53 protein-coding genes and 1 tRNA gene are annotated in these 54,202 nt (G+C 57.1%); 27 read left to right on the top strand and 27 right to left on the bottom strand.

The window, feature by feature from the left end:
* Positions 1–138: 138 nt before the first annotated feature.
* Positions 139–450, bottom strand: a complete 312-nt coding sequence (locus tag ACT3R7_RS17490) for a hypothetical protein (RefSeq protein WP_496199312.1) — start codon at positions 448–450, stop codon at positions 139–141.
* A 186-nt stretch (positions 451–636) separates the two neighbouring features.
* Between ACT3R7_RS17490 and ACT3R7_RS17495 the strand changes: the two genes are divergently transcribed.
* From ACT3R7_RS17495 to ACT3R7_RS17535, 9 genes are all read left to right on the top strand, one after another.
* On the top strand, positions 637–1,116 hold the full coding sequence (locus ACT3R7_RS17495) for a YchJ family protein (RefSeq protein ID WP_192536536.1): 480 nt from the start codon (positions 637–639) through the stop codon (positions 1,114–1,116).
* Positions 1,117–1,153: 37 nt separating this feature from the next.
* Positions 1,154–2,143 (top strand): Bug family tripartite tricarboxylate transporter substrate binding protein, encoded by a 990-nt coding sequence (locus ACT3R7_RS17500; RefSeq protein WP_193092151.1) that lies wholly within the window; start codon positions 1,154–1,156, stop codon positions 2,141–2,143.
* A 37-nt stretch (positions 2,144–2,180) separates the two neighbouring features.
* Positions 2,181–6,152 carry a sensor domain-containing phosphodiesterase gene (locus tag ACT3R7_RS17505; protein WP_496199313.1) on the top strand — a complete coding sequence of 1,324 codons (3,972 nt, stop codon included), beginning with the start codon at positions 2,181–2,183 and terminating at the stop codon, positions 6,150–6,152.
* A 9-nt stretch (positions 6,153–6,161) separates the two neighbouring features.
* Positions 6,162–6,443, top strand: coding sequence for a GIY-YIG nuclease family protein (locus ACT3R7_RS17510; protein WP_192536539.1), 282 nt, complete (start codon positions 6,162–6,164; stop codon positions 6,441–6,443).
* A 77-nt stretch (positions 6,444–6,520) separates the two neighbouring features.
* Positions 6,521–7,564 (top strand): histone deacetylase family protein, encoded by a 1,044-nt coding sequence (locus tag ACT3R7_RS17515; RefSeq protein WP_441675475.1) that lies wholly within the window; start codon positions 6,521–6,523, stop codon positions 7,562–7,564.
* A 56-nt stretch (positions 7,565–7,620) separates the two neighbouring features.
* Complete coding sequence (locus ACT3R7_RS17520; RefSeq protein WP_496199314.1) at positions 7,621–7,995, top strand: hypothetical protein; 375 nt, start codon at positions 7,621–7,623, stop codon at positions 7,993–7,995.
* A 51-nt stretch (positions 7,996–8,046) separates the two neighbouring features.
* Positions 8,047–9,738, top strand: a complete 1,692-nt coding sequence (locus ACT3R7_RS17525; protein ID WP_496199315.1) for a VRR-NUC domain-containing protein — start codon at positions 8,047–8,049, stop codon at positions 9,736–9,738.
* Positions 9,735–12,053: an ATP-dependent DNA helicase gene (locus tag ACT3R7_RS17530; RefSeq protein ID WP_496199316.1), complete on the top strand. Its 2,319-nt coding sequence runs from the start codon at positions 9,735–9,737 to the stop codon at positions 12,051–12,053. The genes ACT3R7_RS17525 and ACT3R7_RS17530 overlap by 4 nt, the downstream gene beginning before the upstream one ends.
* A 40-nt stretch (positions 12,054–12,093) precedes the next feature.
* Positions 12,094–12,873 (top strand): sulfite exporter TauE/SafE family protein, encoded by a 780-nt coding sequence (locus ACT3R7_RS17535; RefSeq protein WP_018917656.1) that lies wholly within the window; start codon positions 12,094–12,096, stop codon positions 12,871–12,873.
* 64 nt (positions 12,874–12,937) lie between these two features.
* On the opposite strand, the gene ACT3R7_RS17540 is transcribed toward ACT3R7_RS17535, so the two are convergent.
* From ACT3R7_RS17540 to ACT3R7_RS17645, 22 genes are all read right to left on the bottom strand, one after another.
* The gene (locus tag ACT3R7_RS17540; RefSeq protein ID WP_318782726.1) at positions 12,938–14,083 is read right to left on the bottom strand and encodes an MFS transporter; all 1,146 of its coding nucleotides are present in this window, start codon (positions 14,081–14,083) and stop codon (positions 12,938–12,940) included.
* A gap of 148 nt (positions 14,084–14,231) precedes the next feature.
* Complete coding sequence (locus ACT3R7_RS17545; RefSeq protein ID WP_192536544.1) at positions 14,232–14,822, bottom strand: 4'-phosphopantetheinyl transferase superfamily protein; 591 nt, start codon at positions 14,820–14,822, stop codon at positions 14,232–14,234.
* Positions 14,819–15,268 carry an excinuclease ATPase subunit gene (locus ACT3R7_RS17550; protein WP_192536545.1) on the bottom strand — a complete coding sequence of 150 codons (450 nt, stop codon included), beginning with the start codon at positions 15,266–15,268 and terminating at the stop codon, positions 14,819–14,821. Before ACT3R7_RS17550 ends, ACT3R7_RS17545 begins: the two co-directional genes overlap by 4 nt.
* Before the next feature lie 73 nt (positions 15,269–15,341).
* Positions 15,342–16,601 (bottom strand): beta-ketoacyl-ACP synthase, encoded by a 1,260-nt coding sequence (locus ACT3R7_RS17555; RefSeq protein WP_192536546.1) that lies wholly within the window; start codon positions 16,599–16,601, stop codon positions 15,342–15,344.
* On the bottom strand, positions 16,601–17,326 hold the full coding sequence (gene fabG / locus ACT3R7_RS17560; protein ID WP_192536547.1) for a 3-oxoacyl-ACP reductase FabG: 726 nt from the start codon (positions 17,324–17,326) through the stop codon (positions 16,601–16,603). The genes ACT3R7_RS17555 and fabG overlap by 1 nt, the downstream gene beginning before the upstream one ends.
* The gene (locus ACT3R7_RS17565) at positions 17,323–17,817 is read right to left on the bottom strand and encodes a hotdog family protein (RefSeq protein WP_018917634.1); all 495 of its coding nucleotides are present in this window, start codon (positions 17,815–17,817) and stop codon (positions 17,323–17,325) included. The genes fabG and ACT3R7_RS17565 overlap by 4 nt, the downstream gene beginning before the upstream one ends.
* Positions 17,810–18,976 carry a beta-ketoacyl-ACP synthase gene (locus ACT3R7_RS17570; protein WP_441675469.1) on the bottom strand — a complete coding sequence of 389 codons (1,167 nt, stop codon included), beginning with the start codon at positions 18,974–18,976 and terminating at the stop codon, positions 17,810–17,812. Before ACT3R7_RS17570 ends, ACT3R7_RS17565 begins: the two co-directional genes overlap by 8 nt.
* An 11-nt stretch (positions 18,977–18,987) precedes the next feature.
* Positions 18,988–19,578, bottom strand: a complete 591-nt coding sequence (locus tag ACT3R7_RS17575) for a DUF3261 domain-containing protein (protein ID WP_441675467.1) — start codon at positions 19,576–19,578, stop codon at positions 18,988–18,990.
* Positions 19,575–20,891: an NAD(P)/FAD-dependent oxidoreductase gene (locus ACT3R7_RS17580; protein WP_441675465.1), complete on the bottom strand. Its 1,317-nt coding sequence runs from the start codon at positions 20,889–20,891 to the stop codon at positions 19,575–19,577. The genes ACT3R7_RS17575 and ACT3R7_RS17580 overlap by 4 nt, the downstream gene beginning before the upstream one ends.
* Positions 20,891–23,188: an MMPL family transporter gene (locus ACT3R7_RS17585; RefSeq protein WP_496199317.1), complete on the bottom strand. Its 2,298-nt coding sequence runs from the start codon at positions 23,186–23,188 to the stop codon at positions 20,891–20,893. The genes ACT3R7_RS17580 and ACT3R7_RS17585 overlap by 1 nt, the downstream gene beginning before the upstream one ends.
* A complete protein-coding gene (locus ACT3R7_RS17590) occupies positions 23,185–23,763 on the bottom strand; it encodes a LolA-related protein (protein WP_193092156.1) in 579 nt (192 codons plus the stop codon). The genes ACT3R7_RS17585 and ACT3R7_RS17590 overlap by 4 nt, the downstream gene beginning before the upstream one ends.
* Positions 23,760–24,200: an acyl-CoA thioesterase gene (locus tag ACT3R7_RS17595; RefSeq protein ID WP_018917628.1), complete on the bottom strand. Its 441-nt coding sequence runs from the start codon at positions 24,198–24,200 to the stop codon at positions 23,760–23,762. The genes ACT3R7_RS17590 and ACT3R7_RS17595 overlap by 4 nt, the downstream gene beginning before the upstream one ends.
* Positions 24,190–25,761, bottom strand: a complete 1,572-nt coding sequence (locus ACT3R7_RS17600) for an HAL/PAL/TAL family ammonia-lyase (protein WP_496199318.1) — start codon at positions 25,759–25,761, stop codon at positions 24,190–24,192. Before ACT3R7_RS17600 ends, ACT3R7_RS17595 begins: the two co-directional genes overlap by 11 nt.
* On the bottom strand, positions 25,745–26,686 hold the full coding sequence (locus ACT3R7_RS17605; RefSeq protein WP_192539916.1) for a lysophospholipid acyltransferase family protein: 942 nt from the start codon (positions 26,684–26,686) through the stop codon (positions 25,745–25,747). Before ACT3R7_RS17605 ends, ACT3R7_RS17600 begins: the two co-directional genes overlap by 17 nt.
* Entirely contained in the window at positions 26,683–27,438 is a 756-nt protein-coding gene (locus tag ACT3R7_RS17610; protein WP_496199319.1) for a glycosyltransferase family 2 protein, read from the bottom strand. Before ACT3R7_RS17610 ends, ACT3R7_RS17605 begins: the two co-directional genes overlap by 4 nt.
* Positions 27,431–29,164, bottom strand: coding sequence for an AMP-binding protein (locus tag ACT3R7_RS17615; RefSeq protein WP_496199320.1), 1,734 nt, complete (start codon positions 29,162–29,164; stop codon positions 27,431–27,433). The genes ACT3R7_RS17610 and ACT3R7_RS17615 overlap by 8 nt, the downstream gene beginning before the upstream one ends.
* Entirely contained in the window at positions 29,125–29,649 is a 525-nt protein-coding gene (locus ACT3R7_RS17620; protein ID WP_225736285.1) for a COG4648 family protein, read from the bottom strand. The genes ACT3R7_RS17615 and ACT3R7_RS17620 overlap by 40 nt, the downstream gene beginning before the upstream one ends.
* Before the next feature lie 2 nt (positions 29,650–29,651).
* Complete coding sequence (locus ACT3R7_RS17625; RefSeq protein WP_192539377.1) at positions 29,652–29,918, bottom strand: acyl carrier protein; 267 nt, start codon at positions 29,916–29,918, stop codon at positions 29,652–29,654.
* Positions 29,908–30,183 (bottom strand): phosphopantetheine-binding protein, encoded by a 276-nt coding sequence (locus ACT3R7_RS17630; RefSeq protein ID WP_192539376.1) that lies wholly within the window; start codon positions 30,181–30,183, stop codon positions 29,908–29,910. Before ACT3R7_RS17630 ends, ACT3R7_RS17625 begins: the two co-directional genes overlap by 11 nt.
* Positions 30,155–30,943, bottom strand: coding sequence for a lysophospholipid acyltransferase family protein (locus ACT3R7_RS17635; RefSeq protein ID WP_496199321.1), 789 nt, complete (start codon positions 30,941–30,943; stop codon positions 30,155–30,157). The genes ACT3R7_RS17630 and ACT3R7_RS17635 overlap by 29 nt, the downstream gene beginning before the upstream one ends.
* On the bottom strand, positions 30,940–31,608 hold the full coding sequence (locus tag ACT3R7_RS17640) for a beta-ketoacyl synthase chain length factor (protein WP_496199322.1): 669 nt from the start codon (positions 31,606–31,608) through the stop codon (positions 30,940–30,942). Before ACT3R7_RS17640 ends, ACT3R7_RS17635 begins: the two co-directional genes overlap by 4 nt.
* Positions 31,609–32,097: 489 nt before the next feature.
* Entirely contained in the window at positions 32,098–32,610 is a 513-nt protein-coding gene (locus ACT3R7_RS17645; protein ID WP_496199323.1) for a hypothetical protein, read from the bottom strand.
* Between the two features lie 824 nt (positions 32,611–33,434).
* On the opposite strand from ACT3R7_RS17645, the gene ACT3R7_RS17650 reads away from it, so the two are divergent.
* Complete coding sequence (locus ACT3R7_RS17650) at positions 33,435–33,845, top strand: IS701 family transposase (protein ID WP_496199336.1); 411 nt, start codon at positions 33,435–33,437, stop codon at positions 33,843–33,845.
* Positions 33,846–34,002: 157 nt separating this feature from the next.
* On the top strand, positions 34,003–34,392 hold the full coding sequence (locus ACT3R7_RS17655; RefSeq protein WP_496199324.1) for a hypothetical protein: 390 nt from the start codon (positions 34,003–34,005) through the stop codon (positions 34,390–34,392).
* A 203-nt stretch (positions 34,393–34,595) separates the two neighbouring features.
* Here ACT3R7_RS17655 and ACT3R7_RS17660 read toward each other — a convergent pair.
* Together ACT3R7_RS17660 and ispB are read right to left on the bottom strand one after the other, a co-directional pair.
* Positions 34,596–34,672, bottom strand: a tRNA-Pro gene (locus tag ACT3R7_RS17660).
* A gap of 88 nt (positions 34,673–34,760) precedes the next feature.
* Positions 34,761–35,765, bottom strand: a complete 1,005-nt coding sequence (ispB, locus tag ACT3R7_RS17665) for an octaprenyl diphosphate synthase (protein WP_496199325.1) — start codon at positions 35,763–35,765, stop codon at positions 34,761–34,763.
* Positions 35,766–36,081: 316 nt separating this feature from the next.
* Between ispB and rplU the strand changes: the two genes are divergently transcribed.
* From rplU to proB, 4 genes are all read left to right on the top strand, one after another.
* Positions 36,082–36,393 carry a 50S ribosomal protein L21 gene (gene rplU / locus ACT3R7_RS17670; RefSeq protein ID WP_018917618.1) on the top strand — a complete coding sequence of 104 codons (312 nt, stop codon included), beginning with the start codon at positions 36,082–36,084 and terminating at the stop codon, positions 36,391–36,393.
* Positions 36,394–36,424: 31 nt separating this feature from the next.
* On the top strand, positions 36,425–36,682 hold the full coding sequence (gene rpmA / locus ACT3R7_RS17675) for a 50S ribosomal protein L27 (protein ID WP_018917617.1): 258 nt from the start codon (positions 36,425–36,427) through the stop codon (positions 36,680–36,682).
* A 140-nt stretch (positions 36,683–36,822) separates the two neighbouring features.
* On the top strand, positions 36,823–38,013 hold the full coding sequence (cgtA, locus tag ACT3R7_RS17680; RefSeq protein WP_496199326.1) for an Obg family GTPase CgtA: 1,191 nt from the start codon (positions 36,823–36,825) through the stop codon (positions 38,011–38,013).
* Positions 38,014–38,096: 83 nt separating this feature from the next.
* Positions 38,097–39,236 (top strand): glutamate 5-kinase, encoded by a 1,140-nt coding sequence (proB, locus tag ACT3R7_RS17685; RefSeq protein WP_496199327.1) that lies wholly within the window; start codon positions 38,097–38,099, stop codon positions 39,234–39,236.
* Positions 39,237–39,316: 80 nt separating this feature from the next.
* On the opposite strand, the gene ACT3R7_RS17690 is transcribed toward proB, so the two are convergent.
* Positions 39,317–40,366, bottom strand: coding sequence for a DUF1853 family protein (locus ACT3R7_RS17690; protein ID WP_496199328.1), 1,050 nt, complete (start codon positions 40,364–40,366; stop codon positions 39,317–39,319).
* A 110-nt stretch (positions 40,367–40,476) separates the two neighbouring features.
* On the opposite strand from ACT3R7_RS17690, the gene ACT3R7_RS17695 reads away from it, so the two are divergent.
* On the top strand, positions 40,477–41,826 hold the full coding sequence (locus tag ACT3R7_RS17695) for a Glu/Leu/Phe/Val family dehydrogenase (protein WP_496199329.1): 1,350 nt from the start codon (positions 40,477–40,479) through the stop codon (positions 41,824–41,826).
* Positions 41,827–41,928: 102 nt separating this feature from the next.
* On the opposite strand, the gene ACT3R7_RS17700 is transcribed toward ACT3R7_RS17695, so the two are convergent.
* A complete protein-coding gene (locus ACT3R7_RS17700) occupies positions 41,929–42,405 on the bottom strand; it encodes a PepSY domain-containing protein (RefSeq protein ID WP_496199330.1) in 477 nt (158 codons plus the stop codon).
* Between the two features lie 185 nt (positions 42,406–42,590).
* On the opposite strand from ACT3R7_RS17700, the gene ACT3R7_RS17705 reads away from it, so the two are divergent.
* The 11 genes from ACT3R7_RS17705 to ACT3R7_RS17755 all read left to right on the top strand — a co-directional run bounded on the left by ACT3R7_RS17705 (position 42,591) and on the right by ACT3R7_RS17755 (position 54,065).
* A complete protein-coding gene (locus ACT3R7_RS17705; protein ID WP_192539369.1) occupies positions 42,591–42,962 on the top strand; it encodes a PepSY domain-containing protein in 372 nt (123 codons plus the stop codon).
* A 50-nt stretch (positions 42,963–43,012) separates the two neighbouring features.
* The gene (locus ACT3R7_RS17710) at positions 43,013–43,687 is read left to right on the top strand and encodes a response regulator (protein ID WP_192539368.1); all 675 of its coding nucleotides are present in this window, start codon (positions 43,013–43,015) and stop codon (positions 43,685–43,687) included.
* Entirely contained in the window at positions 43,684–45,051 is a 1,368-nt protein-coding gene (locus tag ACT3R7_RS17715; protein WP_496199331.1) for a sensor histidine kinase, read from the top strand. The genes ACT3R7_RS17710 and ACT3R7_RS17715 overlap by 4 nt, the downstream gene beginning before the upstream one ends.
* Positions 45,052–45,080: 29 nt before the next feature.
* The gene (locus tag ACT3R7_RS17720; RefSeq protein WP_496199332.1) at positions 45,081–47,000 is read left to right on the top strand and encodes an alkaline phosphatase D family protein; all 1,920 of its coding nucleotides are present in this window, start codon (positions 45,081–45,083) and stop codon (positions 46,998–47,000) included.
* A 254-nt stretch (positions 47,001–47,254) separates the two neighbouring features.
* A complete protein-coding gene (locus ACT3R7_RS17725) occupies positions 47,255–48,991 on the top strand; it encodes a bifunctional diguanylate cyclase/phosphodiesterase (RefSeq protein WP_496199333.1) in 1,737 nt (578 codons plus the stop codon).
* Positions 48,992–49,117: 126 nt separating this feature from the next.
* Positions 49,118–50,083 (top strand): phosphate/phosphite/phosphonate ABC transporter substrate-binding protein, encoded by a 966-nt coding sequence (gene phnD / locus ACT3R7_RS17730; protein ID WP_496199334.1) that lies wholly within the window; start codon positions 49,118–49,120, stop codon positions 50,081–50,083.
* A gap of 80 nt (positions 50,084–50,163) precedes the next feature.
* Positions 50,164–51,009 (top strand): phosphonate ABC transporter ATP-binding protein, encoded by an 846-nt coding sequence (gene phnC, locus ACT3R7_RS17735; RefSeq protein WP_192539363.1) that lies wholly within the window; start codon positions 50,164–50,166, stop codon positions 51,007–51,009.
* Positions 51,006–51,842 carry a phosphonate ABC transporter, permease protein PhnE gene (phnE, locus tag ACT3R7_RS17740; protein ID WP_496199335.1) on the top strand — a complete coding sequence of 279 codons (837 nt, stop codon included), beginning with the start codon at positions 51,006–51,008 and terminating at the stop codon, positions 51,840–51,842. The genes phnC and phnE (ACT3R7_RS17740) overlap by 4 nt, the downstream gene beginning before the upstream one ends.
* Positions 51,843–51,872: 30 nt before the next feature.
* Positions 51,873–52,688 carry a phosphonate ABC transporter, permease protein PhnE gene (gene phnE, locus ACT3R7_RS17745; RefSeq protein WP_192539361.1) on the top strand — a complete coding sequence of 272 codons (816 nt, stop codon included), beginning with the start codon at positions 51,873–51,875 and terminating at the stop codon, positions 52,686–52,688.
* A 53-nt stretch (positions 52,689–52,741) separates the two neighbouring features.
* Entirely contained in the window at positions 52,742–53,371 is a 630-nt protein-coding gene (locus ACT3R7_RS17750; RefSeq protein ID WP_193092428.1) for a histidine phosphatase family protein, read from the top strand.
* A 208-nt stretch (positions 53,372–53,579) separates the two neighbouring features.
* On the top strand, positions 53,580–54,065 hold the full coding sequence (locus ACT3R7_RS17755) for a C40 family peptidase (RefSeq protein ID WP_192539359.1): 486 nt from the start codon (positions 53,580–53,582) through the stop codon (positions 54,063–54,065).
* Positions 54,066–54,202: the final 137 nt, after the last annotated feature.

The raw sequence follows: 54,202 nt of genomic DNA on the forward strand, positions 1-54,202 counted from the left end.
GCGTACAGGGAGGTATTCACAGCGCCCTCGCGTAGGGCTGCTCGGCACTACTGCCAGGAAGGGGGATTGAGTTGAGTGCCGTCACAAAAACACTCGCCTGGGCGAGTGTTTTTAAATCTTCTGTATATATGCAAGGAGCTAGCGCGAGGAGTGCTCTTCGAAAAGATTGGCTTTAGCATCGCGCATGACGTCTTCGCAGGCCTGCTGGTGCGCCAATTGAGTCAAGAGCTGCTGGGTGACTTCAAACCCTTTACCAAGGCAGGTATCTACCTCCTCACGGCTTACCTGAGGGGTCACATTGCAATTAACCTTAAACGTACGGCCGACACCGTCTAAACGGTCGGCTATTGCACGAAGCCGCCAGGCGACTCGCTCTTTCCAGTTAGCTGATTCTTCTGCGCTTTCGTTTACGCTAAACGTGCACTGCCATTCCGGTTTATAAACCTTCATGAGAACCTCCGCTGCATTTGGAAAGATGATTGGGGTCGTGTTTCGTACTCCGTAAGTCAAAAAAATCTTGCTCAGCCACTATACGCTTAACATGGGGCCAAAATCGAACTAAAACATAGACTATGTGTAGGACGGTTTTAAGAATTATCGGTTAGGCTTAAGTGACCGTGATATATGAGCCTTTCTATGATTTCTCTAACTGAAAAAAGTTGCCCCTGCGGTACAGGATTATCGACTGACTTATGCTGTGCCCGTTACCACAATGGCGAGCTTGCCCCTACCCCGGAAGCACTAATGCGCTCGCGCTATAGCGCCTTTGCGCTCAATTTGTGTGATTACCTGCTAGCGACTTGGCATGTGAGTACACGACCCGTTGATCTTTCGCCTGACCCTTACACGCAGTGGAAAGGTTTATCAATTATTAAAAAAGTACCTGATTTTAAAGAGGGTCCTTCTCAGGCCGATGTTGGCTATATTCAATTTTTCGCTTATTTCAAAGAGCGCGCCCGCTGGCATAGGCTGGAGGAGAACTCTCGCTTTGTGTTTGAGCAGAGCCGCTGGTGGTACATGGATGGTACTCCGAAAGTGATGCGGCTCAAGCCGCGCCGTAATGATTCCTGCTTTTGTGGTAGCGGTCGGAAATTAAAGCTATGTTGCAAAGAGTAGCTATGCGTTAACTAAAAAAAAATAAGGGGATGGGAGCATGGCGTATAGTTGTAGGGTAGGTGTGCGTTATTGCTTTAAAATAGGCGTTTTAAGCAGTTTTCTACTGACGATGGCGTTGGCTGTTGCCGACGATCACTTCCCGCAACGCGAAATTACGGTAGTCATTCCCTTTGGGGTGGGCGGGGCAACCGATGTGCTGTTTCGAGATGTTTTTGAAACGGCACAGACCTATCTAGGCCAGCCTGTTCTTGTGGTTAATATGCCTGGCCGGGGCGCTATGCGGGGCTCGCAGTATGTTAGAAATGCTGCGCCCGATGGTTATACCCTGCTCGGCAGTCATCAAACAATCGACCTTGCTTACCTGGCGGGGCTAGCCTCATTTTCCCATGCTGATTTTGCGCCCGTGTCACTGCTTGTGCGCACGGTCAATATTCCCGCTACGTATGCAGGGCATGCGGCCCAACAGGCCAGCGATATTGAAGCGTTAATTGATGCGTCGTCAAAACCTCTCATGTTTGGAGTAATTTCTAACTCCACTGACCATCTATTCTGGCTGCAGTTTTTTGAACAAAGCGGTATCTCGCTTTCAGACGTACAGCTGGTTCGTTTTCCTGATACGGCGTCTCAGGTGGAAGCCTTACTAGCTCAGGAAATTGATTTTGCCATGCTTAATCTACCCGCGGCGGGCTTTCTTTTTGCCTCGGGTATCTTGGTTCCTCTGGCGGTGGCAGGGAGTGAACGACTGCCTGGGCTACCTGACGTTTCAACGCTTCGTGAGCAGGGTATTGATCTGGTTCACACCACTGATCGAGGCATTTTTGCACCGGCAGGCACGCCGCCTCAAACCCTTGCCATTTTGGCAGATGCGTTAGCGCATGCACTCGCCAGCGTGCCATTGCGCTACCGAATTACGCATGAGTATGGCTCATTAATTGATTACCGGGCGCCTGATACTTATGGCGGGTATTTAAATGAGCAATTTCATAAGCTGGTACCGCTAACAGAGCGAGTACACTTCGAGCAGTAAGCACTGTAAACATTAATGCCTGAAGAGGCGCAGAGACATGCCGATTAATACGCGCCATTTAGCGCTGGAAACCCTGCTGCTGATGATATCGGCAACCTTGATTTGCATGGGGACGGTAGGGGTAGTGGTGGGCATCAGCGTACCTACACGGCCATTTTTTGCCACGCTAGTGCCCGATGGAGCATTGGTCACGCTGTTGGTCGGTATTGCGCTACTGGCGTCGTTACAAGGCTGGACGAAAGCCCGGATTATCAGCGCGTTCGCGCTGCTATTAATGATCATCTACACCTTGATCCATAATCGTCTGGAAGGAGGCGGGGGCGACTCATGGCTAAGTAATGGGCCGCGTATTACCAGCTTGTCAGCGACATTTCTTTTGCTGGTCGCGGTGTGCTTTTTGGTGGGGCTTGCTACTTCCTGGCGACGCTGGCTGTGGGTGGCCGGTGGGCTTAGCCTATGGGGGCTTGGTCTTTTTGTAGTGGGAAAAATATGGCTTGGGCTAAACGATGCGACCCCGCTGTTTGCATCTTCGCCCATGACAGCGCTCGTGTTTACCTGCTTTTTAGGTACCGCCATGCTGGCCGCCGGTTTGCGCGGCAAGGCGCAACGTTTAAACCCGGGGCGGGTGACCGTCGCGGCTTCGCTCTGGGGCGTTACAATAAGCTGTTTTATTTGGCTGTTGATGAATAGCTATCAACAAGCCTCGCTACAACAGCAGGCCGCCTATCTATTGGATAACGTGCAGCTAAATATCGAGAGGGCTACCCATGATCGTTTGCGCCTGATGCAGCGCATGGGCGAACGCTTAAATGCCATGGGGCCATACTGGGATTTAGACCTGCTGGAAAATGATGCGCAAAATTATCTGCGTGATACGCCGAGTATTAGCGCCATTGCGCTGGTGGATCAGCAAGCGCTGACCTGGAGCTGGGGAGTAGGCCGAACCGCTGAAATGGAGCGATGGTTGCGCCAGCAGCTGGAGGAGGAATATACGCGTGCCTGGATGCAAATTCCCCTAGAGCGCCCGCGGCTGCTAATGGCGAATACCCGTCGGCCCCATGAGGCCATATTTGTTATCCCCGTTGCCGCCAACGGCCACTATCTGTTTGCCAGTTTTGATCTGGCGACCCTTCTGGAAAACGAGCTGCGCTTGGAAGTGGGGCCTTTCCAGATCAGGGTGAACCGTGATGCTACAACGCTTATAAAATTGCACCCCGCTGGCTTCTCAGCTGACCGTATGGAAACGCCTGAACTTGCCCTGGCATCACGCTATATTGGCTTGCCCGGTGGCATTAACATGGAGCTTTATGCTTATCCTGGCAGCCAGTTCAACTGGCATCAGCTAAACCTTTTGTCGTTTGCGGTGGCGCTAGGGAGCCTGCTGCTTAGTGGTTTATTGGCGTTCAGCCTTGGCGTTGTTAGCGTTAGCGTTTCGCGGGCTCGCGAGCTTGCCCAGACGCGTCAGTCGCTGGAAGACCAGCAGTCAATTCAGCGCATGATCGCCAAGGAGCAGCCGCTAAAGGAAACGCTGGAAAGCCTGTGCCGCATGCTGGAGCGTGAGCTACCCCAGGCGATGTGTTCGGTCATGCTAGTGAACGAGGCGGGCACCCATCTGGAATTTGCCGCCGGTGGTCGGCTGCCTGCGTCTTATCGGAGCGCGATACAGCGCATCTTGATCAGCGCCAATAACGGTGCCTGTGGTAGCGCGGCTTACCAAGGAACCACCGTAATATGCGCCAATATTGCCGAGGACGAGCGCTGGCGTGGCTATCATGGCGTGGCCAAAGAAGCGGGTCTGGCTTCCTGTTGGTCGAGCCCCGTATATGGCGGAGATGGCCAATTAGCGGGCACTTTTGGGGTTTACTATCCGCAGCCCAGTACGCCAAGCGGGGCCGACACGGCGCAAATTGAGAAGGCCGCCGGCCTGATGGCGTTAGCCGTCGAGCGTTTTCAGGTGCGGCGTTCGCTGGAGGAGAGCGAGCAGCGTTACCGCTCCTTGTTTACCCATCACCCCGATGCAGTCTTTACGCTGGATGCGAACGGCTGTTTTGTTACGGCCAACGCTACCTGCGCGTCACTGACCGGCTATTCGGTTGAAGAAATACTGGGTAAGCCGTTCACCTTTTTTATTGCCGAACAGGAAGTGACGCGCGTAGAAGCCTATATCGAAACGGCTATGCAAGGTGGGATTAACCGCTATGAGCTGACGCTCAAGGACCGCGCGGGTCATCTCCATTTGCTGGATATTATTCACCTGCCCATGATGGTGAATAATACCGTTAAAGGCGTGCATGCGATTGCCCAGGAAGTGACCGCCGCGCGTGAAAAGGAGTCTCGGTTACGCACCCTGGAACGCAGCGTGGAGGCGAGCGTCAACGGCATTTTAATTGCCGATGCCGAACAGCCTGATTTCCCCATTATCTATGCCAACCAAGCATTTACCGTTATGACGGGATACAGCCAGGAAGAGATCATCGGCAAGAACTGCCGGTTCCTTCAGGGAGCGGGAAGCGAGCCTGAGGTTATTCAGCATATTCGTAGCTGTATCGAAGAGCACCGCGAAGTCAACGTGACGATATGCAACTACCGTAAGGATGGCACGCCGTTCTGGAACGATTTATACATCGCACCGGTACGTGACCAAGATGGGCGCGTTACACACTTTGTCGGCGTGCAGCATGATATTTCCAAGCATAAGGCTTATGAAGCGCGGCTGGCCTATCACGCTTCCCACGATGACCTGACCCGTCTGCCTAACCGCACGCTTTTTGAAGAAACATTGTTTAAGCAGTTTTCTCTCCTTCGCCAACATAAAAAGCGGCTGGCCGTACTGTTTGTCGATTTAGATGACTTCAAACCGATCAACGATAACCTGGGACACGCGGTTGGCGATCAAGTCCTGGTTGAGGTTGCCCGAAGACTCTCCAGCGCAGTAGGGCCTGATGATACCGTTGCCCGAATGGGCGGCGATGAGTTCGTTATTTTACAGACATCGATTAATTATGAATCTGAAGTCGTCGATCTGGTTGAGCGGTTACTGCCGATGCTGGCACGCCCTTACCGTATTGAGCCCCATGAGCTTTATCTGACCGCGAGTATCGGCATTGCTATTAGCCAGGAGGACACGCTTCAGCCGCAAACGCTGATTCAGCAGGCTGATATGGCCATGTATAAGGCCAAACAGCAAGGGCGTAACGCTTACGAATGGTATATCCACGCGTTTACCGACACGGTCAGTGAACGCATGGTGTTGCGCAACGATCTCCAAGAAGCCATTGAGCGCGAGGAGTTCTCGCTGCACTACCAGCCGCTGATGGATCGGGAAAATAAACTAGTGGGCGTTGAGGCGCTGTTGCGCTGGGAGCATCCTGAAAAAGGCTTTATTTCGCCGGCCCGGTTTATTCCTTTGGCTGAAACGACGGGCCAGATTATTCCGATTAGCGAATGGGTACTCCAGCGCGCCTGCTTGGATATGCACTCACTGGCTAAGCAGGGGCTGGGTGAAATACGCGCCGCAGTTAATCTGTCGCCGTTACAGTTTCAGCGTTCAAGCTTTCTTGCCACGCTACGTCAAACCCTCTTAACCACCGGTCTGCCTGCCGAGCAGTTAAGCCTGGAGCTGACGGAAGGCATTTTAATGGATAACACGGAAGGCGCGATTGACACGCTGCATGCGCTGCGCAGTATGCACATTGAGGTCTCTATTGATGACTTTGGAACAGGCTATTCAAGCCTTAGTTACCTCAAGGATTTGCCCATTAGCACGGTGAAAATCGACCGCAGCTTTATTCATGAGCTTACTAACAGCGAAGATGATTCGGCGATTGTGCAAGGAATTATCTCTATGGCGCATCACCTGGGGCTTAAAGTGGTGGCTGAAGGGGTGGAAACTGAAGAGCAGTACCAGCGTCTTTTGAGCTATCAGTGCGATATATTCCAGGGCTACATATTGGCCAGGCCGATGCCCATAGAAGCGCTTAAAGCGTTCGTTATCAATCTATCCCGCTAAGGAGTAGGGATGTCGTTATCCTCATCAAGCCCTTGGTATGTCTATTTGTTGGAGTGCCAGCGGGGAACTTATGTGGGCATCACCAATAATATTGCCAAACGCTACCGGGCCCACTGCACGGGTAAAGGGGCGCGTTATACTCGCGCTAACCCACCAACGGCACTGCTTGGCGCCCAGCCGTTTGAAGATAGGGCTGCGGCAAGCCGGGCAGAGTATCAGTTGAAGCAGCAAACCCCTGTTCAAAAACGCCGCTGGGCAATGTGTTGGCCGCATGCAATAGAAGTGGATTAACATATACGCTAAATAGCGGCGCTAAAGCGAGTCCTGCCCGCTTTAGACGCTTAGCCGCCACTGATTCAGGAGCCAGCATGCTGACGTTTTTTTCTGAGGATAGCCGCTTACGCCAGGCGCGTACGGAGCTTCATGATGGGGCGCTCGTCAGACCTTTCGAGTGTCCTGAGCGTATTGATCTGGTGCTTAAGCATATTCGTCAGGCTGGCTTTGAAGTGCGTAACCCCGATGCCTATGGCCTTGAGCCGGTACGCGCCGTTCACGATGCGGGCTACGTACGCTTTCTGGAAACCTGCTGGCAAGCGTGGCAGGTTGCCGGTCATCAGGGGGAAGCGATACCCAACATCTGGCCTGCCCGGTCTATGCGCGGAGACCACATTCCCCGCTCGATTAGCGGACAGCTGGGCTATTATGCCCTGGCGGCGGAAACCTCGATTTCTGAAGGTACTTTTGATGCTGCCATGGGAAGCAAGGATGCCGCATTAGGCGCCATATCGCATACGCTTGAAACCCAGGAGCCCAGTTTTGCGCTGTGTCGGCCGCCAGGGCATCACGCCGCGTTTGATCAGTTTGGCGGTTACTGCTTTTTTAATAATGCGGCCGTAGCGGCCCAGCATGCACTTAATGCTGGCAAGCGCCGCGTGGCAGTGCTGGATGTGGATTTTCATCACGGTAACGGTACGCAGCAAATTTTCTACTCACGCAACGACGTGCTGTTTGCCTCACTGCACGGCGACCCTGACGTAACCTTTCCCTACTACCTGGGCTACGCCGACGAAACCGGTATGGGCGAAGGGGAGGGGTTCAACCTCAACTACCCCATGGCGCCGGGCACTAGCGTCGCCGAGTGGATGCAGCGTTTGGAGCAGGCGCTAGCGGCCATTAAAACGCATGAGTGTGAGCTTTTAATCGTCTCGCTAGGCGTGGATATTTTTGAAGGTGACCCGATCAGCGCGTTCACTTTCAAGAGCGAAGACTTTATTGCTCTGGGGCAACGCTTGGCAGCAGCCGGCCTGCCCACTACCCTTTTGATGGAAGGGGGCTATGCGGTAGAAGAAATAGGTGTCAACGTAGTCAATGTATTACAAGGTTTTGAGCGGGAAAACTCGCAGGATAGATGACAGCCGGCCGTTATTCGGGCAGGCTAATGCCCCATTAACGGGCAGGGAGCGCAGGCGTGGCAGTTTACGGCGGTATTCAGGCACATGAATTGGAGCGTTGGCTTTACGCCTTGACCAACGCGGCCTACGACCGGCGCTGCCCGCTTTCCAAGGTGCACGGCGGCAATGCGCGTGCGCGCACCGCTCGCCAGGACCTGCTTTACCTGGCCCACGGCTTTCGCGGTGGCGAGCAAAGCCGGGAAGTGGTGGCCGATGGCCTGGGCCGCTGGTGCCAGCGCTACCTGACCGAGGCCGAATGGTACGTGTTGGTGGGTGGTGGGCCGAAAGCCATCGCCAGAAGCCGCACGACTACATCGTCGGAACCGGTAGACGCTTCGCAAAAGCAGGCGGATCAAGCACTTGAAGTATTGAAGCAGCACCGCGTGGGCTAGCCACCGCTGGAAAGCTGGTGGCGTGTGGTTATACGCTGATACAATGGATGGATGAACAGTGCTCCTGCCGTTGTTACCGCCTCGCTCGATGATCCCTTCTACTACCTGACCAATTTTCGCTTCGTGTTGGCCTGGGTGGGCGAACGCCATGCTGATCTGCTGGCGCCGGATGAACTTACCTTTCTGAACCGCTTTGCGACACTACCTCGTGCCTCGCAGGCGTTGCTTGTGCGCATGGTGATGCGCAAGGGCGAGCTATTTCGAGTATCCAAGCTCAACTACGCCGAAATAGGCGATACCACTACGGCACTTGCCCCACTGGTAGCGCTTGGCTGGGTAACTGACGCTCCGGCGCTCAGTGGGGAAGAGCTATTCACGCAGTTACGCCTTGCCGAGTTGCGTCAGGCGCTGGCCGGGCCTATTCGCGCCGCCGGGCTTGGCGCCTCAGCGGGCAAGGCAGTGATCAAGACTTCCTTGAGTGGCCAACTTGCCGAGGTGAAGCCGCTTGCCACGTGGTGGCCAGCGGCACCGGACGTGATCGTGCGTCTTGAGATCATGGCGGTGTGCGACCGACTGCGGCTGATGTTCTTTGGCAACCTGCGCCAGGACTGGGCCGAGTTCGTACTCACTGAGCTGGGTCTGCAACGGTTTGAAAACGTACCGTTCACGCCCACCTCGCGTGCTTTTCAGCAGCGTGAAGAAGTGGATGCCTATTTGGCGCTACACCGCCTGCGCCAGCGTTTGGATGAGGGCGAACCCGTTGAGCACTTGAGCCTTGAGCTGCCGCCCAAACCCGATAACGCCTGGCTTGCTACCCGCCGTGCCCGTTTGCTGCTGCAACTGGGGCGTGAAGCGGAGCGCAGCGGCCAAGCCGAGCAGGCCGTTTTACTGTATGCCCAAGCCGAGAGTAGCGAAGCGCGTATCCGCCAACTGCGCGTATTAGAGCGCCTGGGCAGGTATCAGGAAGCGTTTGACTTGGCGATGAACGCGCAAAGCCTGACACCTAATGAAACCGAAGCCCAGGCGCTCGCCCGGTTACTGCCTCGGCTGCGCAAGAAGCTGAAAATTGACGCGCAGCCGCCCGTGCGCGAGCCAGCCTATACGCGCTGGGAGCTAATGCTTCCCGGCCCTCAGTCGGTGGAGCGTGCTGTCGCCCAGCATGTCAGCTCACCTGACGCGCCGGTTTATTACGCGGAAAATGCCTTAATCACCGGGCTGTTTGGCCTGCTCTGCTGGCCTGCCATCTTTGCTCCGCTACCGGGGGCGTTTTTTCATCCGTTTCATAGCGGCCCTGCCGATCTACATCGTGAAGATTTCGTCGCCCGGCGGCGTGGGCTATTCGATGAGTGCCTGGCCCGGTTGGAGGATGGTAGCTACCGGCGGGAAATTCATACAACCTGGCAGGAGAAGCACGGCCTGGCGTCACCCTTTGTGCACTGGCCGTTGCTGGATGAAACGCTTTTAGCGCTGGCGCTTGAGTGCCTGCCCGCTACTCATTTAAAAGTCTGTTTTGAGCGGTTCTTACAGGACATAAAGGCTAACCGAGCAGGGCTGCCTGACTTGATCCAGTTTCTGCCCAACGCGCCACCCAACGAACCCCGCTATCGGCTTATCGAGGTAAAAGGCCCCGGTGACCGGCTTCAGGATAACCAGCGCCGCTGGCTGGCGTTTTTTCATCAGCAGCATATTCCAGTCGCAGTGTGCTACGTGCAGTGGCTGGCTGACTCGCCAGGTACCCCATGAGCAGCGTGGCGGAGTACCGGGTTGCCGTTCGCACACTGTGTGATTTTACTGCTCGCGAGGGTGATCTGGATCACCGCTTTACCCCGTCACCCAGCGCCCAGGAAGGTATTGCCGGGCATAACCTGGTCGCTAGCCGACGAGGCGATGACTACCTTGCCGAAATGCCGCTTTCCGGTACCTACAAAAGCCTCACCGTGACCGGGCGCGCCGATGGGTACGCGCCTGCCGAAAACCGCCTGGAAGAGGTCAAGACCTATCGCGGCAACCTTGAGCGCATGGCCGATAACCAGCGCGCGTTGCACTGGGCGCAGGTGAAAATCTACGGCGCTCTGCTATGCAAAGCGCGCGCGCTTGAGGAAATCACGCTCACGCTGGTGTATCTGGATATCGCCACCCAAAAAGAGACCTTGCTGAGTCAAAAAGCGCGGGCAGCCGAGCTTGAGACGTTCTTTACCACCCAGTGCGAGCGCTTTATTGCCTGGGCCGAACAGGAAGCAGCGCATCGTGAAGCCCGCGATGCGGCGTTAAACGACCTGCAATTTCCCCATACCACGTTTCGCCCCGGCCAGCGCGAGTTGGCCGAAGATGTTTACAAAGCCGCCAGCACCGGTCGCTGCCTGCTGGCTCAGGCGCCTACCGGAATCGGCAAGACGCTGGGCACGCTGTTTCCCATGCTCACCGCCATGCCCCGCCAGCGCCTTGACCGCATCGCCTTTCTGACCATGAAAACCCCGGGGCGGCGTTTGGCGCTGGATGCCCTGGCACAGTTGCGCCCTCAGGCCGAAGCGGATGACAACCCATGCGGCAAGGCGCTCCGCGTACTTGAACTGATCGCACGGGAGAAAGCCTGCGAGTACCCGGGAACCGCCTGCCACGGCGAGGCCTGCCCACTGGCCGCGGGCTTTTATGACCGGCTACCCGCTGCGCGCCAGGCCGCCGTGGCTGAAAACTGGTGGGACCGCGACGCGCTGCGTAAGGTGGCGCTTGCCCACAGCGTCTGCCCGTATTACCTGGGCCAGGAATTGGCGCGCTGGGCGGATGTCATCGTGGGCGACGTTAACCACTGGTTTGATCGCCATGCGCTGCTGCATGGCCTGGCCCAGGCCGATGATTGGCGGGTGGGGCTTCTAGTGGATGAAGCGCATAACCTGGTGGAGCGGGCACGCGGCATGTACAGCGCCGAGCTTGATCAGCAGCGCTTCAACCGCGTAAAACGCAGCGCCCCGAAAGCCCTTGGCCGCTCACTGGCAAGCCTTGGCCGGCAGTGGCAGGCGGTGTTGAAAGACGTTGCTGACAGTAAGCCGGATGATACGGGACGGGCAGACTATCACCTGCTTGAGACGCTGCCCGATAAGCTGGTGGGCGCCCTTCAGAACGCTGCCGCCTCGATCACCAATCACTTGGGCGAGCATCCCGAAGATGCCTCTTTTGAACTCCAGGAGCTACTGTTCGAGGCGTTAGCGTTTTGCCGCCTGGCGGAGAATTTCGGCGATCACTCGCTGTGTGATCTCACCTTAAAAGGCCGAGGGAAGGCGCTAATCGGCCTGCGTAATCTGATACCGGCGGACTTTTTAGCGCCGCGCTTCAAGGCCGCGCATAGCGCCGTGCTGTTCTCCGCCACCCTAACGCCTGCCCATTATTACCGTGACCTGCTCGGCCTGCCGATAAACACGGTATGGCGCGAAGTATGTTCGCCCTTTGTGGCCCGGCAGCTTGAAGTGCGCATTCGCCGGGATATTTCGACCCGCTTTCGCGACCGGGAGGCGTCGCTTGCACCGATGGTAGCTGAAATGGCCCAGCAATATGAGCAGGCGCCGGGCCATTATTTGGCGTTTTTCAGTAGCTTTACCTACCTCGAAGCCGCGCTTAAGCGGTTCTGCCAACAGCACCCTGACGTCCCCGTGTTTGCCCAAACGCCGGGCATGCGCGAGGCCGAGCGCGAAGCATTCTTGCAGCGTTTTACGCCGGGCGGCCGTGGCATCGGCTTTGCGGTATTGGGTGGCGCTTTTGCTGAAGGGGTGGACCTGCCCGGCGACCGGCTGATTGGAGCGTTTATCGCAACGCTGGGCTTGCCGCCGTTTAATGCTTTCAACGAAGCGCTTAAAGCGCGGCTGACGGCACGGTTTGGCAAAGGCGACGACTACACCTACCGTATTCCGGGAATAATCAAGGTGGTACAGGCCGCCGGGCGGGTAATCCGCAGCCCCTCTGATGAGGGGGTTGTGGTATTAATGGATGATCGTTTTGCCCACACCAGCGTTCAGGCGCTGTTACCCAGTTGGTGGGCGATAGGCGGGCAATACAGTTTTTTATAACTAGCTTTATAACCAGCTTGATAACCAGGGAAGCAAGTGAATGGCGGATTTGTTGTGGTACCAGTATGCGTTGATCGGTCTGATCTTTGCCTGGAGCGGTTTTGTCAGAACCAGCCTGGGGTTTGGCGGCGCGGTGCTGGCGTTGCCGTTTCTATTACTGGTTGTTAATGACCCGCTGCTTTTCCTGCCGATTATCGCCGTTCACCTACTGATCTTCTCCAGCTGGATCGCCTGGCAGGGAAACCGCCAATTAAAGCGAGAGAACGGCAACGCTTCTGTTGAAAGCAATATTGATTGGGGCTATTTACGCAAAGCTCTGAAAGTCATGATCATCCCCAAGCTGATTGGCGTGGTGGGGCTGTTAACGCTGCCTGCCAATATCATGACCGGCATCATTTTCGGCATCGTGCTGGTCTACGCTATCGGCTATGTGCTCAATAAGCCTTTCAAGAGCAACAACAAGTATGTCGACTATGTGCTGCTGGCGCTGGGTGGTTATGTCAGCGGTACGTCCCTGATCGGCGCTCCGCTGATCGTGGCCGTGTTTGCCTCGCATGTCGTCAAGGAACAGCTGCGCGATACCATGTTCGTGCTGTGGTTTATTCTGGTCGTGATCAAGATGATCTCGTTTCTGTTTGCCGGCGTGGATCTACAGTTGATTCACCAGCTGTGGCTATTGCCCTGTGCGCTTGCCGGTCATCTGCTGGGCGAGCGGGCACACCGCTATATCGTCAAAGCCGATACGGCGGTATTTTTCCGGGTGCTGGGCGCGGTGCTGATCTTTGTCAGCATTATTGGGCTGGTATTTTCGCCGTCCTGATGAGTAGGTCATCAGGACGGTGGGGAATGAGAGCAGCTTGGCATAAAGAACGTTGCTACCGCTTTTAGAGCTTGCTATCAGCGCGTAACAGCGTCTTGCCTAGAATAGCCAATATCACGGCCAACACGCAGCAGAGCACGGCCATGCCCGTGTAGACGTTGCGTAAGGAGTCCAGCCAGATAACCGCAGGGGCGACCGCAATCGGCGAGATAAACTGGCCGAAGAAGAAGGTTGCGGTAAAGCCTCCAAACACGCGGCCACGCACTCGCTGCGGCGTAATGCGCATCAGCCAGGCGGTGGTGTTGGGCATAAAGGCGCCCAGGCCCAAGCCGGAGACGGCCGCGCCCGCAATTGCCATGGCATAGCTGTGCGTAAGTCCGACGACCAGAAAGCCTGCAGCGGCTAACACAAACCCGGCCACATAGATCGTGATCACCGATAAAAAGGGTTTGTAGTAGCCGTAGCAGAATGACACGACGCTAGCCGTCAATGCGGCGGTGGAAAGTGCGACGCCGATGGCCAAGCCGCTGATCTCGCCCTGTTCAGAGAGTAAAAAGGGGAGCTGAGCCGGAAACATGTAGAACAGCATCATGGCCAGCATGCCCGTGAAGTAGGCCAGCGCCGTGCGGCCGAAGTCGACCTTGACCGGCTCTTCTGCGTGAATGGCGCTGGCGCCAGCTTGTGAATGGGGCTCTCTAAGCATCGCCCAGGCGTAAGGCAGCAGCAGCACGCCGGTCAGGTAGAGCAAGAAAGGCCCGCGCCAGCTCCAGTCGGAAAGCAGGCCGCCCAGGTTGATGAACACCACCCCGCCGAGCGCCATGCAGCTACTCTGCAACCCCAGAAAGCGTATCCGCTCGGAGCCTTCCAGGTAGTCGCCTACCAGCGTGGTGCTGATACTCAGGATGCCCGCCACGGCCACGCCCATCAGCGCCCTTGAGGCCAACAAGAGCTCGACGCTATCGATCAGAAAGCCCGCGCCACCCGCCAGCCCGTAAATGCTCAGCATCAACAGCAGCAACGGCTTGCGCCCAAACCGGTCGGCCAGATAGCCCATCAGCGGGCTGAACAGCGTAATCATCAGCGCGGGCAGCGTCAGGATCAGTTGAATCAGCACCTGCGGATGCTCGGAAAAATGGCGGCTGATACCCGGCAGGGCAGGCGCGATAATCGCCCCCGACATCACGGTCATGGTGCTGGCAAACAGCAGCACGGCTTTGGTATGGGCTAAACGGCTGATGGTGAACTTCCCTGGATAAACATCGAAATGACAAAGGCTCCGATGATAGCACTGTCGTTAGCAAGCTACTATTTTCCGCCAGGAAGTAATGGATGGTGAAGGGTAAGCGGCGACAAGTCCGTTAGCAGTGTTTTATAAAAGGGATATGGGGAAGGGCGCGAATTACAAGCGAACTCGCCTGTGTGCAAAGGCTGATGGTCCAGCCTTGTTGCTGCCATTGCCAGGCATGAACATCGCCCCCAGCGGCTAGCCGCTCAAGACGGGTGCTCAATACATGGCTTGAAGGCGTGCCGGACAGGCTATCCAGCTTGTAAAGCGCTTCGTGGAGGGTCCATGCGCGGTAAAAGGCGTCCAGAGGTACCGCAGACTGATGTATCTTGCGGCGTACGTCGGCCTCAGGCAGGCACGCCACCAGCTCGGGTAAGCGTTTCTCATGGCGCAGGCGAGCATGCTCGATGTCGATGCCCATCGGTGCCGTGGAAATACCTGCAATGACGCGCCCATCGCGGTGGGAGAGACATGCTTTCCAGGGCGGTGGAAGCGCTGGGTGCCATGGCGCGCCGCCGCCTCTGGGAGACCACTCACTAACGGGGCAGTGGTAGCCACGCGCGTCGGCAAGCCTGGAGAGAAGCTCTCTGCCCAGCGCCGATAAACAAGCCCCGCTGCTGTGAGCGGGGGCTTGGGCCAACACAATGTCCAGATAGGCGATCATTCGTCGGCTAACGTGACAACATCACCTCGCAGCACGACACCGGCCATGATGGCGCCCGCATGGCACTCGTACTCACTGGTTGAGGACATCGGGCGGCGGTCATAGAAACTTTCAATATTAACAACCGCATTGCCGCCTTCTTCCCTGACACGGTCTTGCAAGCTGAGCAGCGCCGAGAGCATGACCCACTCGCAGGCTTCTACATCAGACTTGTTGAAGGCATTGGTCTTTTTATTTGTGACCGCAGGACCATACTCGGCGGTGATCTCGCCGTGCGGGGTGTCGCCAAAGATAAATTGAATATTGGAATCGAGCCGTGCTCTGGCGTCGGGCGTGTTCAATGCGTCCTCAATGGAGAGCATGTGTGTCGTGTCGCGCGCATGGCTCGTCGTGCTTACGAGTAGAGCGCCTAGCAGCACTCCCATTAACATTATTCCTCGGCTCATTTAGCGTTCCTTCTTGCTGGGTTTAAGTACCTGAGAGCAGGTAGTGTGAGTGGCCCTGAGCAGGATGCTGACATCAGGACCAGCGACGGAAGATCAACGAGGTGTTGATGCCTCCAAAAGCAAAGTTATTGCTCATGACGTAGTCACACTGCATGTGTCGTCCTGAGCCGTTCAAATAATCGAGTTCTGCACAGGCGTCATCAAGGCGGTCAAGATTGGCGGTGCCGTGAAACCAGCCTTCCTGCATCATCTTGATGGCCACCCAGGCTTCCAGCGCGCCGCAGGCGCCCAGCGTGTGGCCGGTGAAGCTTTTGAAAGCGCTAATCGGCAGGTTTGAGCCGAACACCGCGTGTGTCGCATGGCTCTCGGCAATATCGCCCCGCTCGGTGGCCGTGCCGTGGGCGCTGACATAACCAATCTGCTCGGGCTGCAAATTTGCATCCTCCAGTGCCTGGCGTATCGCCTGCTCCATGACACTGGCATCCGGCTGGGTAACGTGGCGGCCATCGCTGTTGGTGCCAAAGCCCACAAGCTCGGCGTGAATGGTGGCTCCCCGAGCCTGGGCGTGCTCCAGCTCCTCAAGAATCAGCGTGCCTGCCCCTTCTCCGATCACCAGGCCGTCGCGTTCGGCGTCAAAGGGGCGCGGCGAGGTGTGCGGCGCGTCATTGAGCGTGCTGGTGGCAAATAGCGTATCGAAGACGGCCGCCTCGGAAGCCGAAAGCTCCTCGCAGCCGCCCGCGATCATGGCGGTCTGGCGTCCAAAGCGAATGGCTTCGTAAGCATAGCCGATGCCCTGGCTGCCAGACGTGCAGGCACTTGAGGTGGTATAGATCCGTCCGCGCACCCCGAGAAAAACGCCGATATTGACCGGTGCGGTGTGGGCCATCATGCGAATATAGGAGTTGGCGTTCAGGCCGTCGGTCGACTTATTGATCAACATATTGCCAAAGTCGGCGACGGCATCGGGTTCCCCTGCGGAGGCGCCGTACGCGATCCCCATCTGGCCACTGCCTAAGAGCGGCGTGTCCAGCAGGCCTGCATCTTCCAGGGCCAGTTCACTGGCACGCGTGGCCATCTGCGCGCCACGACCCATGCTGCGCAGCGCCCGACGATGATAGTGGGCAGGCAAGTTGAAGTCGCGTACCGGGGCACCCAGGCGCGTATTGAGGCCGTCATAGCATTCCCAGTCATCCATGTGGATAACGCCGTTTTGCAAGCGCTCAAGGCGTGCCTTTATGCTTGGCCAGTCGTTGCCGATAGGCGAGAAGCCGGCCATGCCGGTCACTACCACTCGGCGCCCCAGCCTGTCCTGGCGTTGTGCATTGCTTGCCATCAGCACATTCCTCCGTTGACGGCGAACACCTGCCGCGTGATATAGCCGGCATCGCCTGAGCATAGAAAGCCCACCGTGGCCGCGACTTCTTCGCTGGTGCCGGTGCGGCGCATGGGAATCAGCTTGAGCGCCTCCTCGGTAACCAGGTCGTCGGTCATGTCGGTGTCGATCAACCCTGGGGCAACGCAGTTGACCGTAATGCGGCGTTTAGCCAGCTCCACGGCCAGTGCTTTCATGGCGCCGATCAGCCCGGCCTTGGCAGCGCTGTAGTTGACCTGGCCACGGTTGCCCATCATGCCTGAAACCGAGGACATCACGACGATGCGGCCGGGTGCCCGGCGGCGAATCATTGGCATGACGAGGGGTTTCACGACGTTGTAGAAGCCATCAAGGTTGGTGTGGATCACGCTGTCCCAATCCTCATCAGAGAGCGCGGGGAAGGCGCCGTCGGCGGTAATGCCTGCATTGCAGACAACGCCATAGTAGGCGCCATGCGCTTCGATATCGGCATCCAGCGCCTGCTGCGCCGCGGCCCTGTCGGCAACATCAAAGCACAGCACGCGGGCATTGCGGCCCATATCACGAATCTGGTTTGCGACGGCTTTTGCCTCTGCCTGACGCTGGCGGCAATGTACGACGATATCGAAGCCATCCCGCGCCAGGCGCAAAGCGATAGCTTGGCCGATACCGCGGCTTGAACCGGTAACCAGGATGGTATTCGTCATTGGGTGCTCCCTTGTTGCATCATTTCCAGCGCCTGTTGCGAATCGGGCTGAAACACGTTGAGTGTGGCGTTAGCGATCAGCTGTTGCTGAGCATCTAGCAAGCGCCCCTGAAACGCGCCCAGGCCATTATCTGCCCGAAAATCGAGCTCCACTTCGATACGTATTGGCTGATCGAAGGGGAAAAACGGCTGCTGGCACTGATAACGGCGCGTGCCGAGTAGAAAGCCGATTTTCGGCGTATCGCCTGACGTAACCGACTGCACACCCGCCCACGCGGCAACGGCCTGGGCAAGCCACTCTAACCCGACCCAGCCGGGAATGCCGTCTGGCGTGGCGAACAGGTTGTCGGGTTGGGGTACGACGCGGGCATGCAGGTGTTCGTCACCCACTGCCAGTAGCGTATCCAGAAGGCACATGCCCAGGCGGTGGGGCACGTAGGGCGCGATATCGCAGGGCAGGTCAAGCCGTGCGGGCATAAGTGAATCATTCATTGAAACGTTCCAGCAACAAGGCGATGTTATTACCCCCGAACGCGAAGGCATTGCTGATCGCGCGACGGCCTTGGTGAGTCGTCGCCTTGGCGTAATTCAGTAACGCAAGTTCTGGGTCGACGGCACTATCGTGAACCTGGGGCGGCAGGCGGCCCTCATTGAGCGTCAGCCAGCAGAACGCCGCTTCGAGCGCGCCGCAGGCGCCCAGTGTGTGCCCGGTCAGGGTCTTCGTTGAACTGCACGGTAACGTACTGCCGAAAAGCGTTGCGACTGCCTTGGCTTCCATGCTGTCGTTCTGGCGCGTGGCGGTGCCGTGCAGGTTGAGATAATCAATGGCCGTGGCGGGCAGCTTGGCCATGGCAAGCGCCGCTTGCATCGCCTGAATGGCCCCTTGGCCATCTGGCCGTGGGGCGGAAATATGGTAAGCGTCGCTGCTTTCACCATAGCCACTGAGCTGAATACCGCCGGTTTCCGCCGTCACCAGAAACAGCGCGGCGGCTTCTCCAAGGTTGATACCGTCACGCTCGGCCGCGAAAGGCTGAGACGGGCGGTCGCTAAGCGCCTCAAGCGAGGCAAACCCGTTGACGGTCAACCCGCAAAGACTGTCAGCCCCACCGGCGATGACCGCATCGCACGCGCCGCTCGCCAGCAGGCGTTTGGCGCTTGCCAGGGCGCGCGCACTCGACGTACAGGCGGTAGAGAGCGTGTAGGCTGGCCCGTCCAGGCCGAGCCACTCGGCAACGAACCGGGCCGGCGAGCCAATTTCATGGCGCTGGTAATGAAAGTCGTCGGGCCAGTGGCCTTCGCGCTGACGCTCAGCCAGCGCCGTTTCGGTTTCGCCGATGCCGGAGGTACTGGTGCCGAGCACCACGCCGATACGCGCCTGCGGGTGCCGCTTGCGAAAAGCCTCAAGCGTCGGTGCCAATTGCGCCAAAGCGGCAGCCAGCAACTGGTTATTGCGCGAGCGGTGCGCTGGCGGCAGTGTCTGAGCATCGGGCAGGGAGGCCGTGACTCGGCCTAGCGGTAAAGGCCGCCCGAGGGTAAACACGTCGTCATACTCAAGCCCACGACGGCCAGTGAACAGGGCATCGGCAATGGTTGCCAGATCGTCACCGATCGAACAGACCAGGGCCGGTGACAGGAGGCGACAAGGAGGCATCTGAGACGCTATCAAGGGGTTAAACATGGGGCGGCTGTCTGGTCGGTGTCACTGTTACTGTTACTGTCACTAAGGGGCATGATATACAGGCGGTAGCCTGCCTCGACGTCGTCAATTAACGTGCATGCCGGGTTGCCGATGATCCGTGCGACGACGCGCTGTCGATAGCGGATCGTGCGGCCCGTCTCATCTTCTTGCAGTGACCAGGCGTTGGACTCAAAGGCTTGCTCAATAGCAGGCGCGGGCCACAGGTTCCAGCTCAAACGGCTAGCCAGCCACTCGGCGGTAAAGGGCGGCTCAAAGGCGGCATCCTGTAGAAAGCGGCTGCCGCTGTCGTCGTGTATCAGGGTCAGCAGGCGCTGGCCTTGTGGGCTTAGTATGGCCAGGCGCAACGCCTTGTCGTCGTGGCGCAGAACGCCAATCATCTCATGGCGCTGGTCATCATGTTCAAACGTCAGGCGCTGCCGCTGCGTTTCCATCTCCGGCAGTGTCGCAAGGCTGGGCACGGTCGCCACCGGCTGTCCGGCACAGCCGACCAGCACTAATAGGGCGGCGATAATCAATCCTGCCTGATACACGAAGCGCGATAACGTCATGGTCATTCGTCCTTTCCTGCGCTATGGCGGGGCATATCGGTACAGGCCTCTGCCAGGCTGTTTAACCGTCGACGGCTGGCGGCAACGAACGGGTTTTCTTCATCCCAGGCGTAGCCGGCGAGCACTGAGCTGATCATGGTGCGTATGCGCGGTACCTGCTGGTCATTGAAGATGATCCGCGGTAAGCGGCCATCGTACCAGGCGTCGACAAATTCGCGGAAGGTGGCGACACCGCGTCGTAGGGGTTGCTCAAACTGGCTATCCCAATCGATGTGTTCACCGGCCAGCTGGCGCTCGACCAGGGGAGCGGCGCGCAGAGCCGAATCCAGGGCGATAGTCACGCCTGAAGAGAAAACCGGATCAAGAAATTCGCCCGCGTTACCCAGCAGGGCGAAACCGGGGCCGTGCAGCTGCTCGACATCTGCTGAATACCCTTCCAGGCGGCCAATGTCACGCGTGGCGCTCGCATTGACCAGCAGTTCGGCGAGCATCGGTTCGGCACGGATGAAATGCCACAGGCGTTCATCGTCATTGACGCCGGCGGCCTCCAGCGTTGCCCGGTCACCCACGACGCCGACCGATGCCCGTCCATTCTTGAAGGGAATCAGCCAGTACCAGATGCCGGGATGCTCAGGGTGCAAGCCGATCAGTATCTTCTCGCGGTCGTAACGCGAACAGTCGATGCGATCCTCGATATGCGTAAACAGCGCACAGCGTGACTCAAGCGTCGAGGGGCGGGCAAGGCCGGTGAGGCGCGCCAGGACGCGACCATAGCCACTGGCATCGAGCACAAAGCGTGCGTGTAACGAGCGCTGCTCACCGTTGGCATCGACCAGCGTAAGGCTGGGCCGTTCGGGGTCGGCGACAAAGGCTTCAACGCGGGTATCAAACTCAACCTGTGCGCCCAGCTGGCGCGCGCCTTCGATCAGGCGCTGGTCAAAATCAGCGCGTTCGACTTGCCACGTGGTGCCTGGGCCAGGCGTGAACTTGTCGCGAAAATCGATGGCCGCGTAGCGATCCCGCCAGGTAAAGGCCGCCCCGTTCTTGATTTGAAATCCGCCGGCCTTGGCGGCCTCCAGCAGGCCACAGGCCTCAAGATGCACCATGCACTGGGGCAATAAGCTTTCACCGATGGAGAAGCGCGGAAAGCGGCTGCGCTCGATCACCCGTACATCCAGACCCCGCTTTGCAAGCCAGGCCGCCGCCGCTGCGCCGGAAGGGCCGGCACCGATGATGGCCACATCGGTGCTGTCTTGGGTTCCCAAACGCTGGGGTTTTAAAGACTGAGCTTTCATGTGCTGTGTTGCTTCTGTCGCCATCAGGGAGTGTCCTGTCGAGAAGAGAGAGGCCGGGCGCCCGCCCTGGCAAACGGCACAAGCGCCCACGCGGATGCAAGGCCAATGAGGCAGGTCAGCCCCAGGTAGTGAAGCGCGGGTGTGGCACTGAACGCCAGTAGGCCGAAGGCCAAAAGGCTCGAGGCACACGACAGGCTAATGGCCAGCCACACGGCTGCGCTGTCCGGGTGTTCCGTGCTGAAGATGCCCGCATCAAGACCGATACCCAGTACCAGCAGCAACCCCAGCAGATGGAAAAGCGTCAACCCGATATTGAGTGCGCTCAACAGTGCCAGGGTCGCCAGCAGAGCACCCAGCGGCGGCAATAATACGCGCCAGGCCCGCCCGCGATAGCGAACGCCAAATATCATTGCAAGCCCCGCCACGGCGATGGCCAGGCACAGGGCGATCTGGTCGCGGAGCTGTGCCAAGTGGCTGGATAACGTTGCCACTCGGTCCTGGTAAAGAACGTATTCCGGTGCAGCAAGGCGAGCCAGTGCCTGTTGAGCAGTACTGTCGGCATCGCCCAGCGTTATCAGCGCCGCCATGTCTGCACGCTCGTCATCGGCGTCTGCGTCTAGCCAGAGCATGGCATCGGCTTGCCCCACCGGAGTGTCGAGCCACGTGGTGATCGTCAGCAGCGGTACGCTTTCAAGCGAGCGCTGCGCGGTTTCTAGCAAGGCCAGTGGAAGGCCCGCCTGGGCGATCAGCTCGGGCAGGGCGTTACGGTAGGCCTGGCGTACACGCTCAAGGTTGGCGTCTTGCGTCGCTTTAGAGGGCACCGCCTGAGCCAGGTGGCGGTAGTGGGTCAAGTGCCCTTGCGCCTCTAAATCAGCAAGGTCCGCGTCCAGAGCTTCAATACGTTCCAATAGTTCGTCTTCCTGCTCGGCGGTGACAAGCAGATAGCGGCTGGCGGTCGGGCTATCCAGCAGTATCTGCACGCGTTGCTGCTCGGTAATCAGCTCGGCAGGTGACGGATTGAGCTGGCGAAGATCATCGTCAGCGGACAGCCGCGTGGCGATCATGACCACTGCGAGAACCCCAAGCAGGGCGAGCAGCCCCCAATACCTGGGCGCGTGAAGCGGTAAACGCAGGCGGTTCAGCCGCGTGGCAATACGCGCGGTGGCGGTATGGGGGCGCGGGGTGAACCACGGCAGCCAAAGGCGTACTGTAAGCCAGGCACCTATCAGGCCTAGCGCCACGAACGTGGCCATCTGGCGCAGCCCCGGCAGCGGCGTGGCAAGCTGGACAAGATAGGCGACGAGGCTTGATATCAGACCGAGTAATAGCCCTGGCCAAAGCCTGGCCAGCGGCTGTTCGGGCGCCAGCTGGCGAGCGCATTGAAAATGCAGGGCGTAATCTATCGCAATGCCGATCAAGCTGGCGCCAAAGGCCAGCGTCAGCAGGTTGAGCGTACCAAACAATAGCCAGGTCAAGGGCAGCGCAAACAGAACGCCACACGCCACCGGCAGCAACAGGCTGGCCAGTATCGAGCCGCGCCGAAAGGTGATCCAGAGCAGCAAGGCGATACCCAGCAGCGAGCCGATGCCGATGGTCAGGGTTTCGCGCTTGGCCTGCTCGGCACCGGCGGCGGCGTGAAACACCAGCCCGCTTCTCAGCAGTTCGGCTTCGGGATGAGCATCGCTAAACTCCGCAAGCGCCGTGACAAGGCGTTGCTGCATGGCCATATCGTAGGGGCTGGCCGTGAGTTGGCCGCTGACGATGAACCAGGCAGCGTTGTCATCCCTGACGGCAGGCAGGCCGTCGATCAGGCGAATGGGGCCAGCCAGGCGCTGGTCCTGCCAAGCATCCAGCAGGCCAAAGGGGTCCTGGCGTGGGTCCGCGTCGCCTCCCGGCGTGAACAGCTGTCGCAGACCACGTTGTACCCAGGCGTCGTTATCGGCAGCGGCCAACGAGGGCGATAGCAGCCGATAACGGTACGCTGACAAGTCGCTGTCGGGGGTGTGCAGAATGTCATCGTCAAAGGCCGTAACGCTGGCCGATTGTTCAAGGCGGACCTTGAGATCCGCAACCAGCCGAGCCGGCGCTTCGCCCTGCACCAGCAGCACGAAGCGGTCCTCGAAGGCTTGCGTCAAGCGCTGTTCGGCGTGTTCGAGCAGCGCTCCCTGCCGGGTTTCCGGGAGCAGCGCAGTGATGCGCGTATCCAGCGCTGCGCCTTTGCTCAGCAGGCCAGCCAAGAGCAGGGCGCAGCCCAGCAGCAGCCCCGCCCAGCCGATAGCTGCCAGACGCTCCAGGCGCCCGGGGTGCGTTGCTTCACTCACGGTGTGTGCTTATCGTCTTCAAGGCGCTCGCAATCCGCGCCGCTTAAGGCAAGCTCAAGGCGGTCATCATTGGTGAACGCGATCTCGACACGCTCTACCTGCTGGTTGCCGTGAACCAGCAGATGGTCAAGCCGTTGGGCGATGTTCGCTTCACTGGGCGTAAGCTTGGCTTGCCACTCATCTTGAGTGCCGCTGAGTTCGATGGCGAAGTATCTCTCCAACGCCTGCCAGTCGCCTGAAAGCAGGCCACCAAGCACCGGGGCGACCGCCTGAAAACCCATCGGCAGCTCGTCGTTGTCCGCGCTCAGCACCACGCGGTCATTGATGGGGGAGGTCGTTTGCCAGACAAGCCCCGCGTCTTGATGTTCAAAGGTTCCACGGCTTTCCAACTGACTATCAAGGTCGGCTAGCCAGCGTGTCTGCTCGAATCGCCCGCACTGCGGTGCATTGTCGGCCAGGCGTGCGGCAAGCTCGTCAGTGTCAGGAGCCGCCCACGCGGTGGCGCTGGCGGCCAGCATGGTGAGGGCAAAAAGGGCAAGAGCACAAAAAGCTGCTTGGTTAATGGCGCGCATCATTGATTGGCCTCCTGCCAGGCGAGCAGACGTTCCCGCAGAACGGGGGGCGATTCCAGGCGCATTTCGCGGTCTTCAATTCCGACGGCTACCTGAACGCTCCAGGCGCGCGTCAGGCGTTTGCGTGTGTGTGCATCGCGAATGGTGTAGTCGATCTTGAGGCGGTTCTCCCACTCGCTCAGGCGCGCTTCGATTGCGATTCGCTGAGCGAATAGCACCGGGGCCGCGTAGCGCAGGCGTAAATCGATCACCGGCCAGGCAAACCCTGAGGCTTGCATTTGGGGGTAGTTGTAATCGAGCGCATCGAGCAGCGCGCAGCGGGCAATTTCCAGGTAGCGCACATAGTGGCCGTGCCAGGCCACCTGCATCATGTCGATATCGTGAAAGGGTATCGTCAGTTCGGTCTCGTAGCGGGGCAGTTTGCCATCATCAAGCGTCATATAGGCTCCAGTGGCGTTGGCGAATCACGTCACACAGGGTGCGGAGTTCGTGTTCCAGGGCGCGGTCTTCGCCAAGTGCCGGAAAGATCAGGCGGCAGTCGGTCAGAAATTCAGCCAGGCGGCCGGGCAGCGGTGGTGCATCGCCTATCTGGCTGCGTAGCTCAACACCCTGACAGGCCGCGTGCAGCGTGGCGGCCGCGACCTGTTCTACCAGGGTGAGCACACGCAGCGCATCGCGGGCGGCAATCGTGCCCATGCTGACCTTGTCCTGATTGTGGCATTCGGTGGAGCGCGAGAAAACGCTGGCGGGCATGGTCAGCTTCAGCGCCTCGGCGGTCCATGCGGACGCCCCGATCTGCACGGCCTTGTAGCCATGATTAAGGCTGGCCCGCTCGGGGGCGGCGCCGCTGAGATTGCTGGGCAACCCATGATTGAAACGAGCATCCACCAGCAGCGCCAGTTGGCGGTCGAGCAAATCCGCGAGGTTGGCGCAGGCCTGCTTGAGGCTATCCATGGCGAAGGCGACATGGCCGCCGTAAAAGTGGCCGCCGTGCATGACCTTGCCTTGTTCGGCGTCGATCAACGGATTGTCGTTGGCGCTGTTGAGTTCGTTCTCGAGAAACTGGCGCCACCAGGGCAGGGCATCTTCCACTACGCCGATCACATGCGGGGCGCAGCGCGTCGAGTAGCGATCCTGAAGGCGCGATGAGTTGCGCGGCGTATCGGGCGCGTGGAGATCCTCGCGCAGGCGTTCGGCTACCTTGTTCTGCCCCGGGTGCGGTTTGGCGGCGAAAAGCTCGGCATCAAAGTGGTAGGGGTTGCCGTTCAGCGCATGCACACAAAGCGCCGTGATACGGGTGGTCAGGCGCGCCAGATAAGTGGTGCGGGCGAAGGCGAACACGCTCAGCGCTGTCATCACCGCGGTGCCGTTCATCAGTGCCAGACCTTCCTTGGGCTTCAGGCGATAGGGGGTAAGCCCGTGCTCGGCGAACACCTCAGCCGTAGGCCGTCGCTTGCCGTCATGAAATACGTCCCGCTCACCGCACAAGACGGCAGCCAGGTAAGATAGCGGTGTGAGATCCCCGCTGGCCCCGACAGAGCCTTCTTCAGGAATCACCGGTATCACGTCGTGTTCAAGCAACCATGTCAGGCGCTCGAGAAGTTCGACGCTGACGCCGGATACGCCGCGACAAAGCGAGACAAGGCGTACCATGATCACTGCCCGCGCGGCTTCAACCGACAGCGCCTCGCCCAACCCGCAGCCATGAAAGGTGTACAACTGACGGGGCAGTTGCTCCAGGTCGGAGGCGGAGACTTCGCGGGTGCAGGAGTCGCCATAACCGGTGGTAACGCCGTAGACGACGCCCTCTTCCTCTAGCAGGCGCTCGAGAAAGGCATTGCCTTTGGCAATACGCTTACGAAAATCGGGGGTCGTCGACAGAATGACGCGGCGGCGACCTTCGGCAACCGCCAACACCTCTTCAAGGCTGACCATCGATCCATCCAGAATGAGCGGCTCGCGGGTAAAAGGGCCCGCCGTCGGGTCACGCAGTATCGTCATGAAGGTATCCAGTGTCATTTATCCAGAAGGGATAAAAATTGAACCATTGCAACGGGTGCCGCCGAACGCGTTCGGCCAGGTGGTCGGCATGCGCCTGCATGGTCTCGGTAATCCACGTTTCACGCTGACGACGAGGCAGGCTCTGGGTGTCGCCAAGAAGCTCAAAGTCGATCCTGAAGTGGTCATCATCGCGCACGCAGGCCAGCGTATAGAGTGGGCAGCGCAGCAAGGTAGCCAGGCGGAAAGGGCCTTCCGGGAAGCTTGCCCGGTCGCCGAGAAAATCAAGCGGCTGGGTTCGCTCGCCTGACAGGGGAAGGCGGTCGGCGGCGATGACCACATAGCCACCAGCGTTAATGCGCTCAGCCAGCGTCTGGGCAGTGGCCGGGGTAACTTCGCTGACTTCGAGAATCTGTGGGCGCGGCTTGCCCGTGACGCGTTCAAGCAGGGCATTGAACTTGCGCGCATTGCGGGTGTGCATCATGACCGTCAGGTCGAGATTGGTATGGCGTTCGGTCAGCGCATTCACAACGTCAAGATTGCCGTGGTGGGCGACAAGGATCAATCCGCCCTGACCGCCAGCGATCGCTTGAGTGAAGCGCTCGACCCCGCTACCCACCAGGCGCTCGTCGGCAATATTGCCGCTCCACGCTTCGACCTTGTCCATCAGCGTTTCGCCAAAGGCCAGAAAATGGCGATAGCTTTGCCACCAACGGGCGAAAGGCTGCTGCTTGAGCGAGGGATAAAGGCGTTGCAGAAAAGCCTGGGAAGCGCGTCGCGCCGTGGTATGGACGAGAAAATACCAGAGCATCACCGGCCATAGCGCCAGCCGAAAAGGCCAGCGGCCCAGGCGCCGCTGTATAGCCACCATCAGGGTCATTCCCAGCAGCGTGCCGCGTTCGCCGATCCGCGCCCAGTGATGGCTCATGGGCTCGCCTCGCGGCGTGGCTGAAAGCGTCGGGCGAGCAAGCGCGGCAGGCGCCACAACATGCCGAAAAACAGGCGCGTATGCATCAGCGATATCTGCCGGTTGTCGCGCCATACGGCAAAATGACTGATGCCATCGCGGGGGTAGTGCACGCGTACCGGCCGGTGCATCATGGCGCCTTGTGCCCAGTGCCAGCGCACCAGCACTTCGGTATCGAAGGTCATGCGATTGCCGCAGGGATGGCGGGCCAGCATTCGGTTGAGCGGCGCCACCGGGTAGAGCCTGACACCGCACATCGAGTCGCGAATATCCAGCGATAAGGTATTTATCCACACCCAGATATGGGTGGCGTAGCGGCCATAGAAGCGCACTCGGGGCACGCTGGCGTCATAGCGAGGATAACCCACTACCAGCGTTCCCTGAGCCACCTTTAATGTTGCGAGAAACGCGGGCAGGTCGTCGACCCCGTGCTGGCCGTCGGCATCGACCTGAAGTGCATGGCTGAACCCCAGCTGCTCGGCGTAGCGTAATCCGGCACGTACCGCCGCCCCCTTGCCCTGGTTAGTCTCAAGACGCAGCAGGTGATGGCCCTGTTCAGCCAGGCGATCCAGAACGGCGGCGCACTGCTGATCACTGCCGTCATCGACCAGCAGCAGCGGTATCTCAAGCGCTGCCAGTTCCGTGCAGAGCGGAGTGATCGTCGCTGGGTGGTTGTACACAGGGATCAGGATACAGGGCCTTGGCTCAGCCATGCTGATCTCCCTTGGGCGCTTGCAGGCGAACCCGCCCGGCGCAGTGGCGCCCTTCCTGGGAGTCAATGCTAAACGCGATACCGTCTTCGCGGCGGGTCAGCTCTAGGGTGAAGCGAGTGCCGGGCAGCAGCGCGCGCGTAAACTTCAAGCGCTCGATACCCAGAAACAGACCTCTGTGGCCAAACATGTCGTGGGCATAATGGATGGCCCACTGCACCATCACCACGCCCGGGACGATCGGATACTGATCGAAGTGGCCTTCCAGAAACACCAGCCGCTCCGGAACTTCCAGCGTCATTACGCAGCTGTTGGCATCCAGAGGATGCTCGCCCAGCCAGCGCGGCACTTTGGGATCGTCCAGATCGGCAAACAGGCGGTTGATCAGCGTGCGGTCCAGCTTTCCCTGGGCATTGCTCGGCAGCGTTTCGACAAAGCGCCAATAACGGGGCACGGCAATAGGCTCCAGGTGATCGAAAAGGTATGTGCGCATACGCTGGATCAAATGCTGCCGAGCTTCACGCTGGTGCGGAAGAGATGCTTTATCCAGCACGACCACCGCACCCAGACGGCTGTCGTCGCGGTCAAGGTCGACACAGCGTACTTCGCTGACTTCTTCCACTGCCGTAAGGAGGCGCTCCACATGATCAAGTGAAACGCGCTTGCCACCAATCTTGACCAGACGATCCGCTCGGCCCAGTAGCGCAAAGCCGTTATCCGCTGGCACGACCTGATCAGGCTGCTGCCACCACTGCTGCGGCGTTTCTAAAAACGCTGACCGCAAATTCAGGCTGCCGTTTTGAAACGATAACTCCACGCCGGGCAGCGCTTGCCAAGCGCTATGCTGTGTTTGGCGTCGTTGAGCAATGCCCCCCGTTTCGGTGCTGCCATAAATCTCAACGACCGGCGCCTGTAGCAGACGTTCGGTAAGCTGGGCGTGTTCCAGGGCCAGCGGGGCACCCGATGAGAACACTCGCGTAGGCGATGCGGTTGTGCGCCAGGGCAGGTGTTCAGGCAAGCGCGACAGCTGCGCGGGGGAACTGACCACGACCGGATGCAGGCCTGCTGCATCGGCTTCCTGCAAACGGGCCATCAGCGCTTCGGGATACCGGCTTTCACCACCGCAAAAAGGCGCGCCTGTGCACAAGGGATGCAGTATGCCGGTGAGCAGCCCGTAAATATGCTGGTGGCTGACCTGGGAAATAACCCCGCTGTCTGCCAGTGGCCAAAGCCTGGCGTGGGCTGATAACTCTGCCTCCAACTGATCAAATCGCTTGGCTAACTGAACGGGGTTGCCGGTGGAGCCTGAGGTGGATAGCACAACGGCGGTAGCGCTCGGATCAAGAGGCGCAACGCGTGGGCGTGTTTCAGCGCTCTGCGGGAGTTGCGGCTTGGGCGCATCGGGCAGGATGCCATCGACTTCGCTTGCCAGCCGGGAGAGCGTTTCGGGGCGATCATCGGCGGGCAGTACGGCGACCCGGCCGCTTTCCCACAAGGCGATCAGGGCGGCGCAGAACGCTACCGGTTGCTGTTGGCATAGCAGCCAGCGGCCGGTAGGTTTGTCCGCCAGCCAGTGGTGCCATGCCTCAATATGCGACGCAAGGGAGGCGCCACACACCCAGTGGCTGGGCAGCGACTCATGGCGGGCAAAAGCCGCACGCCAGGGTAACTGAGTAAGCGAGATAAAGGTCACGACAGGCGACTCCGCATCCGGTGACGTAACAGCCATTCACCGGCAAACATGATGGCGATCAGGCCATAGCTGATGGCGCCATTGTATAACGTCCAGGTAGCAAGGCTTGCATACAGCGCTGTCCAGCACGCAATGCCGCCGTTGAGCACAAAAAAGCCGCACCATGCCCAGGTAACATGCCGGGTATAGCGTATCCCCGCAGCGGGCAGTTCGGGCTCACGCAGACGCGCCAAGCGCTCGATGATCGGCATGCCACGCCACAGGCTGGAGAGAAAGATAGCCAGCATGATCGCGTTCACGGCAATGGGGTAGCCCCGCATGCCGAGTTCCGCGTGCCCCAACCCGCCCAGGGCGACCAGCAGGACCGCCGCAGCGGCTGCCAGGTAGCGCGCTTGAGGCATTCTCCAGGCGAGTAGTGCCGCACCGATGACCAGTAACGGCCAGCTGCCGATATCATCGTGCAAAAGCAGTACCAGTAGCGGCCATATCAGCGCGAGCGCCATGCTGGCGTATCTGGACATTGTTACCGCTGCATCAGTTGTTCGACGGCAGTGACAACATCGTTGATCGTGCGCACCGATTTGAAATCCTCGGGCTTGATACGTCGTCCGGTAAACTGCTTGAGCTCGACGACGAGGTCCACCGCGTCGATGCTGTCGATATCCAGATCCTCATAGAGGCGGGCGTCGGGCTCAATGTCGCTGGCATTGATCTCGAACAGCTCAACCAGTGTCTTGCGAATGTGAGCAAGTATCTCTGCGCGCTGATGGTCAGCGGTTTCAGTTGACACGGCGGGCCTCCACGAGCGCTTGCAGCGCAGCCAGACTTTCGAAGTGGCGTCGCGTCTCGTCGGCTTCGGAATCAAGCTTGATGCCATACTGCTTTTGCAGGGCCAGCCCAAGCTCGAGCGCGTCAATCGAGTCAAGCCCGAGTCCTTCGCCAAACAGGGGAGCGCTTGGGTCAATATCGGCTGGCGTAATATCCTCAAGCTCAAGCGTATCGATGATGAGGCGCTTGAGCTCGAGTTCAAGTGCCTGGTTGCAGGTTTCGGTCATGATGGAAGTGTTCCAATTCTGTGTTGAAGTGGTCGCTCAGCCATTGTGTTAGTTGCCTGGCGAGCTGGCCGGTTGGCTGTTGGCTAGCTGAGTTGACATCCAGGTCTTCAAGCACGTTAAGTTCCATTAAAACCTTGGTAGCCGGGATGTGATACCAGGGTTCATGCTTGGTAAGGGTGGTCGGCGTACAGCGTATCAGGACAGGGGTAATCGCTGTGCCGGTGCGCAGGGCGATATTTGCGCCCCCGCGACGAAACTTGATCGGGCGTTTGGGGCTAGTGCGGGTGCCTTCAGGAAACAAGACCAGTGAGTCACCTCTTTGTAGGCTCTGGCGGGCAGCCTCTAGCACTGACTCGGGGTCATCGTTGGTGATATAGCCTGCGGCACGAATAGGGCCGCGAGTAACCGGGTTGCGGGCCAGCCGGCCCTTCACGATACAGTTGGCGTGGGTCGTGTAGGCGATCACGAAAATCACATCAATCAATGAAGGGTGATTGGCAATCACCAGCAAACCAGGGCGCTTGAGGCGCTCGGGATTGCTGAAGCGGTAATCAAGCACGCCTAGGCCTTTCATCAAATTGATGAATCCGCGAAAGCAGGCTTGGATAAGGCGTCGCGCCAGTTGATGGCGCCGTTCAGTATCGCGCACACAGAGATTCAGCAGCGGCGCAATCACCAGGCCAATGAAAAGCCCACCGACCCCGAAAGCTGCAAAGGAAACAGCGGTGCCCACGCCGCGGTACAATCGATTGATGCTCATTCCTGCTCCAGGTGCCAGCGCTGTCGGCCGTCCAGGAAAGTGGTCTCTCCGTTTAGCCAGTTCAGCACGTTGATCGGCGTTGGGGAAGTGCCTTGGCCTGGTTTCGATACCGTAATGGCGCGTCCCTGGTTCAGGGTAAAGCGCATGCCAACCACGCATGCCGTACCCGGGTGCTCCGTAACGCCTTGATAAGCAGCAGGGAGCGAGCTTTCGGAGAACACGGCAACGACGCTAGGGTAGCCCGCTATCAAATACCCGTGGGACTCGTAAATAAGCGCATCAAATTCATCACCACAGGCACCCAACGCCTGCAAAGGGCGATGATGCGACCGTGCAATGGAGTGAACGCCCAGAATGGCGTTATGCACTGACATCGAGAAGCGGGTAGGAGAAATCGGCTCGCCACGTTGCAGGCTTTCCAGCATGGCGAGCGTATGCATCGTATCGCCATGCCGCGAGGCATGCACTAAAGGGGCATCAGCCTGGGGGGCGAGTTCTCGCAGGATATCGCAGGTGGCGCGACCGGCATCATCGAGTCGCCGCCGCAGCATGGCGGGCAGTTCGCCACCCGGCTGAGCAGAGATAAGACGACTTGGCTTAACGGTTGCCGCAGCCTCTTTAGGCAGCCAGCCCCGCCAGTCTTCGATAAATAATGATAAAGACACTGCTCTGATAGCCCGCTCAAAAGGGCGGCTACTTTAACTTAATCAGGCAGGCTGGAAAAGAGAGGGTTACATAAATGGTATGTGCCATTGGGCTAGCGTCAAGGGACAACCGCTGCGGCCCCTGCCTGCAAGCCGCCATAGAGAACAAAAACGGTTTTCTATTCAGGATATATGCCTTTAGGAATATAGCTTGGGGGGGCAGTTAGGAGGATCAATGTCTTCGGAGTAAAGGAGAGGCTGCTCGGGCTTGGCTGAACCTGATGACGCTATCTGTTTGCTCTTTTTCAGACGGATATAAAACCAAAGAAGGCTACGGTAAAACACCGTGGCCTTCTTTCAATGTGGTGTCCCAGGCTAGTGATAAGTAATCACATAACCTTTTAGTAGGAGGTGCTTTTAACTATCTAGAAAACACGATTACCGAATCAGCCTATTTAAGGCGGAAGCCCAGCGTATGCTGATAGTAATAAGTGGCATGTGCCCAGGTAATTAAATTTTGCCAATGTACTGCATATCGTTAAGCAGGTTGGGCGGTACGTCTTCAATCAATACCAGTGTGATATTGGCATCTCCACTATCGTTGGAGGCAACGCTTTCGCCTAGTGTTGTATTGATGCTATCAGGTGAAAGGTTATACATAGCGCCAGTAAGTGGATCTACGATCAACCAACCAATTAAACCACCAAAGATGATGTTGCCACCAATATACCAGCCGTTAACATTGGAGTTAATCATCATGGTGCGTGATTCATAACCGTCTTTTGAAATTTCAACAGTATAAGTTTTGCCACCGAAGTAGCTGCCATCAGATTTTCTTAACTGAACAGTTGTAGGCGTAGTGGCAGAGTGAACTTGCTGACTACGCTCGTCAGTAATAATTACATTGGCGTTATTAGGTGTGCTGTTAATCGTAATGGATTGTTCTTTATCACCGACGATAGAAGCACAGCCTGACAAAACGCTTAAAGCAGCCATGGCTGATGTAATTTTTAGCTTATTCATTGCGATCCCTTGAGTTGGTAATATTAGAGGCGATATTTTCCGCCTTTACGGTATGAACAGTATTGCTAACTGCCTTCTAAGTAAAATAATCATCAATTTCAATAAAATACTATCTTTCGTAGATAGTTAGTTTGACTAAACGCTACGAGCGCATTCTTAAGCCACCTGTTTACCTAATAAATAAATTCGATAATAAAGTGTGATTATCGAATTCTCTAAATAGATTTTATCTAGTTTTGTAAATTGCCACAAAGAAGGATTAGTGATCTTAGTAATTTTGAAGCCGGTAATCTACACATTTATAAAAATTAATTCAACATAAATGACAATTTAGGTGTTCGGTTGTTTTCATCCTTACTAGATGAAAATGATAAGTTTTGTAAGAAATAACTTACAATTAATTTTATGTGTTTGTCTCGTAAAGCAATATCTTAGGTCGTTATAGAATTTCTTGGCTATTTTGGTCATTGTTTAAAGATAAATCTAACTGGCGTTTTGCCCTTGAGCGCTCTAGTACTGCAGTCGTAACTGAGTGAACTACACTTTATGTGATGGGCATCAAGATAGTCCCTTGGTGAAAAATGTATGATGCATGAGTTGTGTCTCCCTATTTCAGCATTGATGGATGATCTGGCTGCTCGGTTAGGCCCACTCTTTCCTCGTTCAAAGACGCGTGATTGTGCCGTCCGCTGCATCAAGGGGTTACTCAGTCAGTGCGAACGTAAAAACGGTTGGCATCTTGCTGAATGGGCCGGGGATGCTACACCCGATAGTGTGCAATATCTTCTAGACCAGGCGCGCTGGGATGAGGCGGCGCACGCGATATTCTTCGGCAATGTGTGATTGAGACATTGGGTGCTAGTGACGGTGTTCTCGTGCTTGATGAAACCGGTTTTATTAAAAAAGGGCAGCACTCAGCCGGTGTGCAGCGCCAGTATAGTGGCACCTCCGGTCGTATCGAGAATAGCCAGATTGGCGTTTTTCTTCTATATGCTAGCCAGGCAAGCCATTCATTTCTGGATAGTGCTCTCTACCTGCCCAAATCCTGGATACAGGATCGCGAACGTTGTTGGCGTGCCGGTATCCCGGATGACGTAGGGTTTGCCAGCAAACCTGAACTCGCGCGCCGGATGCTTGAGCAAGCGCTGAATCAAGGAATTCCCGCTGCCTGGGTCACTGGGGATAGCTTTTATGGGGGTGGCAGGAGCCTGCGCCTTTGGTTTGAAGAGCAATAACAGCCCTTTGTGTTGGAAGTGACCTGTACCTATATTCAAGATTACGCGTTCATTAACCTACTGTTGCACCTAGCGTTGGAGATCTCCATGCTATGCCGTGAGCTACACAATCACTAAATAAAATACTTGTCAGTTTAATAAATGGAGAAATAAAAAAATGTCCAAGGGGACTTTGGTTTCAACATTAGCTGTTCTCGCCTGCCTTACTGGGTGCGCTTCTGTTTCTTCGTCGTCAGCACCAGCTATCTCTCAAGAAAATTGGACGACTGACCCAGTATATGTAACAACGTCTACCGTTCCAACGAACATTGGATATGAGGTGGTCGGTCACGTAAAAGCAAATGCAAGAACTGGATACGATAGCGTTGAAACTCTATATCCACTTCTAGTTCAAGAGGCAAGAAAAGTAGGAGCAAATGCGGTAGTGGGGGTAAAAGGAGGGAGGTCGCCCTCTGCATTTTCGTGGGCTGCACCGTTTACGAGTGGAACAGCAATAAGAATTGATAATGTAGAGAAGCTGGAAAAATACGACGGTAAATACTACTAATAGTTCGCAGTTGATTGATGCTCGTCTTGTAAATATGCTGCAGGGATACAGAAGCAACCTTTGCCTTGTTGGTGTAGGCCGTGGGTGTTAAAAGCAATGCCAAGTGCATCACGCGCTTAGAATTAAAGCTGAAAACTAGGACGTGACCAACAAAAAACGGTCACTTGCTGCAATAGCTAAGTGGCCGTTTTTAATAGTGTTCTTGGTCGGAATAGCAGGATTCGAACCTACGACCTCTGCCTCCCGAAGGCAGCGCTCTACCAAGCTGAGCTATATTCCGAACGTTGTTGAGCAGTGCTCAACAACGGGGCGAATCTTACACAGTTAGGGACTTTTTATCAAGCCCCGGTACCGCTGGAATGCGAATTTTATGCTTGCCGATCAACGGCCAGACGGGCGAGCTGGGCCATGCTGTCGCGGTAAGGGCTGGGCGGAAGGAACTCTAATTGCGCCAGTGCTTTATCGGCCATCTCGTCGGCGCGCTTACGCGTGTACTCAAGCGCGCCTGTGGCGTGAATAATCGTCAGCACTTCATCCAGCTGCTCCAGGCCGCCTTTACGGATCACCTGGCGAATCAGCTTGGCCTGTTCTGGGGTGCCCTGCTCCATGGCGTGAATCAGCGGCAGGGTGGGCTTGCCTTCGGCCAGGTCATCGCCGACGTTTTTACCCATGGCGTCTGCATCGCCCTGATAGTCCAGCAGGTCATCAATCAACTGGAAGGCAAGGCCGAGGTAACGGCCGTAAAGCTTGAGCGCCTGCTCTTGTTCAGGCGTGGCGTCGGCAAGCACGGCGCCGCTGTGGGTGGCGGCTTCGAACAGCATGGCGGTTTTACCTTGAATGGTTTCAAAGTAATCCGCTTCAGAAATACTCGGGTTGCCAATATTGGTCAGTTGCAGCACTTCGCCTTCGGCAATGGTGCAGGTGGCGCTGGAGAGAATCGCCATGATCTGCATCGACCCAACATCGACCATCAGCTGAAACGAGCGTGAATAGAGAAAGTCACCGACCAAGATAGACGGCGCGTTACCCCAGGCATCGTTGGCGGTTTTTTTGCCGCGCCGCAGATGCGACTCATCCACCACGTCGTCGTGGAGCAACGTCGAGGTGTGCATAAACTCGATCAGCGTGGCCAGAGTGATGTGCTTGTCACCCTGGTAGCCCAGCGAGCGGGCTGCCAGCAGAACCAGCATTGGCCGCAAGCGTTTGCCGCCGCTTTCAATAATGTACTGGCTAATGGTTTCGACGAGCGGGACTTTCGAGGTGAGCTGCTCAACGATCGTCCGGTTGACGGCTTCAAAGTCATCTGCCACCACGGCGTGCAGCGGTGAGGGCGTTGGGCTGGCAGTCGGGGGTGGGGAGACGTTGGCGGTCATGGGTTCCGTTCATCGCGGCAGGTGGAAAGGACTAAATTGAAGTCATGCTATGGGGCTGCCGGGAAAGCGTCAAGGCGCGTTCAAGGCATGGTGCGTACAGCAGATAATAAACATCAATTGACAACGGCCAGTAGTCTTGTGGTAGAGAGCGATTGTCGTTATAATCCGCGACCCACTCATCATGCTCCCTGTCAGATGGCTGCCAAAAGGGGCGCCACTCGCAGCAGGTTGATAAGAGCACGACTCGAAAGAGCGTAAGTGATGAGCGCTGGTTATGCAGGGCATAGCCGCATTAACGACAAGTCCGGAGAGCGACATGTACGCAATTATCAAGAGCGGTGGCAAACAGTACCGCGTTCAAGAAGGCCAGACCCTCAAGCTTGAGAAAATCGAAGTCGCTACCGGCGAAACGATTGAGTTTGATGAAGTGCTGCTGGTTGCAGATGGCGATGATTTCAACATCGGCGCGCCGCTGATCAGTGGTGCCAAGGTTTCCGCTGAGATCGTTTCTCACGGTCGTGGCGACAAGGTAACCATCATCAAATTCCGTCGCCGTAAGCACAGCATGAAGCGTCAGGGCCACCGTCAGTGGTTCACTGAAGTCAAAATTACTGGAATTTCCGCGTAAGCGGTTCATTCCCTGAAAGGAGAATTTTGCAATGGCACATAAAAAGGCAGCCGGCTCCACGCGTAACGGTCGCGATTCCGAATCCAAACGCCTCGGTGTTAAGCTTTTCGGTGGCCAAGCAGCGAACGCCGGTAGCATCATCGTTCGTCAGCGCGGCACGCGTTTCCACGCGGGTACTGGCGTTGGCTTAGGTCGTGATCACACTTTGTTCGCACTGAACGAAGGCTTTGTGAAGTTTGAGACCAAAGGCCCGAAAAACCGCAAATTCGTTAGCATCGTTTCTGAATAAGCAACTCAGGTTGCGTAGAGCGTAGTTAATGAAAAAAAGCCCCGCTATGGCGGGGCTTTTTTGTCTGTTTAAGTCCTCTTGTTCTACTCACGGAAACAAGGGGGTTGCATATAGGGCGGCGAAAGCGGCCGGGAGAATCTATGCAGTTCGTCGATGAAGCCTCGATTATTGTTGAGGCGGGAAAAGGCGGCAATGGCTGTCTGAGCTTTCGCCGCGAAAAATATGTACCGAAAGGTGGCCCCGATGGTGGTGACGGTGGTCATGGAGGCAGCGTTTACCTGATTGGTGACGACTCGCTCAATACGCTGGTCGACTTCAAGTTTCAGCGTTTCTACAAGGCTGAAAACGGCCAGGGCGGCATGGGCCGTCAGATGAGCGGTAAAGCCGGTGAAGATTTACACGTTAAGGTCCCGGTAGGCACCACCGTTGTGGACGTTGATACGCTGGAAGTCATCGCGGATGTCACCGAAATTGGCCAGGTAGTACTGGTGGCTGAAGGCGGCCGTCGTGGGTTGGGTAACATCCACTTCAAGTCGTCTACCAACCGTGCGCCGCGACGCACCACGCCAGGTACCGAAGGCGACCGACGTAATCTTCGTCTTGAAATGAAAGTCATGGCGGATGTTGGCCTGTTGGGCATGCCCAATGCAGGTAAATCCACCCTGATTCGCTCGGTCTCAGCGGCCAAGCCTAAAGTGGCTAATTACCCGTTTACCACCCTGGTGCCGAACCTGGGGGTGGTGAAGCTGGGGATGCACGAACACTTTGTGATGGCGGACGTACCGGGGCTGATCGAAGGTGCTTCTGACGGTGCTGGCCTGGGGCTGCGCTTTCTAAAGCACCTGACCCGTACGCGCCTGCTGTTTCATGTCGTGGATGTGGCACCCTTTGATGAGTCTGACCCGGTAGAAGCCGCCCAGGCTATTGTTCATGAGCTTGGCCAGTTCTCTCCGGCGCTTTCCGAGCGCCCGCGCTGGCTGGTGTTGAACAAATTTGATCTGCTGCCGGAAGATGAGCGTGAAGAACGCGCTCAAGCGATCATTGACGCGCTTGGCTGGGAAGGCCCGGTGTTCCGCATCTCGGCGATTAGCAGTGAAGGCACGGACAAGCTGGTTCAGGCCGCGTACCGCTGGCTGACCGAGCAGCGTCGCCTTGAGAACGAAGATGAAGACGCGCTGGCTCGCGAGCAGGAAATGCGTCGCCGTATGGAAGAAGAGTCGGTAGCCCGCATCGAAGAGCGTCTGGGGCGTCGTCGTAAGCGGCCTGATGACGAAGACGACGAAGATTTCGATGACGATGATTACGACGTTGAGGTCGAATACGCGCCCTGATGAAATATGCGGGCGTGCTTGCTCAATGTGCTAGCGCTTAGCGGTCAACGTACTTAATAACGTGCCTGATAAGGTAGAAACGGATGGAGAGTCATGAGCTGGGGGGCGGCCGCCGTGCGCTAAGCCGCGCTCGCCGAGTGGTGGTTAAGATTGGCAGTGCGCTACTGACCAATGACGGGCGTGGCCTGGATGAAGCGGCCATTGGCGGCTGGGTTGACCAGGTGGCCGAGCTGCATCAGCAGGGTATCGAAGTGGTGCTGGTGTCCTCTGGTGCCGTCGCGGCCGGCATGGTGCGCTTAGGCTGGCAGGCACGCCCAAGTGCGGTGCATGAACTGCAGGCCGCGGCGGCCGTGGGTCAAAACGGCCTTACCCAGTGCTATGAGCAGCATTTTGCCCGCCACGATATGCTCACGGCGCAGATTCTGCTGACGCATGACGATCTCTCCAACCGCAAGCGCTACCTGAATGCGCTATCGGCCCTGCGCACGCTGGTGGAAATGCGCGTGGTTCCCGTGATCAACGAAAACGACACGGTGGTCACCGATGAAATCCGCTTTGGCGATAACGACACGCTGGGTGCTTTGGTGGCCAACCTGCTGGAAGCCGATGCGTTATTGCTGCTTACCGACCAGGAAGGCCTGTTCGACGCCGACCCGCGCCATAACCCTGATGCCCAGATGATTGCCGAAGGGCGTGCCGATGACCCACGTCTTGCCGCCGTGGCTGGTAGTGGTGGGGCGCTGGGACGTGGCGGCATGAGCACCAAGGTGCGTGCGGCCAAGCTTGCCGCGCGTTCGGGTGCGGTGACGGTGATTGCCAGCGGCCGTCAGCCTGAGGTTATTACTCGCATTATGAGCGGCGAGGCGCTAGGCACGTTACTTCACCCTGAGCAGGCGCCTATGGCGGCGCGTAAGCGTTGGCTGGCGGGCCAGCTGCAGGTGCGCGGCACGCTGGTGCTGGATGCCGGGGCGATAAAAGTCCTGCGTGAAAAAGGCTCCAGCCTGCTGCCGGTGGGTGTGCGTGACGTTAAAGGGGTGTTCAAGCGTGGCGATATGGTGGTCTGCGTTGATGAGCAGGGCACCCCCGTCGCCAAGGGCCTGGTCAATTACGGTGTTGAGGAAGCACGCCTGTTAGTCGGGCAGCCCAGCCACCAGATCGAAGCGATTCTAGGCTACGTAGAAGCCCATGAGCTTATTCACCGCGATAACCTCGTGGTGATCTAGCGCAAGCGCGCTTTAGCTGAAAATAGGCAATACAAAACGCCGTTTACTGTGATCAGTAAGCGGCGTTTTTATATGGACCGTTATTGCATACGTGACGGTAGCGGTACTTGGCGGGGCCAGCTATTGGGTACGATAAACACCCGTTCAACACGCTGCTGATGGGGCATATACAGCATCACCTGCTGCGGCCCGTACTGCTCAATCAAGCGCTCTACGCCCGGCATTACTGCGGCGATTGGCTCAAAATCCTCAACTTTGGGCGGCGCTAACCAGTGAGGCTTACGCAGCCAGGCCATACGTATCGGTGTGGCTAAGCTCTCCATTGAGTTCTCCATCGAGCAATCCACCAAGCTATCTACAAGCGCGGGCCAGTCACGTAAAAAGCACCATAAGCCCCGCCGGTGGTTAAGCGTTGCCCCTTGAGGGGCGAGCAATGGCGTATGCCAGGGATAAAACAGCACGCCGGGCATGGCGATGCGATGGGTAAGAAACTCACCCACATTGAGTGAATAAGGCATCGTGTCGCGGGGGGTTAACCAGTGTGCAAGCGTGGCAAGCGCCAGCGGCGTTGTGGAAAGCGGCAGCTGGTGGCGGCGCAAGTGGGCGCATTTCAACGCCAGGCTATCCAGCCCTCCCGGGCCAATCCAGCGGTCTAGGCTGTTCGCCGGTCCATGACCGTCAGGCAAGCCGAGATAGAACTTGATGGCGACTTCCAAGTGCACCGGCGCCGGATTATCGCGCGTGCGGTAGACCATATCCAGCTCGCCCAGCGTGATGCGCTTATGATAAATCCGCACGTTCTTGGCGAGCAGGCGCGTATTGGGGGCGGTGTCTAACAGAAGATGCCACAGCCGTTCATGATAATGCCCCATGCGCGTTGCCTGCTGATGGCTGACCGCCGCAAGCGATGCGGGAGTAAGCGCCGAAAGCCAAGCGGTTAAATGGCGCTCTAAACCTAGTTCGTGAAGCGTCGGGCGCCCGCCATCGGGAATGGGGGGCGGCAGTTCAATAAGGTCAGGCGTGAGCGCAAGCCATGCCAGATCACAGAGTACGGGCGGCCCTGACGACGGCAGTTCTGACGACGGATAGCGTTCGCGGCAAACGCCTTCAGCAGGCGGGGCATTCAGCAAGAAGTTCTCCTTTGAAGGTGGTGCTCTTAACTGGCGCTGAGCTGCTACGCTTTCCTATACAGCGACATTAGCGTGATAACCGCCACCCGCCAAGGAAAGGAGCGTGCTGAATGGGCAAGACCAAATCGAAAAAGGCCAAAGCGAAAGACAAAAACGCCTCGAAGAGCCAGGCACAGAAGACCGCCCCGCAAGCATTAACGCCGCAAACCGGCGCATCGCTGTTTGAAGATGCGCGTTCGCGTCTTGAAGATGTTTTCAGGGAGCTGGACATTCACCCTGACGCCCAGGCGCGCTTAATGCAGCCGAGCCTGTCGCTTCAGGTAAGCGTTCCTGTGCGTATGGATGATGGCAGCTTAAAAGCGTTTCCCGCGTGGCGGGTGCAGTACGATACAAGCCTCGGTCCCGCCAAAGGCGGTGTACGCTTTCACCCCGATGTTAACCAGCATGAAGTTACTACGCTAAGTTTTTGGATGGCGGTCAAGTGCGCGGTGGTGGGGCTGCCTTATGGTGGCGGCAAAGGGGGCGTTCAGGTCGATGCCAAGGCGCTTTCGGCGCTTGAGCGCGAGCGTTTAGCGCGAGGTTATATTCGAGCGATTGCCGATATCATGGGGCCTGACCGCGATATCCCCGCGCCGGACGTTAACACCGATGCCATTGTCATGGGTTGGATGATCGATGAGTACGAACATATCGTGCGTGCCCATGCGCCCGCAGCGATAACGGGAAAACCGCTGCCGCTGGGCGGCTCGCCTGGACGCGTTTCGGCGACCGGCCGAGGGGCACTAAAAGTGTTGGATCTATGGGCCGAGCAGAATGAGCGTGAACCTCAGGAAACGATTGTGGCCGTGCAGGGGTTTGGCAACGCCGCGTACCATTTTGCCCGTTTAGCCAGTGAGCGGGGCTATAAGATCGTTGGGCTTTCCGACTCAAGCGGCGCTATCTACAGCGCTGACGGTCTGGACGTTGCGGCGGCTAAACAGGACAAAGACCAGCACGGCCAGCTGGCCAAAAGTCAGGCCGGTACGCAAATCAGCGGGGAGGAGCTACTGGCGTTGGAGGTGGATGTCTTAGTGCTCGCCGCGCTGGAAAACCAGATCCATTGTGACAACGTCGAGGCAGTACAAGCGGGGGCAATTCTGGAAATCGCCAACGGGCCGCTCACAAGCGACGCTGACGCTGCATTAGCCAAGCGCGATATCCCGGTATTACCCGATGTGCTGGCCAATACGGGCGGGGTGATCGTTAGCTACTTTGAGTGGCTGCAAAACCGGGGGGGGGAAACCTGGAGCGAAGAGGATGTGAACCAGCGTCTGGATGCGCGGCTAATCAGTGAAGCGAAGAGCGTCTTGATCCGCGCCGAGCAGGAAAATATTACCTATCGGCAGGCCGCTTATCGTCAGGGCATTGAGCGTATTGCCGATGCCCTTATGGCGCGCGGTAACTGTCTGGATTGCCGTTAAGCGCAGGCAAACGAAAGCGGGCGCCCAAAGGGAACCCGCTTAACGATTAGCTAACTGTTTTTAATAACTATTTTTTAATCACGGTTATTTAATCACAGTTATTTAATCACGGTCGATCTGGGTAACCTCAGAAGAGCCCTGACGTACGCTGATTTCAAGCTCACGGCCGCTTTCGTCACGCCCTTCGATATCGATGATGCCGCTTTTATCGATATCCAGGTCTTCAAACTCGACCATGCCTTCCTGAGCCGCTACCTCCAGTGCCTGACGGATATCGTCTTCGCTCATTCCCCATGCACCGGTAATTAAACGCTCACGCTTCTCTTGTAGCGTTTCACCGTTATCGAGCGAAAACTCAATGTCGGCATACCACTCATCGTCCAGCCAGCCTTCTACCTCAGCACGGCCACGGCTTTTAATACTAATTTCCTCATAATGACTGAACCCGTACTCTGAGGCGTGGGTTAAGACGTCATCAATGCGATCCATGGGCAGCGAGTCTGCCTGAGCACTACCTGCCGCCGCAGCGAAGAGTAGGGCAGAAGTCGGGATCAACAGCATTTTCTTCATGGCGTTCATGGCAAAATCCTTCTCTAGTCTTTAAATACTTCTCTAGTCTTTAACTACTTCTTCAGTCGTTAACTGCTTTAGGCAAGTAATGGCATTTCGTGAATGTGACAGAGTATTTATAGCACCCCGCTTATTTCCCTAGACTGAACAAGCCGTTCATCTGGCATTCATGTTGCCTTTGGCATCCTTGTCCTATGAAAGCACTTGCGCGTTTTGACATATTACTCAAGCAATCCCGCCAGCACCTGATGTCGTTTATCGGTGGCGGGGCGCTCTCGGCTGCGCTGCTTTCGGGTAGCGCCGTGGGCGATCAGCACTGGGAAGCGCTGCATGGCGAAGTGCGGCGTGGCGATGTAGTGTCGTTAGAAAGCATACTGGACTGGCTGGACGCGCATTATATCGGTGAGGTATTAGAGGTAGAAGTTGAGCGTGAAAAAGGCGCGGTCGAGTATGAAATAAAAATGCTGGGCCCTCAAAATCAGGTGGTAGAGTTTGAATTTGATGGTCACAGCGGTCAGCTGATGTCGATTGAGGGCGTGCGTATCAACGAAATGCGCCGCCCCTGAATCTGTCAAATCCTGAGCCTGTCAAATCAAGCCCGCATAAGGCATATAACATGAAGTGTTTACTGGTAGAGGATGACCAGGCGTTGGCGCGCGAGCTTAGCCAGGCACTGCGCGATGGTGACTGGCTGGTTGAGCATGCAGAAAACGGCCAGGAGGCCGACTTTCTAGTGCGCACGGAAACCTACGATACGTTGATTCTTGACGTAGGCCTGCCCGATGGCGACGGCACCCGCTGGCTCGCCTCCTGGCGTGAAGATGGTATCGATCTGCCGGTGCTTATATTAACCGCCCGCGAGCGCTGGGCCGATAAAGCCGCCGGTTTTACTGCTGGGGCAGATGACTATGTCACCAAGCCTTTTGAATCCGCTGAAGTATTGTTTCGCCTGCGTGCCTTGGTGCGCCGCAGTCACGGCCATTCGCACCCGGTGCTTAAAGTCGGCGAAATAAGCCTGGATACCCACACCCAACATGTCACGCTGGCGGGAAGGCCGGTTGGGCTAACCGCCCAGGAAACGCGTCTGCTGAGCTATTTAATGCACGCCGCGCCGCGTGTGGTTAGTCGCATTGAGCTTTCTGAACACGTTTACGACCGCGATCATGAGCCTGATTCAAACGTTATCGATGTACAGATAAGTCGGCTGCGCCGTAAGTTGGGTGCCTGGCGGTTTGCCACGCTTCGAGGGTTGGGCTACCGCCTGTTGGCTGAAGCGCCAGACGATCAATGAGTAAGCCTGCGCCCTCATGGCGAACCCGCTGGTCGGGCCGCTCGATTAGCCTGCGGTTGCTGCTCGCTGTTTTACTGATGATTGGGATTGCCCTGCCGGTGGCGGGCACGCTGTTGTCACACCACTATCGAAAGGCCGCGACGGAGTCTTTTGACGAGCGACTTGAAGCCACTCTAAATGTGATAATTGCAGGCGTTGCCTTTGATCCTTTCACTCAACAGCTGCGCTATGAGCGGGCGCTGGGTGACCCACGCTTTGATCAGGTGTTTTCAGGCTGGTACTGGCAGATTACCGACCAGCAGGGGCATTCTGTTACCTCGCGCTCGCTGTGGGATCAGCGTCTGCCGGTAACCGATGATGAAAAAACCAGCGGTCGTGAAGTGACGGGCCCGCGGGAACAATCACTGCGCGTGGTGGAGCGCGATATCTATCTGGCGCCATTAGAAGCACCGCTACATGTTAGTGTCGGCGCTCGGAATGACGAGCTGGTCAGCGATATGCACGAGTTCCAGCGTTTGCTGTGGCTGGGGCTGCTGGGCCTGGGCGCGCTGCTGCTGGGCGTACTCGGCTTGCAAGTGCGTTGGGGGCTTGCGCCGCTACGGCGTATGCAGGCTAATTTAAAAGATGTCGAGCAGGGGCGGGCCGAGCAGCTAGCCGTTGATCTTCCTGATGAGCTTGCCACGCTCGCGGCTTCCATGAACGCCGTATTGGCGCGTGACCAGCGGCTGATCGAGCGAGGGCGGCATACGGCCGGCAATTTGGCCCATGCGCTGAAAACCCCGTTAAGCGTGATGCGCCTGTTGGTACGCCAACTGCCCGAAGAGCGCCGGAGCGCCTGGGATGTCGAATTAACCCGCGTGGACAGCGCCGTGCGGCATCACTTGGCGCGGGCCTCGGCCGCTGGTGAAGGTGGGCGTTTTGCGCCGATTGATGTGTATGGCACGCTTTCTCCCTTATTGAGTGGCCTGGGTCGGCTTGCGCAGCGGCGCAATATTACCTTACAGCAATGCTGGGAAAGTCAGCCGCGAGTGCATATGGACACTCAGGATATTCAGGAGCTTATCGGTAACCTGCTGGATAATGCGCTACGCTGGGCAAGCCACGAGGTAACGCTTGAGGTGCAGGCAGTGGATTTGACCCTTCAACTGACCGTGAGCGATGACGGCCCCGGTATGACGGAAGCCGAGTGCCAGGAAGCGGTTCAGCGCGGCAAGCGTTTGGATGAGCAGCGCTCACAAAGCGGTCTGGGCCTGGCAATCGTGGCAGATCTCGTCACTCTCTACCAAGGTGACATGCAACTTCAACGCGCCGAGGCGGGAGGGTTAAAGGTATCTATCGAACTTCCTGTGATAGCCCGTGGTTAACAACCCGTGGTTAATAAAGAGCAAACGCTATGACCGCTGTGGATAATGCACTGCCTGGTGTACTGGTGGGCCCGCTGCTGCGGCGTATTAGCCCTACACGCCTGGTAATGTGGCTGGTTGCCTCGCGCCCACTGGCGATGTCGTTGGTGCTGCGCCCCGGGGATCGCGACGAGCAGCGGTTTAATGTTAACGATCACCACCAGCGCTTGCCCATTGGCCGACACGCTTTTATCTATCTGATCGATGTTCGCTTACCTCAGGCGTTGCCCACCGACGAACGCATAGAGTACGACCTGCGTATCCAAACGACGCAAGGCGAATGGCAGGCCCTGCCCGACTGGGCGCCCTGGCTATGTTATGAAGGCGCGGCCTATCCGGCATTCGTCATCGCCTCGCGCCATCATCGGCTAATGCACGGCTCGTGCCGTAAACCCCACCATGCCAGCGCCGATGGGCTCGTGCGCGCTGACCAATTTCTATCCGAAAGGCAGCAAGCGCCTACCGAATGGCCAGCGTGGCTGCTGATGACCGGCGACCAGGTCTATGTCGATGATGTGGCAGGCCCCATGCTGCGCGCCGCGCATACCTTGATTGAGCGCTTGGGGTTGGTAGACGAGCTGCTTGAGGGGGCGACGGTCAAGGACAGCCAGGCGCTTTACGCTGCCCCTGAAAGTTACTACCAGCGTGAAGCTTTACTACCTGATATCAACAGTAATGTGGCCCTGCGCGAACGCTTTTTTGGCGGGGTGAAGAAACCGGTATTCACCTCGGCCAATGCGTCTAATCATTTGATGACGCTGGCGGAAATGCTCGCCATGTATTGCCTTGTCTGGTCGCCGGTTCCCTGGCAGATCATGACGCCTGATGAGCCTGCCCTTAACGCCAAGGATGCCGAGAACTACCGGCAGGAGCAGGCCATTGTGGAGGACTTTGTGGCAGGCTTGCCGCAGTGCGCAAGGCTTTTGGCCCATCTGCCCAGCCTGATGATTTTTGACGACCACGATGTCACCGACGACTGGAACCTGACCGCCGAGTGGGAGCGCTGCGCTTACGGCCATCCGTTTTCAAAACGCATTATTGGCAACGCGTTGGTGGCCTATTTGCTGTGTCAGGGGTGGGGCAATGCACCGGATAAGCTCAATCCGCTGATCGAGCAGGCGACTGAATTACTGACTGAGACAGGACCGCTTTCGATTAGTCAGCAGGATGCGTTGATCGAGAGATTATTGCGTTTTCAGGGCTGGGAATTTCAGGTGCCCGGCACGCCCGCCTTGATTGTGCTGGATACCCGTACTCGTCGCTGGCGCAGCGAGCGTAGCCCCAAGCATCCTTCCGGCTTAATGGATTGGGAGGCGCTCATGGAAATGCAGCAGGCCCTGCTGGGTTGTAAAAGCGCCGTGATTGTCTCGCCGGCGCCCATGTTTGGGGTAAAGCTGATTGAGGGCGTTCAAAAGCTGTTTACCTGGGTGGGTAAACCGTTGGTGGTGGATGCCGAAAACTGGATGGCCCACCGCGGGGCGGCCAACGTGCTGCTGCAAATCTGGCGACACTCAAAAACGCCGGGCAACTACGTGATTCTGTCTGGCGATGTGCACTACTCGTTTGCTTACGACATTATTGTGCGCCGCCAAAAGCAAGCGCCGCATTTATGGCAGGTGACCTCCAGCGGCATCAAGAATACCTTCCCGGTTCAGCTGTTAAACACTTTTGACCGGCTTAACCGCTGGCTTTACGCGCCCTGGTCGCCGCTTAACTGGTTTACCAAGCGCCGTAAGCTGAGTATTCATCCCCGCGACCCCAGTGGAGCCAGTGCCGGGGAACGGCTCTGGAATGCCAGCGGCATTGGCTTGGTAACCCTGGATGATGAAGGCCGCCCGGTAGATATTCGCCAGCTAGATGTCAATGGCAATGATGTCGTCTTCCCACCCCCCGATGATTTACAGCAGTAAGGCTATCGATAGCCTGCTAGTAGTCATACAAACGTCATAAAAATGTCGCACGCTGGCGGATAAGACAGCCCGCGTTAAAAGCCTTTCTTAACACCCCCTAAGGTCGATATTAAATTTTGATTATGCTCGCTCCTGTGGGCCGTTTTAATGACGCTGCTATACGAACTGTCTTTAACGACCGTCCTTAACAACAGTTTTAGTAACAGTCTTTATAAACAAATAGCCCTCATGACTTTTGATAAGGCAACCCACATATGACCGCTCAAGAAGCACACTGGCTTAATCGCATTATTGAAGCAGAAGATCTGCATGTGTTGTTTCAACCCATCGTGGATGCGAGCCAACAGGCCATTTATGGCTATGAAGCGCTGATTCGCGGGCCTGAAACGTCGCCGCTTCATTCGCCGCTGCGCCTGTTTGATGTGGCCATGCAGGCGGGACTTTTAGTTGAGCTGGATCTGCTGTGCAGGCGGTTGGCCATTCGCCGCTTTGCCGCGCTTGAGCTTCCCGGGCTGTTGTTTTTAAACGTCATGCCGCTGACCATTGTTGAGCGCGATTTTGAGGAAGGGCTAACGCTAGGGTTTATCCGCGAAAGCGGGCTGCCGCCTGAGCGGGTGGTCATCGAGCTTACCGAGCACGTGCCGATTCACGATTACGAGTTAATGCGCCAAGCGGTCGATCACTACCGCGATATGGGGTTTAAGGTGGCACTTGATGACCTAGGGGCAGGGCATTCAAGCTTGCGCCACTGGTCGGAGCTGCGCCCTGATTTCGTCAAGCTCGACCGGCACTTTATTTCAGGTATCGATCAGGAGCCCGCCAAGCGGGAGTTTTTACGCTCGATACTAGACGTGGCGCGTAGCCTCGACTGCCAACTGATTGCTGAAGGGGTGGAAACCGCGGCTGAACATCTCTGCCTGTGGGAGCTGGACCGCAGCTTGGCGCTTCTTCAGGGGTTCTACTTTGCCCGCCCAAGCTTTGAGCCGCCGTTGCAGCTACATACCCTGCTGCCGGCCACTCACCAGCTAACCAGTCCTGCCGGGCGCTCGGCACGTTCTATTTTTCGCATGATTGAGGCCGTCTCGCCCGACTGTTCGGTACCTATATTGGCCGAGCGGTTTAGAAATAACACCGGCTTGCGCTGTGTCGCGGTAGTAGATGCTGGCAAACCTATCGCGGTGGTACGCCGTAACGCCTTTTTAACCCTGTTCACCAACCCGTATAGCCATTCGCTCTATTCCAAGCGCCGCGTCTGGGACATCGCGGATGCCAATCCATTGATAGCCCATGCGGATACCCCGCTTGAAGTATTGAGCCAGCAGTTAACCGACAGTCACGATATCGAACAGGAGGACTTCGTGATTGTGGATGCCAATGGTGACTATCTGGGGATGGGCAGCATTATTGATTTGCTGCGTGAGATTACTGCTATACAGGTGCGTCAGGCACGCCATGCCAACCCGCTCACCGGACTTCCGGGTAACATATTAATTAATGAAACACTGACCAACTATCTTGCCGCCGAGCCGGGCTTTGCCGCGGCCTATGTTGATTTGGATAACTTCAAGGCGTTTAACGATGCCTACGGCTATGCGCGTGGCGACCATGTCATTATTGCCTTATCCCGTTTGCTTCAGGCCCAGGTAGACAACGCGGGCGGCTTTATCGGTCACATTGGCGGCGATGATTTTATGATGCTGCTGCCGTTAAGCCATTGGGAAAACGTATGTCAGCAAATCCTGGACTCGTTTGAAGTGATGGCTCCGGGTTTTTATGAGGACAGCGACCGTGAACAAGGTGGCATCTCGATTGAAAACCGCCAGGGCAGCGTAAGCTTTTTTCCTTTTGTGAGCGTCTCTGTCGCCGTTAAGCCGGTTATCGACCCCGCCGTCTGCAAAGCGCTGGACATTGCCGCGCAGCTTTCAGAGTTAAAGCATCAGGCTAAGAAGATCGTAGGTAACAGTATGTTTGTGGAGCGTCGTACCTGCTAATTCAAGGCGCTTTGATCTCTATTGGTTTTTTTCTGATGCGTCATTAATTAGTCATTAGAGTGTCTTAGGGTTGTCATCTAGTGTCGGCAGGATAGCGCTATCTTCGAACAACACATTAGGTGACCTATGCACTCTTTGTCTCTGCCCCGCACGTTGATCAGCGCGGCTGTCATCAGTGCTTTTGCTCTGGTAACGGCCAATGCCTCGGCAGATCTTTCTACGCGCTACGTGGATAACGATGGCGATATGGTGGCGGATACGCCGAGCGACGAGTCGCAGTGGGTCGACCCCGATACATTGATTTTTGCCTATACCCCGGTTGAAGACCCGGCGGTTTACGCCGATGTATGGGCTGATTTTCTTGATCACCTAAGTGAAACAACCGGTAAAAAAGTCCAGTTCTTTCCGGTGCAGTCCAACGCTGCTCAGCAGGAAGCCCTGCGCGCTGGTCGTTTGCATGTATCAGGCTTTAACACCGGCGGTGTACCGGTTGCCGTAAACTGCGGCGGTTTCCGTCCGTTTGCCATCATGGCCGCCGATGACGGCAGTTTTGGTTACGAGATGGAAATTATCACCTACCCAGACAGCGGCATTGCATCGGTCGAAGATCTGGAAGGCCGTCAGCTGGCGTTCACTTCTGAGACGTCCAACTCAGGATTCCGGGCGCCTTCCGCGCTGTTACGCTCTGAATATAGCCTGGAAGCCGATGAAGACTTCGAGACGGCTTTCTCTGGGTCTCACGATAACTCCATTTTAGGTGTGGTAAATAAAGACTATGACGCTGCTGCCATTGCCAACTCGGTAGGCAAGCGCATGATTGCCCGCGGCGTGGTCAATGAAGGCGACTACGACATTATTTATACCTCTGAAACCTTTCCCACCACGGGCTACGGTTTGGCGCATAACCTGAACCCAGAGCTTGCTGAGAAAATTCAGGATGCGTTCTTCAGCTACGACTGGGAAGGCTCTGCGCTGCAGGAAGAGTTTGCTAATTCCGGTGAAGCCCAATTTATCCCTATCACCTACGAAGAGCAGTGGGCGGTTATTCGCACTATCGCTGATGCCAACGGCGTGACGTACGACTGCGACTGAGTCAGCCAATAATTTTTGTAGACATTCGGCCAGGAGGTTAACCCCTTCTGGCCGTTACATTATGTATAAGAGGTAGAACGATGTTGACACTCAGCGGCGTTACCAAGCGTTATCCCACCGGAGATCGTGCGCTCACCGATATCGAACTTACGCTGCCCAAAGGGCAGGTGATGGCGCTGATCGGGCCATCCGGTGCGGGCAAAAGTACGCTGATTCGCTGTGTGAACCGCCTGGTGGAACCTACCCAGGGCAGCATTCGTCTGGACGATGTCGAGCTTACCCGTCTTTCAGGCAACGGGCTGCGCAAGGCGCGCCGCTCAATGGGCATGATTTTCCAGGAGTATGCGCTGGTTGATCGTCTAACGGTCATGGAAAACGTGCTTTCAGGGCGGCTTGGCTATGTGGGCTTCTGGCGCAGCTTTCTGCGCCGTTATCCCCAGGACGCCGTCGCCGAAGCTTTCCGTCTACTTGAGCGGGTAGGCTTGCCTCATGCCATTGATAAGCGCGCCGATGCGTTGTCCGGCGGCCAGCGTCAGCGTGTGGGTATCGCCCGAGCGCTGCTGCAGAGTCCCAAGCTTTTACTGGTGGATGAGCCCACGGCAAGCCTTGACCCCAAAACCTCACGCCAGATTATGCGCCTGATTCGCGAGCTGTGTGCTGAGCGTGAATTGGCGACAATTATCAATATTCATGACGTGGCGCTTGCCCAGCAGTTTGCCGACCGCATTGTGGGCCTCCGGGCCGGTCAGATCGTATTTGATGGCCGCCCCGACGAGCTGACCAGCGATATCCTGACCACTATTTACGGCGAAGAGGATTGGGATACGTCGCCGGAATCAGCGGATGAGCCTGAAAGCGACCCCGCGCCTGCCCAATATGAGCGCCGGGATATTGCTGGCGCCATGGCGAGTGGAGTCGCGCCATGAGTGAGCACGCCGAGGCGTATTTAGAAGCCCGCCAACAGGCGGCCCGCCAAGGACAGTGGCGCAAGTTACCGCTGATCCATCGCCAATGGTTACGCTGGGCTATCGCTTTGGGCGTCGTGGCGTATGTAATTCTGGCGCTTGCCTCTGTTGAGGTTAACTGGGCGCGTGTGGCCGAGGGCGCCAGCCGCGGCCTGCGCTTTATTGGCGCGTTTGCTCAGCCTGATTTTACGAGCCGCAGCGGCGATATCGTCGACGGGCTGATCGAAAGCCTGACCATGACGCTGACGTCCACCGTTATCGGCGTCATGCTGGCCATTCCCGTGGGCCTGGGTGCAGCGCGCAATATTGCGCCGCTGCCGGTTTACGTGGTGTGTCGTAGCATCATTGCCGTATCGCGCACCTTCCAGGAAATCATCATCGCGATTCTATTTGTGGTGATGTTTGGCTTTGGGCCATTGGCCGGGATGTTGACGTTGGCGTTTGCCACCATCGGCTTTATGGCCAAGCTGCTGGCGGAAGATATCGAAGACCTGGACTGGCGTCAGGTGGAAGCCGTTCGGGCGACCGGTGCCAGCTGGTGGCAGACCATGAATCACGCGATTCAGCCGCAAGTCATGCCGCGCCTGATTGGGCTTTCCATGTACCGCCTGGATATCAACTTCCGCGAGTCGTCAGTAATCGGCATTGTCGGCGCCGGCGGTATAGGCGCCACGCTGAACACATCGCTTAGCCGCTATGAGTACGATACCTCGGCCGCCATCCTGCTGGTCATCATCGCCATTGTGCTGCTGTGTGAATACAGCTCAAGCCACGTCCGCCGTTGGACGCAGTAATCCCAGGCTGGGTAATTTTGGAGAACTGATATGCCTGTTTCGACTTCCTCACACGGGATACCTGTCTGGCGGCTGCGTACCACGCGCGCCCAGTGGCTGCAGTTTGGCGCATGGCTTTTGGGAATCAGCCTGTTCCTGCTTTGCTGGAAGGTGATTTCCGATAATACGATGTGGGTGTTTGTGGAAGACGCCGGACGCCAGGGGAGCGATCTTCTCAGCCGGATGATGCCGCCCAAGTGGGAGTATGCCAGCATCCTCTGGAAACCCATGTGGGACACTCTCAATATCGCCACGCTCGGCACGGCGCTGGGTATTGTGATGGCGTTTCCCGTGGCGTTTCTCGCCGCGCGCAACACAACGCCTCATCCACTGGTGCGTAGTCTGGCGCTGATGGTAATTGTCTCATCACGCTCTATCAATTCGCTGATTTGGGCGATGCTTTTGGTCACCATTCTGGGGCCGGGCGTTTTGGCCGGCATTATTGCCATTGCGCTACGTTCGATCGGTTTTGTGGGCAAGCTGCTTTATGAGGCCATTGAAGAAATTCACCCCACGCCCGTTGAAGCGATCAGTGCGACCGGCGCCAGTCGTTTGCAGATCATGAACTACGGCGTTCTACCCCAGGTCATGCCGGCGTTTGCGGGTATCAGCGTTTATCGTTGGGATATCAATATTCGTGAATCCACGGTGCTGGGGCTGGTCGGCGCTGGCGGTATCGGCTTACAGCTCAACGCGTCGATCAACACCCTCGCCTGGAACCAGGTCAGCGTCATTTTTGTGATGATCTTCGCGACGGTGCTGGTTTCCGAGTGGATATCCGCGCGCGTGCGCCATGCGATTATTTAAAGCGGTTTGATGACAAGTCTCTACATGACATGTACCAAATGAAGGAACCCAGGATGCGTTTTCCTGATGCAAGCGTTACGACGATTGATTTATTGCGCCACGGTGAGCCCGTGGGCGGGCGTATGTTGCGCGGCACCACCGACCATCCGCTAAGTGAAACCGGCTGGCAGCAGGTCACTGATGCCGTGATGCGCCATACCGTGGACGGCAGGCCACCCTATGATGCGGTGGTGACGTCACCGTTAATGCGTTGCCGTGAGTTTGCGCTGTGGCTGGGTGAAGAGTTTGAGCTGCCGGTACAGATCGAGGATGACCTTGCTGAGCTGCATCTGGGAAAGTGGGAAGGTAAAACCCACGCAGAGGTATTCAGCGAGGAGGGCACCGCCCCCATGAGCGCCTTCTGGAATAGCCCGGCGACGGTTTCACCACCGCAAGGTGAAGCCATTGACGCCTTTGATCACCGGCTGGCTGAAGTATGGCGCAATCTATTGGCCAATCCGCCCGGCAAGCATGTGCTGGTCGTGGCCCACCTGTTTGTCTGCAACGGCCTGCTGCGCCAGGTACTGGAGCAGCCGTTGGGGCGCGTATTGGCGATGGATTTGCCCTACGCTGCAATGAGCCGTGTGCGCCATGAAAAGCATGCGCTGGGCGAAACCAGTTTTATTGAGTGGATTGGGCGCTAGGTTCTGCCTGAAAAGTGCCTACGCTCGACAATACGGCGTTAAAAATCGGCTCAGAATACTCATTTACAACCTGTAAACTCCGTTTCTTCGCCGATTTTTGCCTTGTCTTGCCTTCGCTCGCCAAATTTTCAGATAGAACCTAGTTACGCTTGGCGGCACCATAAGGTTTGCGCCATGATAAGAGGCGTTGCCACAAGGAGAGTCGCCAATGCCCGTCACGTTGGGAAAACTTACGTTCGTTTTGATGTTGTTAATGTGGCTTTCAGGCTGTGCCAGCCGTGGCACTGACATCACTCAGCTCCCGCCTTCAGGGTCTCAGGAAGGTCTCTCCATGGAGCGTGTATTGATCCTGGCGCATGCGCAGCAGGCTATCGGCACGCCGTATCGTTTTGGCGGCAATACCCCCGATGGCCTGGATTGTTCAGGTCTGGTGGAACTGGCCTATCGCGCCGCCGGTATGCGTGTACCGCGCACCGCTGATGAACAGTTTCGGGCCCTTCCCACGGCCGACACGCCCAAACCCGGCGACCTGCTGTTTTTTGGCGAGCGCAGCAAGGCAACCCATGTGGGCATTTATCGTGGCAATCGACAAATGATTCATGCCCCTGGCAGTGGCCGCGCTGTGGTCAGTGTTCCCCTGGATATCGACTATTGGCAGCAGCGCTTTTTAGGCGCGGCTACGCTTGCGCCTTGACACGCCTGCTATTTTTTAACGTAGCCTCCCAGCCTGTTGCGGTCTAGATTGTCTAGTAGGTGAGGCCGTTTTTTTAATTAACTTTTCTGAGACTAATAAAGTAGTCTTGATGTATAAAAACATCTAATAAGGTCTAG

The organism is Halomonas sp. AOP43-A1-21 (assembly GCF_052376775.1).
In the GTDB taxonomy this organism is placed as follows: Bacteria; Pseudomonadota; Gammaproteobacteria; order Pseudomonadales; family Halomonadaceae; genus Vreelandella; species Vreelandella colorata.

What these genes read in the sequence shown, in the direction of transcription:
- ACT3R7_RS17545 (WP_192536544.1), bottom strand. Translation starts at nt 14,822, where the DNA reads ATGATCGCCTATCTGGACATTGTGTTGGCCCAAGCCCCCGCTCACAGC.
- phnE (WP_192539361.1), top strand. Translation starts at nt 51,873, where the DNA reads ATGCCTGTTTCGACTTCCTCACACGGGATACCTGTCTGGCGGCTGCGT.
- ACT3R7_RS17620 (WP_225736285.1), bottom strand. Translation starts at nt 29,649, where the DNA reads ATGTCCAGATACGCCAGCATGGCGCTCGCGCTGATATGGCCGCTACTG.
- ACT3R7_RS17530 (WP_496199316.1), top strand. Translation starts at nt 9,735, where the DNA reads ATGAGCAGCGTGGCGGAGTACCGGGTTGCCGTTCGCACACTGTGTGAT.
- ACT3R7_RS17595 (WP_018917628.1), bottom strand. Translation starts at nt 24,200, where the DNA reads ATGACGCTTGATGATGGCAAACTGCCCCGCTACGAGACCGAACTGACG.
- ACT3R7_RS17580 (WP_441675465.1), bottom strand. Translation starts at nt 20,891, where the DNA reads ATGGCGACAGAAGCAACACAGCACATGAAAGCTCAGTCTTTAAAACCC.
- ACT3R7_RS17630 (WP_192539376.1), bottom strand. Translation starts at nt 30,183, where the DNA reads ATGACCGAAACCTGCAACCAGGCACTTGAACTCGAGCTCAAGCGCCTC.
- rpmA (WP_018917617.1), top strand. Translation starts at nt 36,425, where the DNA reads ATGGCACATAAAAAGGCAGCCGGCTCCACGCGTAACGGTCGCGATTCC.
- ACT3R7_RS17720 (WP_496199332.1), top strand. Translation starts at nt 45,081, where the DNA reads ATGACCGCTGTGGATAATGCACTGCCTGGTGTACTGGTGGGCCCGCTG.
- ispB (WP_496199325.1), bottom strand. Translation starts at nt 35,765, where the DNA reads ATGACCGCCAACGTCTCCCCACCCCCGACTGCCAGCCCAACGCCCTCA.
- ACT3R7_RS17570 (WP_441675469.1), bottom strand. Translation starts at nt 18,976, where the DNA reads ATGCCTCCTTGTCGCCTCCTGTCACCGGCCCTGGTCTGTTCGATCGGT.
- ACT3R7_RS17705 (WP_192539369.1), top strand. Translation starts at nt 42,591, where the DNA reads ATGAAAGCACTTGCGCGTTTTGACATATTACTCAAGCAATCCCGCCAG.
- ACT3R7_RS17715 (WP_496199331.1), top strand. Translation starts at nt 43,684, where the DNA reads ATGAGTAAGCCTGCGCCCTCATGGCGAACCCGCTGGTCGGGCCGCTCG.
- ACT3R7_RS17610 (WP_496199319.1), bottom strand. Translation starts at nt 27,438, where the DNA reads ATGGCTGAGCCAAGGCCCTGTATCCTGATCCCTGTGTACAACCACCCA.
- ACT3R7_RS17590 (WP_193092156.1), bottom strand. Translation starts at nt 23,763, where the DNA reads ATGATGCGCGCCATTAACCAAGCAGCTTTTTGTGCTCTTGCCCTTTTT.
- ACT3R7_RS17555 (WP_192536546.1), bottom strand. Translation starts at nt 16,601, where the DNA reads ATGGCAAGCAATGCACAACGCCAGGACAGGCTGGGGCGCCGAGTGGTA.
- ACT3R7_RS17695 (WP_496199329.1), top strand. Translation starts at nt 40,477, where the DNA reads ATGGGCAAGACCAAATCGAAAAAGGCCAAAGCGAAAGACAAAAACGCC.
- ACT3R7_RS17525 (WP_496199315.1), top strand. Translation starts at nt 8,047, where the DNA reads ATGAACAGTGCTCCTGCCGTTGTTACCGCCTCGCTCGATGATCCCTTC.
- phnC (WP_192539363.1), top strand. Translation starts at nt 50,164, where the DNA reads ATGTTGACACTCAGCGGCGTTACCAAGCGTTATCCCACCGGAGATCGT.
- ACT3R7_RS17535 (WP_018917656.1), top strand. Translation starts at nt 12,094, where the DNA reads ATGGCGGATTTGTTGTGGTACCAGTATGCGTTGATCGGTCTGATCTTT.
- ACT3R7_RS17655 (WP_496199324.1), top strand. Translation starts at nt 34,003, where the DNA reads ATGTCCAAGGGGACTTTGGTTTCAACATTAGCTGTTCTCGCCTGCCTT.
- ACT3R7_RS17605 (WP_192539916.1), bottom strand. Translation starts at nt 26,686, where the DNA reads ATGAGCCATCACTGGGCGCGGATCGGCGAACGCGGCACGCTGCTGGGA.
- fabG (WP_192536547.1), bottom strand. Translation starts at nt 17,326, where the DNA reads ATGACGAATACCATCCTGGTTACCGGTTCAAGCCGCGGTATCGGCCAA.
- ACT3R7_RS17700 (WP_496199330.1), bottom strand. Translation starts at nt 42,405, where the DNA reads ATGAACGCCATGAAGAAAATGCTGTTGATCCCGACTTCTGCCCTACTC.
- phnD (WP_496199334.1), top strand. Translation starts at nt 49,118, where the DNA reads ATGCACTCTTTGTCTCTGCCCCGCACGTTGATCAGCGCGGCTGTCATC.
- ACT3R7_RS17755 (WP_192539359.1), top strand. Translation starts at nt 53,580, where the DNA reads ATGCCCGTCACGTTGGGAAAACTTACGTTCGTTTTGATGTTGTTAATG.
- ACT3R7_RS17505 (WP_496199313.1), top strand. Translation starts at nt 2,181, where the DNA reads ATGCCGATTAATACGCGCCATTTAGCGCTGGAAACCCTGCTGCTGATG.
- rplU (WP_018917618.1), top strand. Translation starts at nt 36,082, where the DNA reads ATGTACGCAATTATCAAGAGCGGTGGCAAACAGTACCGCGTTCAAGAA.
- ACT3R7_RS17600 (WP_496199318.1), bottom strand. Translation starts at nt 25,761, where the DNA reads ATGACGATACTGCGTGACCCGACGGCGGGCCCTTTTACCCGCGAGCCG.
- ACT3R7_RS17725 (WP_496199333.1), top strand. Translation starts at nt 47,255, where the DNA reads ATGACCGCTCAAGAAGCACACTGGCTTAATCGCATTATTGAAGCAGAA.
- ACT3R7_RS17635 (WP_496199321.1), bottom strand. Translation starts at nt 30,943, where the DNA reads ATGAGCATCAATCGATTGTACCGCGGCGTGGGCACCGCTGTTTCCTTT.
- ACT3R7_RS17710 (WP_192539368.1), top strand. Translation starts at nt 43,013, where the DNA reads ATGAAGTGTTTACTGGTAGAGGATGACCAGGCGTTGGCGCGCGAGCTT.
- proB (WP_496199327.1), top strand. Translation starts at nt 38,097, where the DNA reads ATGGAGAGTCATGAGCTGGGGGGCGGCCGCCGTGCGCTAAGCCGCGCT.
- ACT3R7_RS17510 (WP_192536539.1), top strand. Translation starts at nt 6,162, where the DNA reads ATGTCGTTATCCTCATCAAGCCCTTGGTATGTCTATTTGTTGGAGTGC.
- ACT3R7_RS17615 (WP_496199320.1), bottom strand. Translation starts at nt 29,164, where the DNA reads ATGGCTGTTACGTCACCGGATGCGGAGTCGCCTGTCGTGACCTTTATC.
- ACT3R7_RS17645 (WP_496199323.1), bottom strand. Translation starts at nt 32,610, where the DNA reads ATGAATAAGCTAAAAATTACATCAGCCATGGCTGCTTTAAGCGTTTTG.
- ACT3R7_RS17490 (WP_496199312.1), bottom strand. Translation starts at nt 450, where the DNA reads ATGAAGGTTTATAAACCGGAATGGCAGTGCACGTTTAGCGTAAACGAA.
- ACT3R7_RS17550 (WP_192536545.1), bottom strand. Translation starts at nt 15,268, where the DNA reads ATGAGCCGAGGAATAATGTTAATGGGAGTGCTGCTAGGCGCTCTACTC.
- ACT3R7_RS17515 (WP_441675475.1), top strand. Translation starts at nt 6,521, where the DNA reads ATGCTGACGTTTTTTTCTGAGGATAGCCGCTTACGCCAGGCGCGTACG.
- ACT3R7_RS17750 (WP_193092428.1), top strand. Translation starts at nt 52,742, where the DNA reads ATGCGTTTTCCTGATGCAAGCGTTACGACGATTGATTTATTGCGCCAC.
- phnE (WP_496199335.1), top strand. Translation starts at nt 51,006, where the DNA reads ATGAGTGAGCACGCCGAGGCGTATTTAGAAGCCCGCCAACAGGCGGCC.
- cgtA (WP_496199326.1), top strand. Translation starts at nt 36,823, where the DNA reads ATGCAGTTCGTCGATGAAGCCTCGATTATTGTTGAGGCGGGAAAAGGC.
- ACT3R7_RS17495 (WP_192536536.1), top strand. Translation starts at nt 637, where the DNA reads ATGATTTCTCTAACTGAAAAAAGTTGCCCCTGCGGTACAGGATTATCG.
- ACT3R7_RS17575 (WP_441675467.1), bottom strand. Translation starts at nt 19,578, where the DNA reads ATGACCATGACGTTATCGCGCTTCGTGTATCAGGCAGGATTGATTATC.
- ACT3R7_RS17500 (WP_193092151.1), top strand. Translation starts at nt 1,154, where the DNA reads ATGGCGTATAGTTGTAGGGTAGGTGTGCGTTATTGCTTTAAAATAGGC.
- ACT3R7_RS17565 (WP_018917634.1), bottom strand. Translation starts at nt 17,817, where the DNA reads ATGAATGATTCACTTATGCCCGCACGGCTTGACCTGCCCTGCGATATC.